Genomic DNA, 57,543 nt, shown 5'->3' with positions numbered 1-57,543 from the left:
CGCCATTTTTGCATACCCCACGCGAAAATGCATTCCAATACTGTATATTCAAACAGGTTAAATTGTGTCATAATTAGCCGTTTCTGCCGTTTGTCCTTCTAACAAACCAGGCAATCCGCGTATCTACCGGGAAAGGTGAATGGATAAGATCGAAGTTCGGGGCGCCCGCACCCATAATCTCAAAAACATCAACCTCGTCATCCCACGCGACAAACTGATTGTCGTCACCGGGCTGTCAGGGTCAGGCAAATCCTCATTGGCTTTCGACACACTGTATGCCGAAGGGCAACGTCGCTACGTTGAATCACTCTCTGCCTATGCGCGCCAGTTCCTGTCGCTAATGGAGAAGCCGGACGTCGATCATATCGAAGGACTGTCGCCGGCGATTTCCATTGAACAGAAATCAACGTCCCATAACCCTCGCTCTACGGTTGGGACCATTACCGAAATTCACGACTATCTGCGCCTGCTGTACGCGCGCGTCGGCGAGCCGCGCTGCCCGGACCATGATGTTCCTCTGGCCGCACAGACCGTCAGCCAGATGGTCGACAACGTGCTCTCACAACCGGAAGGTCAGCGCCTGATGCTGCTGGCGCCGATCATTAAAGAACGTAAAGGCGAGCACACCAAAACGCTGGAGAACCTGGCCAGCCAGGGCTATATCCGCGCGAGGATCGACGGCGAGGTCTGCGATCTTTCCGATCCGCCGAAGCTGGAACTGCAAAAGAAACACACCATTGAGGTGGTGATCGATCGCTTCAAGGTGCGTGACGATCTGTCCCAGCGTCTGGCCGAATCCTTTGAAACCGCTCTGGATCTTTCCGGCGGTACCGCCGTTGTCGCCAATATGGACGATGAAAAAGCGGAAGAGCTGCTGTTCTCCGCCAATTTCGCCTGTCCGATTTGCGGCTACAGCATGCGTGAGCTGGAGCCTCGCCTGTTTTCGTTCAACAACCCGGCAGGCGCCTGCCCGACCTGTGACGGTCTGGGCGTTCAGCAGTACTTCGATCCCGACAGGGTCATCCAGAATACGGAGCTGTCGCTGGCGGGCGGCGCCATTCGCGGCTGGGATCGCCGCAACTTCTACTACTTCCAGATGCTGAAGTCGCTGGCGGAGCATTATCAGTTCGATATCGAGGCGCCGTGGGGCACCCTGAACGCCGACGTGCAGAAGGTCATTTTGTACGGCTCAGGCAAAGAGAATATTGAATTCAAATACATGAACGACCGTGGCGATACTTCAGTGCGCCGTCACCCGTTCGAAGGCGTGCTGCACAATATGGAACGCCGCTACAAAGAGACGGAATCCAGCGCGGTGCGCGAAGAGCTGGCGAAGTTTATCAGCAATCGTCCGTGCGCCAGCTGTGACGGTACCCGTCTGCGCCGCGAAGCCCGCCACGTATTTGTCGAAAATACGCCGCTGCCAACCATCTCTGACATGAGCATTGGCCACGCGATGGATTTCTTCACCAATCTGAAGCTGTCCGGCCAGCGGGCGCAAATTGCGGAAAAAGTGCTGAAAGAGATTGGCGATCGCCTGAAATTCCTCGTCAACGTCGGCCTGAACTACCTGACGCTCTCCCGTTCGGCAGAAACCCTCTCCGGCGGTGAAGCCCAGCGTATTCGTCTGGCAAGCCAGATTGGTGCCGGACTGGTCGGCGTGATGTACGTGCTGGATGAGCCGTCCATCGGCCTGCATCAGCGCGATAACGAACGTCTGCTCGGCACGCTGGTTCATCTGCGCAATCTGGGCAATACGGTGATTGTCGTCGAGCATGATGAAGACGCCATCCGCGCCGCCGACCACGTGATCGACATCGGTCCTGGCGCCGGGGTACACGGCGGCCAGGTGGTGGCTGAAGGGACGCTGGAGGCGATCATGGCGGTGCCTGAATCCCTGACCGGGCAGTACATGAGCGGCAAACGCAAGATTGAAGTACCGAAGCAGCGCGTGCCCGCCGACGCGGAAAAAGTGCTCAGGCTCACCGGTGCGCGCGGCAACAACCTGAAGGATGTGACGCTGACGCTGCCGGTCGGCCTGTTTACCTGTATCACCGGGGTCTCCGGTTCAGGTAAATCCACGCTGATTAACGATACGCTGTTCCCGATTGCCCAGCGTCAGCTCAACGGCGCCACCATCGCCGAACCTGCGCCATATCGCGATGTGCAGGGGCTGGAACACTTCGATAAGGTCATCGATATCGACCAGAGCCCGATTGGCCGTACGCCGCGCTCAAACCCGGCAACCTATACCGGCGTTTTCACACCGGTACGTGAACTGTTTGCCGGCGTGCCGGAATCGCGCTCACGTGGCTATACGCCAGGGCGCTTCAGCTTTAACGTCCGCGGCGGCCGCTGCGAAGCCTGTCAGGGTGATGGCGTGATTAAAGTCGAAATGCACTTCTTGCCGGATATTTATGTGCCGTGCGACCAGTGCAAAGGCAAGCGCTATAACCGCGAAACGCTGGAGATTAAGTACAAAGGCAAGACCATTCATGAAGTGCTGGATATGACCATTGAAGAAGCGCGTGAGTTCTTTGATGCCGTGCCGGCGCTGGCGCGTAAGCTACAAACGCTGATGGACGTCGGCCTGACCTATATTCGTCTCGGCCAGTCCGCTACGACGCTGTCCGGCGGTGAGGCCCAGCGCGTGAAGCTGGCGCGCGAGCTGTCAAAACGCGGTACCGGCCAGACGCTCTATATTCTCGATGAGCCGACGACGGGGCTGCACTTCGCCGATATCCAGCAGCTGCTGGACGTTCTGCATCAGCTGCGCGATCAGGGCAACACCATCGTGGTCATTGAGCACAACCTGGATGTCATCAAAACTGCGGACTGGATCGTTGACCTTGGGCCGGAAGGCGGCAGCGGCGGCGGTGAAATCCTCGTCTCCGGTACGCCAGAGACCGTTGCAGAGTGCGAAGCCTCGCACACCGCACGCTTCCTCAAACCCTTGCTGAGCTAATCACCGGGAAAGCTGCTGTCGGGTTGGTTCCGACAGCAGCCGCACCGCCTGCTGGTAGGAAGCATCCACCAGGTAGTAAATCTGCGAATCCGGCAAGGATCCATCAAGAAAGACCGTACTCCAGTGGGCTTTATTCAGATGTCTGCTGGGGCGGATATCCACATGCTGTTCCCGCAGCAGTTCGGCAAGCTCCGGACTGGCTTTCAGCGACACGGCTGGCCGCTTATCTTCCACTTCTTTCACCAATGCAAAGAGCACGTCCGCCACTTTAATCTGCGTGGCCTTCCAGTCGCTGTGCACGCTTTGCTCTGCGCCCGGTTTTGCCATGCAGTACAGCAATAACTCCGAAATTGTCATCTGTTATTCCCCCGTGAGCGTCGCAACGATATGCCGCGAACCGCCGTGAATACGATGTTCCCCTAACCAGATTCCTTGCCAGGTCCCCAGCCTGACGCGCCCGTCCTTCACCGGCAGCAGCAGGGAGACGCCAAGCATCGACGACTTGATATGCGACGGCATATCATCTGGACCTTCATAATCATGTTCATACGGCGCATTATCCGGCACCGCGTTGAGAAAATACTGCTCCATATCGTAACGGACGGTTGGATCGCAGTTTTCGTTAAGCGTCAGGGAAGCGGAAGTGTGCTGGAGCAGCAGATGCAACATCCCGACTTTGACGCGCGACAGCGCGTGGAGCTGTCCCAGGATCTCGTCGGTGACCAGATGAAAACCGCGAGATTTTGCGCCTAACGTCAGCGTTTGTTGATGCCACATAAACGACCCCTGTTGCGAATGAATCTTTCTAAGTGTGCAGCAATAAGCGAAAAGGTAAAACCTCCCCACACGCTTTTTCGTACAAAAAAGCGGCAGCCCGGAGGCTGCCGCTTTCGCTTCTGACTCATTTCCACAGAAGATGAAATTAGTATTCGGAATTCACGATCACTTCTTCACCCAGCGCTCCGGCCATCGGCAGAGGTTTATATGACGAGTTTGACGCGCGCAGTACGCGAATGCCGCGAGCCCCGGCATCATGCGCGGCAGAGATGTCGTTATCGGAATCACCGTAGAAGACCTTAATATTCTTCTCTTTCAGCCACTGGACTTTCGTATTCTGCCCCGGCTTGTCACCGGCAAAAATGACCGGATTCATGTTTGCCGCCGGGATCAGGAAATCATCCTGCAGCGTTTTCGAGACCGTTTCCGTTTTGGTCTGGCTGCGTCCGGTGACGAAATAAATGCTATCGCCGCGCTTCACATGCATTGCAATCAGCTGACGCGCCACCTCTTTAGGCATGCTGAATTCGTCCCAGCCGTTATTCATTTTTTCCCAGAATTCCGGGTTTTTCAGGTAAGCATCGCTGCCGGGAGAGAAGGTCTTTTGGCCGCGCCAGAAGCCCGGGCTGGAAAATAGCACGGTGTCATCGATATCAAAACCTACGGCAAACGGCTGACGACCCAACAGGCTGTTTTCAATCTGTGCGACGGAAACCCAGTGAACAGGCGCCTGCTCAGCCAGTCTGGCGACGTTGGTACCCGGATTTAGTGACGGAGAAGACTCCAGGGCGATTGCTGAGTGATTTAACGTGAAAAGTAAACAGAAGGCGCTAAAGGCCAAAGTTATCTTGCGCATAGTTATCCCTTTTAAGCGTCATCCTGCCAACTGCCGCTTTGCTGGCCGCAAGGCGCCTGGGGCAACCGCCGCGATACGGCGCGGATGACGGTGCGTATAAGTCGTCGAATCGTTATAATTTTCAATAATGTGGCTGCTTATTACTGGACCATGACCTTAACTCCGGCCCTCGCCGATGAAAAGAATTTTCTGCTCAGATGTCATAGAAAAAGAGAATGATCACACTTCGGAAGGGAATAGTCCTTTCCCGCAAACGGGAAAGGACATGATATTCGCAGGGAATTAGATAACGGCAGAAAACGCCTGCGCGACGCGCTGGACGTTGCGTGAATTGAGACCCGCCACGCACATCCGGCCGCTGGAAATCAGATACACGCCAAACTCTTCACGCAGACGATCAACCTGCGCCGCACTCAGGCCGGTGTAGCTGAACATCCCACGCTGTTTGAGCAGGTAGTCAAAATTGACGCCCGGTACCGCGTCTTTCAGAACGTTCACCAGCTCCTGACGCATCGCCAGAATACGCGTACGCATCTCTTCCACTTCCGCCAGCCAGCTGGCTTTCAGCTCCGCATCATTCAATACGGTCGCGACAACCTGAGCGCCAAAGTTCGGCGGGCTGGAGTAATTGCGACGGACGGTCGCCTTCAGTTGCCCCAGCACACGGTTTGCGGTTTCGGTGTCTTCGCAAACGATCGACAGGCCGCCCACGCGCTCACCGTACAGTGAGAAAATTTTCGAGAAGGAGTTGCTGACCAGCATCGGTATGCCGGCGCGGGCGATCGCGCGAATCGCGTAAGCATCATCATCCATTCCCGCCCCAAAGCCCTGATAGGCGATATCAAGGAACGGAATCAGGTTGCGCGCTTTCAGTACCTCGGTGATTTGATCCCACTGGGCAGGATTCAGATCGGCGCCCGTCGGGTTATGGCAGCACGGATGCAGCAGCACAATGTCGCGTTCAGGCAGCGTCTGCAGTTTCGCCAGCAGCGCATCAAAACGCACGCCGTTGGTCTCGTTATCAAACCAAGGGTAAGTACTTACTTCGAAGCCAGCCCCTTCAAATATGGCGATGTGGTTCTCCCAGGTCGGGTCACTGACCCAAACGCGAGAACCCGGGAAGTAGCGTTTCAGAAAATCGGCGCCCACTTTCAATGCGCCGGAACCGCCCAGCGTCTGAATAGAGGCGACGCGCTTTTGCACCAGCACCGGGTGTTCTGCACCGAACAACAGCGGGGCAATCGCGTTGCGATAAGCATTCAGCCCTTCCATCGGGAGATACAACGAGGCGCCGTGCGGCTGAGCGTTAAGACGCGCTTCCGCTTCAGCAACCGCCTGTAGCTGCGGGATAATCCCGTCTTCGTTGTAATAGAGGCCGATGCTAAGGTTTACTTTGTCACTACGCGGATCTTCTTTGAAACGCTCCATCAAGGAGAGAATAGGATCGCCAGCGTAGGCGTCAACTTTTTGAAACACGTGATGTTTCTCCGGGTTTACGAGAGGCAGGTCGTAACACAATAAACCGGAAGCAGGAGAAGATCGAGAGGATGTTGGCGGATAGTTGGCGGAAAGTCGGCGAAGATCGCACCTGTCCCGCTTGCCCTCAGGGAATATCCCGGCTCGCGGCGTAAACGCCTTCGCCGGGCCTGGCAGTGTAACCATAGCCCCGGCAAGCATCGCGCCACCGGGGTTGTCTTGTCGCACAGCAACGGAAAAACCGCGCTTAATCCACGTACTGCATGGCGACCCGCGACGTCAGCCGCGTAATAAGTTCGTAAGCACTCACATTCGTCAGTGCGGCAATACGCTCGACGGGCAGGTCTTCCCCCCAGAGCACCACCGGGTCGCCGGATTTATCCTGCGCCTCAGGCCCAAGATCGACGCAAATCATATCCATCGCGACACGACCAACAATCGGCACTTCCCGGCCGTTAACCAGCACCGGCGTACCGCTGGGCGCCGCGCGCGGATAGCCGTCGCCGTAGCCCATCGCCACCACGCCTAGCCGGGTGTCTCGCTCGCTGACCCAGGTACCGCCATAGCCTACCGGCTCGCCCGCTTTATGTTCGCGTACGGCAATCAGGCTCGACGTCAGCGACATCACCGGCTGACAACCGAAATCTGCGCCGGTGGAGGGGTAATCCAGCGGAGATACGCCGTACAGGATGATGCCCGGGCGAACCCAGTCAAAATGCGACTGCGGCCACAGCAAAATTCCGCCCGATGCCGCGATGGAACGCAGGCCAGGCTTGCCTTCACTGAAGGTGGTAAAAATATCCAGCTGGCGTTCGGTGGCGCCGCATTCAGGCTCATCCGCCCGCGCGAAGTGGCTGACGATATTGACCGGCTGGCGCACGTTTTTACACTGGCTCAGGCGCTGCCAGAAGGCGTCCGCCTGTTCCGGCAGCACGCCCAGGCGATGCATTCCGGTGTCCAGTTTCATCCAGACGGTGACAGGCTCAGGCAGCTCAGCCTGCTCCAGCGCTTCCAGCTGCTCCGGGCTGTGTACCGCCGTATGCAGTTGCTGCGCGGAAATAACCGGCAGATCGGCCGCATCAAAGAAACCCTCCAGCAGCAGGATCGGTTTCGTGATACCGCCAGCGCGCAGGCGCAGGGCTTCTTCGAGACGGGCGACGCCAAAGGCATCGGCATCAGGGAGCGTTCGCGCGGTCTCGAGAAGACCGTGTCCGTAAGCGTTCGCTTTCACCACTGCAACCAGTTTACTGGCAGGCGCCAGTTCACGCAGACGTTGCAGGTTGTGTCGCAGAGCGCGGCGGTTAATCACAACAGTTGCCGCTTGCATTTACATTCCTTGCCTTAAATAAAATAAGCCGAATCCACTCAATCATTTGAGTCACCGCAAGGCGCTAAGCCAGGGAATCACCGGGAGCTGAATACACTAAGTGACCGCGAGCAACCAACGCAGCGGTGAATCAAAGGATGATGAGGATTTATTCGTCGTCGTACTGCGGCCCCGCATAATTATCAAAGCGCGACCACTGCCCGTTAAAGGTCAGACGTACCGTTCCGATGGGTCCGTTACGCTGTTTACCAATAATAATTTCCGCGATGCCTTTTAAATCACTGTTCTCGTGATAGACCTCGTCACGATAGATAAACATGATCAAGTCGGCGTCCTGCTCAATGGAGCCAGATTCACGCAGGTCGGAGTTGACCGGGCGCTTATCGGCACGTTGTTCCAGCGAGCGGTTAAGCTGCGACAGCGCCACCACCGGTACCTGAAGCTCTTTCGCCAGCGCTTTTAACGAACGGGAAATTTCCGCAATTTCCAACGTACGATTATCGGAAAGCGACGGTACGCGCATCAGCTGCAGGTAGTCGATCATGATAAGACCGATACCGCCGTGCTCGCGGGCGATACGCCGCGCGCGGGAGCGCACTTCCGTCGGCGTCAGGCCGGAGGAGTCATCGATATAGATATTGCGTTTTTCCAGCAGGATACCCATGGTGCCGGAAATGCGCGCCCAGTCTTCATCGTCCAGCTGGCCGGTACGGATACGGGTTTGGTCGACGCGCGACAGCGAGGCCAGGGAACGCATCATAATCTGTTCTGATGGCATCTCAAGGCTGAAGATAAGCACCGGCTTATCCTGCAACATCGCCGCATTTTCGACGAGGTTCATCGCAAATGTGGTCTTACCCATCGATGGACGCGCGGCGACAATAATCAGATCCGACGGCTGCAGGCCGGCGGTCTTTTTGTTCAGATCGTCATAGCCGGTATTGACCCCGGTGACGCCGTCATGCGGCTGCTGGAACAGCTGCTCGATACGCGCAACGGTCGCATCGAGGACGTCGGCGATATTTTTCGGGCCTTCATCTTTATTAGCACGGCTTTCCGCAATCTTGAATACCCGGGATTCGGCCAGGTCGAGCAGATCTTCGCTGGTACGCCCCTGCGGGTCGAAACCCGCCTCGGCGATTTCATTCGCCACCGAGATCATCTCACGGACAACGGCGCGTTCACGTACGATATCCGCATAGGCGCTGATGTTCGCCGCACTTGGCGTATTTTTTGAGAGTTCCGCCAGATACGCGAATCCGCCAACGCTGTCCAGCTGCCCCTGACGCTCCAGCGATTCCGCCAGCGTGATCAGGTCGATCGGGCTACCCGTCTCCTGCAGACGGGCCATTTCCACAAAGATATGGCGGTGCGGACGCGTATAAAAATCTTCCGCCACAACGCGCTCGGCGACGTCGTCCCAGCGTTCGTTGTCCAGCATTAAACCGCCCAACACCGACTGTTCCGCTTCAATCGAGTGCGGCGGGACTTTTAACCCGGCGACCTGCGGATCGCGCTCACGGGGTTCAGTCTGCGGTTTGTTGAAGGGTTTATTTCCTGCCATATTGAATACAGATACCGGGATAGAGATGGGGTCGAAATATTAGCACAGGTCTCTGTTTTGACCCACCCAAATGAAACTGGAGATAATCATGGCAACACGAATAGAATTTCATCAACACGGTGGGCCGGATGTACTCAAGGCCGTAGAATTTACCCCTGCGGATCCGCTAGAAAACGAGATCCAGGTAGAGAATAAGGCCATCGGCATTAACTATATCGACACCTATATTCGCAGCGGCCTCTACCCGCCGCCGTCTCTGCCAAGCGGCCTGGGGACCGAAGCCGCGGGCGTGGTGACGAAAGTCGGGCGCAGCGTGCAGCACATTAAAGCTGGCGACCGCGTCGTCTACGCTCAGTCAGCGCTGGGCGCCTACAGTTCAGTCCATAACGTGGTTGCCGATAAGGCCGCTCTTTTGCCGGACGCTATCTCCTTTGAACAGGCTGCCGCATCGTTCCTGAAAGGGCTGACGGTCTATTACCTGCTGCGAAAAACTTACCAAATCAAGCCCGGTGAACCGTTCCTGTTTCATGCGGCGGCCGGTGGCGTCGGGCTGATTGCCTGCCAGTGGGCGAAGGCGCTGGGCGCTAAGTTGATCGGTACCGTCGGCAGCGCGCAAAAAGCGCAGCGGGCAAAGCAGGCCGGCGCCTGGCAGGTCATCAACTATCGCGAAGAGAATATCGTTGAACGCTTGAAAGAGATAACCGAAGGGAAAAAAGTCCACGTGGTCTATGATTCCGTGGGCAAAGATACCTGGGAAGCGTCGCTTGATTGCCTGCAGCGCCGGGGGCTGATGGTCAGCTTCGGTAACTCTTCCGGCCCGGTCACCGGCGTCAACCTGGGGATCCTCAACCAGAAAGGGTCGCTGTACGTCACCCGCCCTTCACTGCAAGGCTATATCACCAACCGTCAGGAGCTGGCGGAAGCCAGCGGCGAGCTGTTTTCGTTGATTGCCAGCGGCGCGATTAACGTTGACGTGGCGGAGAGCCAGAAATATGCCCTGACCGATGCCCGACGCGCGCATGAAGTGCTGGAGAGCCGTGCCACTGAAGGCTCAAGCCTGCTGCTGCCGTAACGGGTGCCCAGGCAAGATTAACGCTGCCAACGCTTCTGTAGCCTGAAGTATGACGGGAGAGCAGAAAAGTTTAGGGCTTCCACCTGGGAAGCCCTTACTTTTTTTAGTTCGGCTGTATGTAGGGTACAGCGCGATGAATTCGTTAACGCGCTAATAGTGACAGATTTAATAAGCAAAACCTACGCTGTTCTATGCAAAATTCTTCAGGTTGTGACCGACCGCTCACTCCCTTAATAACGCCAGCGGTTGTTACTGCGGTAGTCTGTCGTTTTTGGCGTATTTATCGACCGAATCACCCACACGACCGCAATGGCTAACAGCAGCCACGGCAGCAGCTTAATCATCATTGCAAACAGCCCGCCGACGAACATCAGCACCGTCGCAACGACAATCGCGGCAAGAATCCCCAGAATCGACACGCCGGTGACCAGCAACATGACAAAAAATCCAATGACAAATAAGAGTTCCAGCATCGTCTTCTCCCCAAAGAAATAATCGAATGACTCTCCGGGTATTACAAGAAACGTGCCAAACTTAATACATTGAATTTAAAGAAAAACGCTCTGACGATTAAATCAGAGCGTGGCGTATTTGACTAAATTTTAGCGCAACATTAACGCTTATCGGCAACCAGCTTCAGCGCATGTTCCAGCACGTTAATATCCGCCCCCGCCTTGTGCGCATTTTCACTCAGGTAGCGACGCCACTGCCGCGCGCCAGGGATACCCTGAAACAGGCCCAGCATATGGCGCGTGATATGGCCCAGATAGGTGCCGTTGGACAGCTCACGCTCGATATACGGGTACATCGCGCGCACCACGGCGACCGGGTCGCTATCGGCCCCTTCCACCGCAAAGATCTCCCTGTCGACCGAGGTCAGGATCCCCGGATTCTGATAGGCCTCACGCCCCACCATCACGCCGTCCATATGCTGCAGATGCAATTTCGCCTCTTCCAGCGACTTAATTCCGCCGTTGATCGCCATCGTCAGGTGTGGGAAGTCGCGTTTCAGCTGATAAACGCGCGGATAATCCAGCGGTGGAATTTCACGATTTTCTTTTGGGCTCAGGCCGGAGAGCCAGGCTTTGCGAGCGTGGATGATAAACATCTCGCACTCACCGTTTCCGGAGACGGTATTGATGAAATCACACAGAAATTCATAGCTATCCTGGTCATCGATGCCGATACGGGTTTTTACCGTTACCGGGATGGACACCACGTCGCGCATCGCTTTGATACAGTCAGCTACCAGCTGCGCATTGCCCATCAGGCAGGCGCCGAACATCCCGTTTTGCACGCGGTCGGACGGACAGCCGACGTTGAGGTTGATCTCATCGTAACCGCGCGCCTCCGCCAGTTTCGCACACTGGGCGAGCGCAGCAGGATCGCTGCCGCCCAGCTGCAGAGCCAGCGGATGCTCTTCTTCGCTATAGGCCAGATAGTCGCCTTTGCCATGAATAATCGCTCCGGTCGTCACCATTTCGGTATACAGCAGCGTATGGCGCGACAGCAGGCGCAGGAAATAGCGACAGTGCCGGTCTGTCCAGTCGAGCATCGGCGCGATGGAAAAACGATGGGCGGCAAAAGCGTGAGATGTTGATTCTGGCATCATGGCGATAAACAGGCATCCGGGTAAAAAGGGGCGCTACTATAGCACAAAGATAAATCACAGAGGCATAGCAGCGCGACGGGTGCTGTGCCTCTGCCGGACAGACTAGCGCCTGCGCGGTTTACCATCGTGCGGGCCGAAAAATTGCGGCGGATGATCGACCCAGCGATCCTGACGCGTGGCAGCATATTCCGGGTTCAGCGGATAGTAGATGCGGTTAAATTTCTTGTTCGACTCCCCCACCACTAATAAGCGAACTTCCTGGTCGGTATTATTCAAAAAAGTGTGACACACTCCGGTTCCGGCCGGAAAACCGACGCTGTCGCCCGGCTCAAGCTTCCACAGATAGCCGTTAATCCAGACTTCAGGGTAGCCATCCAGCACATAGATAAACTCCTCCTCATCACTTTCAGCGTGGGGATAAGAGGTTCGACGGCCCGGGGGCAAACGTTCATGATGAATACCCAGCCGGTTGAGTCTTAACCCCCGTGCCAGCGGCGCGCCGATGGAAAAACGCTCCGGGTTATTGGGATAAGTGGCATCATCTGGACCTTCCAGTTCGCGCCAATGTCGAATGCAATCAGGTCTTTTCATCGTTTTCTCCCGAAAATGAGATGCATCAGGTATAGCACAAGCCGCCGGTTCTCGGCGTTTTGCCTGGATCGTGATAAAGTAACAACTTCAGACTCACGCAACCAGAGGATGCTCATGAATAAGACCACTTCGCAAGAAATGTTAGCGCACGCTGAAAAGCTCTGCGCACAGCGCGGCGTGCGCCTGACTCCGCAGCGCCTGGAAGTGTTGCGTTTGATGAGCCTCCAGCAAGGGGCGATTAGCGCGTATGATCTGCTCGACCTGCTGCGCGAGAAAGAGCCGCAGGCGAAACCGCCGACGGTCTACCGGGCGCTGGAGTTTCTGCTGGAACAGGGGTTCGTGCACAAGGTGGAATCGACCAACAGCTACGTACTGTGCCATCTTTTCGATCAGCCGACCCATAGCTCAGCCATGTTTATCTGCGACCGCTGCGGCGTGGTCACGGAAGAGTGTGCCGAAGGCGTTGAAGACATTATGCATACGCTGGCGGCGAGAATGGGTTTTGCGCTACGCCACAATGTGATTGAGGCGCACGGCCTGTGCGCAGGTTGTGTCGAGGTCGAAGCCTGTAGCACCCCGGGACACTGCCATCACGACCATACCATTCAGATTAAAAAGAAAGCCCGCTGAGGCTAGCGCCGCAGCGGGAATCGAGGTTGCCGGTACCTCCGTGTACCATCAGGCAGGCAATAACAAAGGGTTAATTCGTTAACACTCACCGCTACCAGCGGTGATCGTTTTTTCGTTCCCAGTCAGACACTTCTTTCTCCGCCTGATCTTTGGCGTATCCATAACGCTCCTGGATTTTACCGACCAGCTGGTCACGCTTACCCTCAATGACGGTCATATCGTCATCGGTCAGCTTGCCCCATTTCTCTTTCGCTTTACCTTTCAACTGTTTCCAGTTACCGCCGATTTCGTCTTTGTTCATAATTCAATCCTCATCGTTCGGTGAGTTAACAGCCCGCTGTGTGCCGGACATAGTATTAACTATAGATAAGAATTCTGAGTTGAATTTATTATTCGGAATCTTTAACCAATTACATATCAAAAATCACTACGAAAACCAGGTTCCACGCCGCCAGTGTCGCCGCCAGATGACCGCCAGCGACAGACCGCGCAGCGCGAGGAAAACCGCCAGCGCCAGCCATAGCGCGTGGTTGCCGAGGACCGGTAGCGTCAGCAGCGTCAGGGCAAACCCCGCCGCCGCCACCGCCATGCTGTTGCGCATCTCAGCCCCGCGCGTCGCGCCGATGAACATGCCATCCAGCAAATAACACCACACGCCAATCACCGGCAGCACGATCTGCCAGATCAGGTAGCGATCGGCAAGCAGCTGAAGCGAGGGCAGCGAGGTCAACAGGGCGACAATCTGCTGTCCCGCCACGGCATAGGTCGCCGCAAAGGCCAGCGCCACCATTCCCGACTGACGGCAGGCCGCTCGCCAGACCTCAAGCAGCTGGCTACCGTCACGCGCGCCGTAAGCCTGCCCGGAGTGCGCTTCCACGGCATAAGCAAAACCATCCAGGGCATAGGCGGTAAAGGTCAACATGGTCATCAGGAGCGCGTTGACGGCAACGATCTCGCCGCCAAGACGAGCGCCGAAAACGGTCACCGCACCAAAGCAGAGCTGAAGCAGCAGAGAGCGCAGCATGATATCGCGATTGAGCGCCAGCAAGCGGCGCATATCTCCGCGCCACGCGCGCTTGAGCAGGGCAAATGACACACCGCGTAGCGCCAGCACGCGTCTTGCCATCAGCAGCCCGATGATAAAGGTGACATATTCGGCGGTGACCGTCGCCAGCGCGGCACCCTGCACGTTCAGATGCAGGCCCATCACCAGCCACAGATCGAGCACGATATTCAGCAGGTTGCCGACAATCAGCAAAATCACCGGCGCCCGGGCATACTGTACGCCCAACAGCCAACCGAGCAGCACCAGGTTTGCCAGCGATGCCGGCGCGCTCAGCCAGCGGATGTCGAGAAAGCGCCGCGCCTGCTCCAGCACCGCTTCATTGCCGCCAACAATATGCAACGCCAGATCGATAAGCGGGGTTCGGAAAAGCACAATCAGCAGGCCGGCACCTGTTGCCAGCCCCAGCGGCTGCACCAGCGCCCGCGCCAGGCGGAGAGGATCTTTTGCGCCAAAGGCCTGTGCGGTCAGTCCGGTGGTACTCATCCGCAGGAAAAGCAGCAGCATAAAGAGAAAACTGGTGGCCGTCGCGCCGACCGCGACACCGCCGAGGTAAACCGGGCTGTCGAGATGACCAATCACGGCGGTATCCACCAGTCCCAGCAGCGGAACGGTGATGTTGGAGAAAATCATGGGTAGCGCCAGGCGCCACAGGGCCTTATCAGCGGCGTTAAAGAACATGAGAAAGAGCCTGACCGGGAGGAGACAGCGCAGCATCATGCATCAGACGATGCTGCGTGGGGAAGGTGTTACAGCCACTCACCGTTGCGAATCACGCCAACGGCCAGCCCTTCAATAGTGAAATTTTGCTCGCGTAGATTCACCACGATAGGGGAAAATTCGCTGTTTTCTGGCAGGAGTTCGACGATGTTGCCCTGCTTTTTAAGACGCTTAACGGTGACCTCTTCGTCAATACGCGCCACGACAACCTGGCCGTTGCGTACATCCTGAGTTTTATGGACCGCCAGCAGATCGCCATCGAGAATACCGATATCTTTCATTGACATACCGCTAACCCGCAGCAAAAAGTCGGCATTCGGCTTGAACATCGCCGGATCGACCTGGAAGTGGCCTTCGATATGCTGCTGAGCCAGCAGCGGCTCACCGGCCGCCACGCGGCCAATCAACGGTAGACCTGGTTCTTCTTCCGTCAGCAGGCGAATCCCCCGGGAGGCGCCGGAGATAATCTCGATCGCGCCCTTACGCGCCAGCGCTTTCAGGTGTTCTTCCGCCGCGTTTGGGGAACGGAACCCCAAGCGCTGAGCAATTTCCGCACGCGTCGGCGGCATGCCCGTCTGGCTGATGTGATCCCGAATGAGATCAAACACCTCTTGCTGCCTGGTCGTTAACGCTTTCATCCCGCCCCCTGGGTGTATATACAGTCATGCTGTGAGTATATACAGCTAACGGTGATTTTGGAATCAAATTTCACACAAAAATCAGGAGATTCTTTCCATTTTGCGTCCCCGATAGCCCATGGCGCCAGGGGTGATTGTCGCCGGCCGGGCAAAAGCTCATCGGGTTCGCCCGATCGCCGGGAAGACATCGCAAAGCGGAATATCTCACCACGTGGCCGCTCAGTGATAGCGAGCCCACAGTAAGAGCGCCCAGGTGATCAGCGCGATCGCAATGGCCAGCAGCACCGCCGCAGACCCCATATCTTTCGCCCGACCGGACAGCTCATGATGTTCCGGGCCAATACGGTCCACCACCGCCTCAATCGCGCTATTAAGAATTTCGACTATCATCACTATCAGGACCGAGCCTATCAGCAGCACACGCGTGATGGCGTCGACGTCCAGCCAGCAGGCGATCGCTACAGCAACAATGGCGGCGATGCCTTCTTGACGAAATGCGGCCTCATTTATCCATGCCGCACGGAACCCTTTCCAGGAATAACCTGCCGCTTTAATGATTCGGGTTAACCCAGTGGTATTATTGGCCATCAAAAGAACCTTTTTATGTAAATGACGTCAATGAGTGTACGCGTTTGCCGCGTGGCAACGGAAATTTTGCGCGCTTTCTGTTATTCTTGCCGCGCATTTGCATGATTAACCAGAGGCTTCACATCGTTTATGTCCGGCTGGCAACGAATTTACTATAAATTACTGAATTTACCATTACGGGTGCTGGTAAAAAGCAAGTCTATTCCCGCAGAACCTGCTCAGGAATTAGGGCTGGATACCTCGCGTCCTATCATGTACGTCCTGCCTTATAATTCAAAGGCGGACCTGCTGACCCTGCGCGCTCAGTGCCTGGAGCACGATTTACCCGATCCGCTTGAACCGCTGGAAATCGACGGCGCGCTGCTGCCGCGCTACGTATTTATCCACGGCGGCCCGCGCGTCTTTACCTACTACGCGCCGAAAGAAGAGTCGATTAAGCTGTTCCACGACTACCTGGATCTGCACCGCAACCATCCTGACCTGGACGTGCAAATGGTGCCGGTGTCGGTGATGTTTGGGCGTGCGCCTGGGCGCGAAAAAGGCGAAGTTAACCCGCCGCTGCGCATGCTGAATGGCATTCAGAAGTTCTTCGCCGTTCTGTGGCTGGGACGCGACAGCTTTGTCCGTTTCTCGCCGCCGGTTTCTCTGCGCAGAATGGCCACCGAACACGGCACCGATAAAATTATCGCCCAGAAGCTGGCCCGCGTCGCGCGTATGCACTTCGCCCGCCAGCGTCTGGCAGCCGTCGGCCCACGTCTGCCGGCGCGTCAGGACCTGTTCAATAAGCTGCTGGCATCCAAAGCCATCGCCCGCGCGGTAGAAGATGAAGCGCGCAGCAAGAAAATCTCCCATGAGAAGGCGCAGCAAAACGCCATCGCGCTGATGGAAGAGATCGCCGCGAACTTCTCTTATGAGATGATTCGCCTGACCGACCGCGTTCTCGGTTTTACCTGGAACCGTCTCTATCAGGGGATCAACGTCCACAACGCCGAGCGCGTACGTCAGCTGGCCCATGAAGGGCACGAGATTGTCTACGTACCGTGCCATCGTAGCCATATGGACTACCTGCTGCTCTCCTACGTGCTGTATCACCAGGGGCTGGTGCCGCCGCATATTGCCGCCGGTATCAACCTGAACTTCTGGCCAGCAGGCCCCATTTTCCGCCGCGGTGGCGCATTCTTTATTCGTCGTACCTTTAAGGGCAATAAGCTCTATTCAACGGTGTTCCGCGAATATCTCGGCGAGTTGTTCAGCCGGGGTTACTCCGTGGAGTACTTCGTTGAAGGGGGCCGCTCGCGTACCGGCCGTCTGCTGGATCCGAAAACCGGTACCCTGTCGATGACCATCCAGGCCATGCTGCGCGGCGGGACCCGACCGATCACGCTGGTGCCTATCTACATCGGTTACGAGCACGTGATGGAAGTGGGCACCTACGCCAAAGAGCTGCGCGGTGCGACGAAAGAAAAAGAGAGTCTGCCGCAGATGCTGCGCGGCCTGAGCAAGCTGCGTAACCTCGGTCAGGGCTATGTTAACTTTGGCGAACCTCTGCCGCTGATGACTTACCTGAACCAGCATGTTCCGGAATGGCGTGAGTCTATCGATCCGATCGAAGCGGTTCGCCCATCGTGGCTGACGCCGACGGTCAACAATATTGCTTCCGACCTGATGGTGCGCATCAACAACGCCGGCGCGGCCAACGCCATGAACCTGTGCTGCACCGCGCTGCTGGCCTCTCGTCAGCGCTCGTTGACCCGCGAACAGCTGACGCAACAGCTGGAGTGCTACCTCGATCTGCTGCGCAACGTACCGTACTCCCCGGATGCGACCACGCCGACGGCCTCCGCCAGCGAGCTGATTGACCACGCGCTGAAGATGAATAAGTTCGAGGTCGAGAAAGATACCATCGGCGATATCATCATTCTGCCGCGCGAGCAGGCGGTGCTGATGACCTACTACCGCAACAACATCGCCCATATGCTGATGCTGCCGTCGCTGCTGGCGGCGATCATTACCCAGCATCGTCGTATCACCCGCGCGGAAGTGCTGCGTCACGTTGAGATGTTCTATCCGCTGCTGAAGGCCGAGCTATTCCTGCGCTGGGAAAAAGCAGAGCTGGCTGGCGTCATCGATGCCCTGGCGGCGGAAATGCAGCGTCAGGGGCTGATTGTCCTGAGCGATGAGGCAATCAGCATCAATCCGTCCCACTCCCGTTCCTTGCAGCTGCTGGCCGCAGGCGCGCGTGAGACGCTCCAGCGCTACGCCATTACCTTCTGGCTGCTGAGCGCGAACCCGTCCATCAACCGCAGTTCTCTGGAGAAAGAGAGCCGCACGGTGGCGCAGCGTCTGTCGGTGCTGCACGGTATCAACGCGCCGGAGTTCTTCGATAAAGCGGTATTCAGTACGTTAGTGCTGACGCTGCGCGATGAGGGCTATATCAGCGACACCGGCGATGCTGAGCCGGCAGAGACGCTGAAGGTCTACCAGATGCTGGCCGATCTGATTACGTCGGATGTGCGCTTGACGATTGAAAGCGTCACGCAGGATGAAGCGTAACGACTGAGACAGGCTTTCCTCTCCCCCGGCTATGGCGTTTACGCCGCACGCCGGGGGAAAGGAAGAGACTACTGCAGATAGCTCATCGCCAGACCGAGAAACACCACCAGTCCGACGTAGTTATTATTTAAAAACGCTTTAAAGCAGTCGTCCCGTTCGCGACGGAAAATCAGCTTCTGCTGCCAGAAAAACAGCCCTGCGGCGATAAACAGCGACCAGTAATATTCCCAGTGCAGCCCGTTCAGCCAGCCGATGGCGGCCAGCAGTACCAGCACCCCAATCTGCAATATCCCGATAATGGTACGGTCATGTTCGCCGAACAAGATCGCCGTTGATTTAATCCCGATTTTGACGTCATCGTCCCTGTCGACCATCGCGTACTGGGTATCGTAAGCCACCGCCCACAAAATATTGGCGAGGAACATCAGCCAGCAGCTTAACGGCAACGCTTCGCTCACCGCCGAGAAGGCCATCGGAATCGACCAGCCGAACGCCGCGCCCAGCACCACCTGCGGCAAGTGGGTATAGCGTTTCATAAACGGATACACCCACGCCAGCGCCAGCGCCGCCACCGACAGCAGGATGGTCATGGTGTTTAAGGTCAGCACCAGCAGGAACGAAAGCACAACCAGCACGGCAAACAGAATCCGGGCCTCTTTCTCCGAGACATCGCCGCTGGGCAGCGGACGGCGGGCGGTGCGTTTAACATGGCCGTCAAACTTTCGGTCGGCGTAATCATTCACCACGCAACCGGCGGCGCGCATCAGCCAGACGCCGGCGACAAAAACGGCCAGAATCCACAGCGGCGGAATCCCCGGCGTCGCCACCCACAGTGCCCACAGCGTCGGCCACAGCAACAGCAGCGCGCCAATGGGTTTGTCAGTACGCATCAGGCGATGAAACGCCAACAGCTTATTCTGCGCCAGACTCCTCTCCATTTTCTTTTCCTCTTAATACAGCGGCGACGCAGGCAGAAAAAGTTCTGTCAGCAGCAGCGGTTTACCGCTCAGCCGCAGGCGAGAACGACGCCCCCACAGCTCTGCTGTGCGCCCAATTTCAATAAAATCGCGGGTTAATGTCGATGACGTGAACAAATAACGCCCCAGCGGCGTCTGCCCCAACTGCTGCAGGGCCAGTTCCGGGCCGCACAGCGTCGACTCAGGCACGACCGTTCGGCCAGCGAGCCAGGGTTCACCATTGGCGCAAAGTATGATTTCCCGCAGCCAGTAACGCGCTTCATCCGGCAGCAACACCTCTTCACCCACCAGCGCTTCCCGGCCGACGAAACCCTCGTTGACTCGATTAACACTGACCTTTTTCCCTTGTTGCTCAAAGCGTTGAGTCATTGAGTCTTCCAGCAACAGCCAGTCGCGCAGGTGCGGTTCCAGCGGGGGTATCGCGGCAAAATAGCGCAGCGCACGCAGTTGCGTAAGCGCAGGATGTGACATGCCTGATTCTCCGTTACATAACGTAGCAGCATTGTATCGCAGAATAAGCCAGTCAGGGCGGGCAAAGCGTCAAGATACGATCATCGGCGTAACAGCCATGCAACAGCAGCCGCCACGCGATAAAAAAAGGTGCGTCCAGGCGGACGCACCTAAAGGCTGTGCCTAAACATCAGCATTGTGGGGAGACGATCACCCCTTGCCTTTTACACTGCTGATAAAGGTGGAACGAGCAGATTTCGAGCCGAGGCGCTCAGCTTCGTTCATCAGTTTAAGGGCTTTATCGATATCACCTTTCGCAACCGCCTGCTTGATGCCGTTGTTAAAGTAAGTTTCCGTATCGTCAAGCATCGGTTCGCTCTTCGCAGCCGGCGCTGGCGCCGCAACTGGAGCAACGGCCGGCGCCGCGGCTGGCGCGTTGTAGACCGGCGCCGCGGTATTACCGACGGTCACTGGGCCCGGGCCGGAGGAGCCAAACAGCGGCCCAACCAGCACGCTGGAGCCGGAAGAAGTTTTCACCTTCAGACCCAGGGTACCTTCGGTGGTATGTTTGGCAATCGGGTCCGGAATATCCGGCACCGCATTACCTGTGCCTTTGGCGTAGGCCTTCGCCGGATCGATTAATTTGGTGGTCTGCTGCAAATCCTGCGGGGTAGTAAAGACCAGCACATAGATTTTTTGCTGACCTAAAGCCGGAGTCAGGCGCATCACCCCTTCCAGGCGATCCGAGCTCATCACGCCCGGCTCCAGATAGGTGAAGTAGCTGCTTGGGAAAAACGCCGATGGCGTCATATTCTGGTCAAGAATCAGCACATTTGGCGCATAAACGCTGGTTTGCTTATTCACTTCACTGGTCAGGGTCAGGGTCAGCTCACCGATATTTGCCGGGACGCTGTAGGCCGCCACGGGGCCGACGATGCCGGGGATATTCAGCGACTGGCCAGCCGTCGCTAACTTTGTGGTTTGCGTTTTCGATTGGTCGACCGGCGTCCAGGTTAGCTGTTGTAACGCGGAAGCAGGAATGGTCGGTGCGGCAGAAGTATTCTGCGGCACGAAATTCACATCAGCAAAACTGACTGCGGGTACGCTGGCCAGCAGGCCGGCGGACAGGCAGAGGGCAACGAGACTTTTCTTCATTTTCATTGTTATCACCTCAATTCCGATGGCCAAGCGGTAGCCAGGCAATAGCCCGCTGAGCCGAAGATAGAGGGGCTTACGCCCCTCTTTTTTGGTCATCACACGTCAGGTTGGATTACCACCAGATTTCCATCTGGGCACCGAAGGTCCACTCGTCGCTATCGCCACGGCTGAAGGTCTTCGCAGAAGTGTCGTTGTACGCAACGCCGGAGGTGTAGCCCGCACCGGAATCACCGTTCGCGTAGCCCCATTTCTCATCCCACTTGGCGTAGGTTGCGAACAGACGAATTGCCGGACGGGACCAGATGCTGTCGCCCGCCTGCCACTGTTGCGCCAGGGTAATTTTGTACTGGTTGTTGCTGTCGCCAGTTTTCTGCGACTTCACGTTGTCGTAGCCGACTTCCAGCAGGGTGCTCATGATCGGCGTCCATTTGTACATAGGACGTACGCCGACGGTCCACCATTTGGTGCCGTTGTTGTTGTCCAGGTTGATATCCTGGTACATCGCCACGTACATCATGTCCCAATCGTCAGCCAGAGAGACTGCACCGTGGTCAAGCACGCGCCACATGGAACCGTCGTTGTTGATGCTGCCGCCCTGCGGAACGCCTTTACCGTTAGAGGTCATCGCGTCGGTGGCGTACTGCAGAACAAACTTGTTGTAGCCTTTCAGGATGCTCTGGGTGTGTTCAGCGGTGAACATCCAGCCATCTTTAGACGCGTCTGGCTGCAGGTAGTAATTATCCGGAACGTTGGTATGACCGTAGTCAACACCCAGTTCCAGAGTACCGCCCGGGTTGATTTCCATCTGTGCTAAACGCACGTCGAAGACGTCGTTCGGAACGATGTTGTCATATACGCGGTTACCCAGCGCATCACGATCGGCGAAGGTCGCAGAGCCGCCAGATTCAGAAGAACGGGTCGCAGCCAGAGAGAGTTTACCGAAGCCAACATCGATGTTTTCAAGACCCGCACCAGGACCGGAGATATCCCAGTAGTAGAAGTCGATCATGTGGACGTCATGACGCTGGTAGAAGCGCTTACCGGCCCAGATGGTGGATCCTGGCAGCCAGTCGATCAGGTTTTTACCCTGCACGTTGGCTTCACGGAATGCCGGGCTGGTGGATTCCCAGTCATTTTGCTGCGATACGGAGTAGGCAACGTTAGTATCGAAGTAGAAGCTCTTATCACCTTCTTTCCATACTTCCTGACCCAGTTTTAATTCCGCATAGGTTTCACATTCGTTACCAAGACGGTATTTACTTTGAGCACCGGTTGCCTGGAAGCACTGTTGTTCACCGCCGCTACCGGTCCAGCCGATACCGGAACGAGCATAACCGTGGAAATCAACGGCCAGCGCCTGAGCAGACATAACGCCTGCCGCGACGGCGACCGCCAGTGGAAGTTTGCGCAGAGTAATCATCATTCTATCTCCTGAGATCATTGCTTTTCTTTGAACACTTCGCCCGTCGTTATGCCTGGTTGCAGCGCACTATGGGGTTCGTGTTTTTTTTTAATGGGAAGCCTTACACGCCCGGCTCTTTATGCAACCGACGACACGCCGTACCATCCTCACGGAATAAATGGCAGCGCTCTGGTGGCAAACCGATAGCGAATGTGGCTCCCTCTTCTACCAACACCACGTCGTTCTGGCGGTAAACCAGGTTTTGACGGATGGCGGGGATCTGGATATGAATTTGTGTTTCGTGACCAAGCTGCTCAACCACCTGAACGACCCCTTCCAGAGTGACGTCGGCGATATCGCTGGGCAGCAGATGTTCCGGGCGGATGCCTAAGGACATATTGGCGCCAACCTGAACGCGGGCGCTGTCCACCGGCAGCCAGACGTGCTGGCGGTTCGGCAGTTCTACCTGAACCTGCTCAATGGCGGTTGCAGTCACTTTTACCGGCAGGAAGTTCATCTTTGGCGAACCAATAAAGCCCGCAACAAAGCGATCGGCCGGGTAGTGATACAGTTCCAGCGGTTTCCCGACCTGCGCAACGCGGCCGGCGTCCAGCACCACAATTTTGTCGGCCAGCGTCATCGCTTCGACCTGATCGTGGGTAACGTAGATCATCGTGCGCCCAAGGCGCTTATGCAGACGGGAGATTTCGATACGCATCTGCACGCGCAGCGCGGCATCGAGGTTAGAAAGTGGTTCGTCGAGCAGGAATACGCGGGGTTCAGCAACCAGGGTACGGCCAATCGCCACACGCTGACGCTGTCCACCGGATAATGCCTTCGGCTTACGCTCCAGCAGATGCGCCAGCTGCAGAACTTCCGCAACCTGAGTGACGCGCTGGTTAATTAAATCTTTTTTAGCACCGGCCAGCTTGAGGCCGAAAGACATGTTTTCCGCAACGGACAGATGAGGGTAAAGCGCATAAGACTGGAACACCATCCCGATACCGCGTTCGGCCGGAGGGATATCGTTCATTCGCGCGTCACCAATAAATAAATCACCGCTGGTTATGGTTTCCAGCCCGGCAATCATACGCAGCAGGGTTGATTTGCCGCAGCCCGATGGCCCGACAAACACCACGAACTCCCCTTCCTGGATGTCGAGATTGATATCTTTCGACACCACCACGTCACCCCAGGCTTTCGTTATATTTCGCAGCTGTACGCTCGCCATCCCCATCTCCCTTCGTTACAACCTGTCACTAAAAGACACATTCAAGATGGGCTGACTATGCGGCATTCATTAACCTGGTGAATCCTCCACCCCCGCCTTTTTTATGGGGGAGGAGACGGGAGGATGAGAGATTGCCCCTCGCTGCGGGGGATGGCGTGGCAAAGCCATTTTCGTGATGCAGGTAGCAAAAATGGCCCCGTTTTTATGTGCTCCAGACCCCAATACGGGCATTTCTGCAATGCAGATCACACAAACCACGGGTGGGGCGTAGACATAGGGAGGATGGAAAGGGGTTGTTAAAAAAGGAAACTCATCACCGTTAAGCCACCTAAGTGTATCCACGAGCACATCACCAAAAAGGACTGGTATATGAAAATCAAAACCGGCGCTCGCATCCTCGCGTTGTCTGCATTGACTACGATGATGTTTTCCGCCTCTGCCCTCGCCAAAATTGAAGAAGGTAAGCTGGTCATCTGGATTAACGGCGACAAAGGCTATAACGGTCTCGCCGAAGTGGGTAAGAAGTTTGAAAAAGATACCGGCATTAAAGTTTCCATCGAACACCCGGATAAGCTGGAAGAGAAATTCCCGCAGGTCGCGGCGACTGGCGACGGCCCGGACATCATCTTCTGGGCTCATGACCGTTTCGGTGGCTATGCGCAATCTGGCCTGCTGGCTGAAATCTCCCCGGACAAAGCTTTCCAGGACAAACTCTATCCGTTTACCTGGGACGCCGTACGCTATAACGGCAAACTGATCGCCTACCCTATCGCGGTTGAAGCGCTGTCGCTGATTTACAACAAAGACCTGGTACCGAATCCGCCGAAAACCTGGGAAGAGATCCCGGCGCTGGATAAAGAACTGAAAGCGAAAGGTAAGAGTGCGCTGATGTTCAACCTGCAAGAACCGTACTTCACCTGGCCGCTGATTGCCGCTGACGGCGGATATGCGTTCAAATTTGAAAACGGCAAGTATGACGTCAAAAACGTGGGCGTGGACAGCGCTGGCGCAAAAGCCGGTCTGACCTTCCTGGTTGACCTCATCAAGAATAAACACATGAATGCCGATACCGATTACTCCATCGCTGAAGCCGCATTCAACAAAGGCGAAACCGCGATGACCATCAACGGTCCGTGGGCATGGTCGAATATCGATAAGAGCAAGGTCAACTATGGCGTCACGCTGCTGCCAACCTTCAAAGGCAAAGCGTCTAAACCGTTTGTCGGCGTCCTGAGCGCCGGTATCAACGCCGCCAGCCCGAACAAAGAACTGGCGAAAGAGTTCCTCGAAAACTACCTGCTGACCGACCAGGGTCTGGACGAAGTGAACAAGGACAAACCGCTGGGCGCCGTTGCTCTGAAATCCTTCCAGGAAAAACTGGAGAAAGATCCGCGTATCGCTGCAACCATGGCGAACGCCCAGAAAGGCGAAATTATGCCGAACATCCCGCAGATGTCCGCCTTCTGGTATGCCGTACGTACCGCGGTTATCAACGCAGCTAGCGGTCGTCAGACCGTCGATGCCGCGCTGAAAGACGCACAGTCTCGTATCACTAAATAAGAAAATGGCGGGTGGCGCTTAGCTACCCGCCCTACCACTACGGCCTGGGCCGTAGGTCAGGCGAGCGTAAGCGCGGCCTGACAAATAAGTTTTCACCGCTGTAGAGGATGATCCCCATGGATGTCGTTAAAAAGAAACACTGGTGGCAAAGCCCGCAGCTGACATGGTCTGTGATTGGCTTGCTGTGCCTGCTGGTGGGTTACCTTGTCGTTTTGATGTACGCCCAGGGGGAGTACCTGTTTGCCATCCTGACGCTGATTTTAAGCTCAGCTGGCCTGTATATCTTTACCAACCGCAAGGCTTATGCCTGGCGCTATGTCTACCCGGGTCTCGCCGGGATGGGGCTGTTCGTCCTGTTCCCGCTGGTCTGCACCATCGCCATCGCCTTCACCAACTACAGCAGCACCAACCAGCTGACCTTTGAGCGCGCTCAGGAAGTGCTGATGGATCGCTCCTTCCAGGCCGGTAAATCCTACAACTTCTCGCTGTTCCCGGCGGGAGATGAGTGGAAACTGGCGCTGACCGATGGCGACAGCGGCAAAAATTACGTCTCCGATGCCTTTAAACTCGGCGGCGAGCAGAAACTGGCCTTAAAAGAAGGTGAAGCGCTGCCGGAAGGCGAACGCGCGAACCTGCGTATCATCACCCAAAACCGCACCGCGCTGAACCAATTGACCGCCATCCTGCCTGACGACAGCAAAGTGATCATGAGCTCGCTGCGCCAGTTCTCCGGTACCCAGCCGCTGTACACGCTGGCGAATGATGGCACGCTGGCCAACAATCAGAGCGGCGTAAAATATCGTCCGAACAATGACGTCGGTTTCTACCAGTCCATCAACGCTGACGGTAGCTGGGGCGCTGAGAAGCTGAGCCCGGGTTACACCGTCGGGATCGGCTGGGATAACTTCACCCGCGTCTTTACCGACGAAGGAATTCAGAAACCGTTCTTCGCTATCTTCGTCTGGACGGTGGTCTTCTCAGTCCTGACGGTGATTCTGACCGTGGCCGTAGGCATGATCCTCGCCTGCCTCGTACAGTGGGAGTCTTTGAAAGGAAAAGCGATTTACCGTGTTCTGCTGATTCTGCCTTACGCCGTACCGTCGTTTATCTCGATTCTGATTTTCAAAGGGCTGTTCAACCAGAGCTTTGGTGAAATCAACATGATGCTCAGCGCGCTGTTCGGCATCAAACCGGCCTGGTTCAGCGACCCGACCACCGCGCGTTCGATGATCGTTATCGTCAACACCTGGCTGGGCTACCCGTACATGATGATTCTGTGCATGGGCCTGCTGAAAGCTATCCCTGACGACCTGTACGAAGCATCGGCAATGGACGGCGCCGGTCCGTTCCAGAACTTCTTTAAGATTACGCTGCCGCTGCTGATTAAGCCGCTGACGCCGCTGATGATCGCCAGCTTCGCCTTCAACTTTAACAACTTCGTGTTGATTCAGCTGTTAACCAACGGCGGTCCGGACCGTCTCGGCACCACCACGCCGGCCGGCTATACCGACCTGCTGGTCAGCTACACCTACCGTATCGCCTTCGAAGGCGGCGGCGGTCAGGACTTCGGTCTGGCGGCAGCTATCGCCACCCTGATCTTCCTGCTGGTGGGCGTACTGGCGATTGTTAACCTGAAAGCCACACGAATGAAATTCGACTAAGGAGGGCTCTGAACATGGCTATGGTACAACCCAAATCTCAGAAGCTGCGTTTACTCACCACGCACCTCCTGCTGCTGGTTTTCATCGCGGCGATTATGTTCCCGCTGCTGATGGTTATTGCTATCTCTCTGCGCGAGGGTAACTTCGCCACCGGTAGCCTGATCCCGGACCAAATCTCCTGGGAGCACTGGCGGCTGGCGCTGGGCTTCAGCGTTGAACACGCTGACGGCCGCGTCACCCCGCCACCTTTCCCGGTTCTGCTGTGGTTGTGGAACTCGGTGAAAGTGGCCGGGATCACCGCCATCGGTATCGTGGCGCTGTCCACGACCTGCGCCTATGCCTTCGCCCGTATGCGCTTCCCGGGCAAAGCGACCCTGCTGAAAGGGATGTTGATTTTCCAGATGTTCCCGGCGGTGCTGTCGCTGGTGGCGTTATACGCCTTGTTTGACCGCCTCGGCCAGTATTTACCGTTCGTCGGCCTGAACACCCACGGCGGCGTCATCTTCGCCTATATGGGCGGAATTGCGCTGCACGTCTGGACGATTAAGGGCTACTTCGAAACTATCGATGGCTCGCTGGAAGAAGCGGCGGCGCTGGATGGCGCAACGCCGTGGCAGGCCTTCCGTCTGGTCCTGCTGCCGCTGTCGGTACCGATTCTGGCCGTCGTATTTATTCTGTCGTTCATTGCCGCGATTACCGAAGTACCGGTGGCCTCGCTGCTGCTGCGCGATGTGAACAGCTATACCCTGGCCGTCGGTATGCAACAGTATCTCAACCCGCAGAACTATCTGTGGGGCGACTTTGCCGCCGCGGCGGTGCTCTCCGCCATTCCGATTACGGTTGTATTCCTGCTGGCCCAGCGCTGGCTTGTTAACGGCCTGACGGCAGGCGGGGTGAAAGGTTAAGTTTCATCGTTATACCCGCCCCAAATTTCAGCGGAGGGATGGTGCTTTAGTTGCTGTACACGAACCCCAACCGGGTACGGCAACTACCGCCCTCAGCTGAAAAAGTAAGGCAAATGCCACTGCTATCCTCAACTGGACCCTACATAAATTAAGTTTTGTGACTGTTGGTCAGCGGCCTCTGAAGGCCGCTTTTTTTTATTCGCGTTTCAGGCGGTTGGAGTTACACAGCCACAGCGTAATCACCAGAATCAGGATCGCTGCCGAATAGATAAGCACCGCCATGGGCGATTCGTGATCGACAATAATCAGACGCACAATCGCCGTAATACCGATATAGACAAAATAGCGTAGCGGAAAGTGAAAGCCCGACTCAAAGTACTTCACAATCAGCGCGATAAATTCGAAATAGAGAAAATAGACCACCAGCCCTTCGACCAGCTTGTACTTACTGACCGGTTCCGGAGTAAACAGGACATGCGCCAGATGGAACGTCTCTTTCCCGAGGAAAACCACCAGGATGACCCCCAGGCACAGCAGCGCCAGATTCAAAACCGCCTGCATGGCGGTCGCCACAAAATTGACCAACGGACGATAGACCGACGGCATAGGCACACCTCTTATATTCGTTATTCCTGCCGATCTGTATAACGCAAAAACGTGATCCAGATCGATATTATTCGTTAACTTTTTGCGTCTGTTGCGTCAAATGTAACAATCACTTGCCAGACTGGCGGGTTAAAAAGGATACAGCAATGCTGACAATACGTACGGCGCAACGGGAAGACGCTCCCCTGCTGAGTGAAATGGGGAACGCCAGCTATCGCCACCACTTCGCCCACCTCTGGCACAGCGCCAGCGAGCTGGCGCACTTCCTCCAGCAGGAGTACTCCCTGCCCGCCCTTCACCACAGCCTCAGCGATGAGCGCAGCTGCTGGCTGATTGCCGAAGCCCGGCATCCTGTCGGCTTCGCAAAATACAGCTGCCATCAGCCGATGGCGCCCGATGGTCCGCGCGGCACGTTGCTGCATAAGCTCTATTTACTGCCAACTGAAACAGGACATGGCTACGGTGAGCAGATTTTTAGCGCCGTTGAAGCGCGGGCAAAGGCGGCGGGCGATGACTGGCTGTGGTTAGAAGTCCTCGCCAGCAATCCCGGCGCCAGGCGTTTTTATGAGCGCTCAGGTATGCAATATGTGAAAGACAGCGTATTCCGCTCCGCTACCCAGATGAGCACGCTGCATATTCTGGCCAAACCTATCTGAGAGGCGCTATGCACACTCTTCGTGAAACCGGCATCCGCAACGTCACCAGCGGTGAGAACGTGGTGATTTATCAACCTGCCAACCTCTATGACTGCACGCTTGGCGATAACGTCTTCGTCGGGCCATTCGTCGAAATTCAGGGCAATACGCGCATCGGCGCCGACAGTAAAATCCAGTCCCATACCTTTATTTGCGAGTATGTCACGATCGGCGAGCGTTGCTTTATCGGCCACGGCGTGATGTTTGCCAACGATATGTTTCGCGAGGGGCGTCCCGATGCCAACCGGGAAAACTGGGGGCGAATTACGATTGGGAACGATGTTTCTATCGGCAGCGGCGCGGCCATTCTGGCGGTCAGCATCTGCGATGGTGCGGTGATTGGCGCGGGCAGCGTGGTCACGAAATCGATAACAGAAAAAGGCGTCTGGGCGGGTAATCCGGCGAAATTGTTGCGCCGTCTGCCATAAAAAATGCCGACCCTGGGGTCGGCATTATTGCGGCGGATTAACGCTCCGTGACCGGGGGCGTGATTATGCGCGCCAGGCTTTGTAACGGTTAATCAGGCCGTTCGTCGAGCTGTCGTGGCTGCTGATTTCTTCGCCATCTTTCAGCTCTGGCAGAATGCGGTTTGCCAGCTGTTTACCTAACTCAACGCCCCACTGGTCGAAGGTGAAGATGTTGAGGATCGCGCCCTGGGTGAAGATCTTATGTTCATACAGGGCAATCAGCGCGCCCAGGCTGAACGGGGTGATTTCACGCAGCAGGATGGAGTTGGTCGGGCGGTTGCCTTCGAACACTTTGAACGGCACCACGTGATCCAGGGTTGCCGGATCTTTACCCTGATCACGATATTCCTGCTCAACCGCTTCACGGGATTTACCGAACGCCAGCGCTTCGGTCTGTGCAAAGAAGTTAGACAGCAGCTTCGGATGGTGATCGGAGAGCGGGTTATGGGTAATGGCCGGGGCGATAAAATCGCACGGTACCATTTTGGTGCCCTGGTGGATCAGCTGATAGAACGCGTGCTGGCCGTTGGTACCCGGCTCACCCCAGATGATAGGGCCGGTCTGGTAATCTACGGCGTTGCCGTTACGGTCAACGTATTTGCCGTTAGACTCCATGTTGCCCTGCTGGAAGTAGGCCGCAAAGCGGTGCATGTACTGGTCGTACGGCAGAATGGCTTCGGTTTCAGCGCCGAAGAAGTTGTTGTACCAGATACCGATCAGCGCCAGCAGCACCGGCAGGTTTTTCTCTGGCGCGGTGGTGGAGAAGTGTTTATCCATCGCATGCGCGCCGGAGAGCAGCTCAACAAAGTTGTCGAAGCCCACGGACAGGATAATGGACAGGCCGATGGCTGACCACAGGGAGTAACGGCCGCCAACCCAGTCCCAGAACTCAAACATATTGGCAGTATCAATACCGAACTCGCCCACCGCTTTGCCATTGGTGGAGAGTGCGGCGAAGTGTTTCGCCACGTGCTTCTCATCGCCCGCGGTCGCCAGGAACCAGTCGCGCGCGCTGTGGGCGTTGGTCATGGTTTCCTGGGTGGTGAAGGTTTTCGACGCGACCAGGAACAGGGTGGTTTCCGGGTTCACCGTTTTCAGCACTTCGGCGATATGGGTGCCATCGACGTTAGATACAAAGTGCATATTGAGGTGGTTTTTATACGGACGCAGCGCCTCGGTCACCATGAACGGGCCGAGGTCAGAACCGCCGATACCGATATTCACTACGTCAGTAATCGCTTTACCGGTATAGCCTTTCCAGCTACCGGAGATGATCGCTTCAGAGAAATGCTTCATCTTTTCGAGAACAGCATTAACTTCCGGCATCACATCTTTGCCATCAACAATAATCGGAGTATTGCTACGGTTGCGCAGAGCAACGTGCAGAACAGCGCGATCTTCAGTGCGGTTGATCTTTTCACCGGAGAACATGGACTTGATCGCCCCTGCCAGATCGGTCTCTTTCGCCAGATCCTGCAGTTTGCTCAGCGTCTCTTCGGTGATGCGGTTTTTGGAAAAATCCACCAGCATCAGATCGTCGAACGTTGCGGAAAACTTAGAAAAACGGTCGCTGTCTTGCGCGAAAAGCTCGCTGATAGTGACGTCTTTCATTTCATCAAAGTGTTTCTGTAATGCCTGCCAGGCAGAGGTCTGCGTTGGGTTGATGTTTTTCATTAGCAATACTCTTCTGATTTGAGAATTGTGACTGCGGTCGATTGTAGCGCCGGCGGCAAAAAATTGTGATGATTTTTATGTTATGCCTATGACACGCGTCAGGAACAGGGTCAGTTCGGGGCAAAAAGCCTCTACTAGTATAGCCATCATAAGGCTTTTTTCTGTTAATCATCCCCGCATGAAAAATCCGCATAACCGCAACGTTGACATACCTACTCCGAAGCCTTTATATAACTGCACTGCCTGCATTTACGCAGGTTTGTATTGCTCGCGCATTTCACGCTACAGCGAAAGGGTATTGCAGGGGGATTATCACCAGCGCCCCCAGGCAAAGTGAAAGACGTCGGTAATTGCCAGAAGAGGTGCGTTGCCCAGGTAACCGTATTGGAGGAACCAGTCCGGCGAAAATACGTGAGGGGGAGCAACGCCGAGGTGATAGAGCGTCTGGTACGCACATCACCGGCCACAGGGGCTGAATCCCCTGGGTTGTCACCAGAAACGTTCGCAGTCGGGCGTTTCATACCCAGGAACTGACGCAAGACGTTGGGGAGCGGGTCTACAAGGTGGAGCACTTCTGGGTGACATCGTAGCTGTTTATTGCTCTGCGCCCACCCTGTTTTTCGCTCTTCCCTTGTGCCATGGCTGAATAATTTGGCCTGGCTTATTAAGACATTTTATTACTGTAAGTTGGTGTCCAGCCCAGCCCCACTCAGGAATCGTTTTAATAAGTCAGGCCCCCCCTGACACGAGGTTGTTATGACAGATTTAGTTGTAGCCAAATTCGGCGGCACCAGCGTTGCCGATTTCGATGCCATGAATCGCAGCGTTGATGTTGCGCGACTTGATGAGAACACGCGCGTCGTGGTGTTATCGGCCTCTGCGGGTGTGACCAATCTTTTGGTTGCTTTGGCTGAAGGGCTGGAACCCGCTGAGCGTTTTGAAAAGCTCGAGTCACTGCGCCAGATTCAATTCAATATCCTGGAGCGTCTGCGCTATCCCAACGTGATTCGCGAAGAGATCGAGCGTCTGCTGGAAAATATCACCACCCTGGCAGAAGCCGCTGCGCTGGCAAGTTCCGCTGCGCTGACCGACGAGCTGGTCAGCCATGGTGAACTGATGTCCACCCTGCTGTTTGTCGAAATTCTCCGCGAGCGCGGTATCGCGTCACAGTGGTTCGATGTGCGTAAAATTATGCGCACCAACGATCGCTTCGGCCGCGCCGAGCCAGACATTGCCGCACTGGCCGAGCTGACGCAGCTGCAGCTGACTCCGCGCCTGGCTGAAGGTCTGGTGGTCACTCAGGGCTTTATCGGCAGCGAAGCGAAAGGGCGTACGACAACCCTGGGTCGCGGCGGCAGCGACTATACCGCGGCTCTGCTGGGCGAAGCGCTGAACGCCAGCCGTGTCGATATCTGGACCGATGTCCCGGGTATCTACACCACCGACCCGCGCGTCGCGCCGGCGGCAAAACGCATTGATGTCATCGCCTTTGCCGAAGCGGCAGAAATGGCCACCTTTGGGGCCAAAGTGCTTCATCCGGCCACCCTGTTGCCCGCCGTGCGTAGCGATATTCCGGTCTTCGTGGGCTCCAGCAAAGAACCCACTGCCGGCGGAACGCTGGTGTGCAATAAAACCGAAAATCCGCCGCTGTTCCGGGCGCTGGCCCTGCGCCGTCGTCAGACGCTGCTGACGCTGCATAGCCTGAATATGCTGCACTCTCGCGGCTTCCTGGCGGAAGTGTTCGGGATCCTCGCGCGCCACAATATTTCCGTGGATCTGATCACCACGTCCGAAGTCAGCATTGCGTTGACCATGGATACCACCGGTTCGACCTCCGCCACCGATACTCTGCTGACGCAGGCGCTGCTGACCGAGCTCTCCTCCCTGTGCCGCGTAGAAGTGGAGCAGGATCTGGCGCTGGTGGCGTTAATCGGTAACGAGTTGTCGCGCGCCTGTGGCGTGGGCAAAGAAGTTTTCGGCGTCCTTGAGCCGTTCAATATTCGTATGATTTGCTACGGCGCATCCAGCCATAACCTCTGCTTCCTGGTGCCTGGCGCAGATGCCGAGAAAGTCGTGCAGAAATTACATCATAATTTGTTTGAATAATATTTCTTCACGCGATAAATATTACCTATAGCCGGGCTCGAACCCGGCTTTTTTATAACTATACCAACACAACACCCCCTCAATCGTTCAGGCGACTGGACGGTGCGACGATCCCTGATGCACAGCAGACAACGTGCCCGGGGAAACAGACACCGCCTGCGCACGCGTTGCCCGAAGAATGAGGCGTTAATCGCAAGGAAAACAACATGCTCGCTACTCTGACGAGGCTGTTCCCGTTATGGGCGCTGCTGCTCTCTGTTCTGGCTTATTACACTCCGTCGACCTTTACCCCCGTCGGGCCATGGGTCACCACGCTGCTGATGCTAATCATGTTCGGAATGGGAGTACATCTGAAACTAGATGACTTTAAGCGCGTGCTGTCGCGCCCGGCGCCGGTGGCTGCAGGTATTTTTCTTCACTATCTGGTGATGCCTCTCGCCGCCTGGGCGCTGGCGCTGCTGTTCCATATGCCGCCCGAGCTTTCAGCCGGCATGGTACTGGTCGGGAGCGTCGCCAGTGGGACCGCATCGAACGTGATGATCTATCTCGCGAAAGGCGATGTGGCGCTGTCTGTCACCATCTCATCGGTTTCTACGCTGGTCGGCGTGGTTGCCACGCCGCTGCTGACGCGGCTGTATGTGGATGCGCACATTCAGGTCGACGTCATGGGGATGCTGCTCAGCATCCTGCAGATCGTGGTGATCCCGATTGCGCTGGGGCTGGTGATTCACCATACGCTGCCCAAAGTGGTGAAAGCGGTTGAGCCTTTTCTGCCCGCCTTCTCAATGATCTGCATCCTGGCGATCATCAGCGCCGTCGTCGCCGGTTCCGCCTCGCATATCGCCTCGGTGGGCCTGGTGGTGATTGTCGCGGTGATCCTGCATAACGCCATTGGCCTGCTCGGTGGCTACTGGGGCGGGCGGCTGTTTGGCTTTGACGAGTCAACCTGTCGGACGCTGGCGATTGAAGTGGGGATGCAAAACTCTGGTCTGGCTGCCGCGCTGGGGAAAATCTACTTCGGCCCGCTCGCCGCGCTGCCCGGTGCGCTGTTTTCAGTCTGGCACAACCTGTCCGGCTCGCTGCTGGCGGGTTACTGGTCCGGGAAACCGACCGCCAAAAACGTGAACAAACGCTAATATTCCCTCACCCGGGCCAACGGCCCGGGTATTTTCCCCGTTTGTGCCCTCCTCAACGAGACTAACCCGCTGTCCGTCGGCCCGCGATTACCGTACACTGGGTTATCCGGCAGACTGAGGGCACCACGATGGCACTTCCCCGCATTACGCAAAAAGAGATGACAGAGCGCGAGCAACGCGAACTCAAAACGCTGCTTGACCGGGCCCGAATAGCGCACGGCCGTCCGCTGACCAACGCCGAGACCAACGCCGTCAAGAAAGAGTACATCGACAAGCTGATGGTGCTGCGAGAAGCCGAAGCGAAAAAGGCCCGCCAGCTAAAGAAAAAGCAGGCCTACAAACCCGATAGCGAAGCTTCATTTTCATGGTCGGCGAGCACGCCGACGCGCGGCAGGCGTTAACGCCCTTTCTTTTTCCGTCCCGGCTGAGTAAAACGTTTTCCGTTAGACGCCGGGCGCCCTTTCTCGTTTTTCTCATTGCTCTTTTCAACCTTCACTACCGGACGTTTGATCCCGGCGGTTTTCGGTTTGGCTTTCGCCTTCGGTTTGGCCTCAGAGGACGAATTCTCAATCAGCTTAAACAGCGCCACCAGCTCATCATCCGTCAGGTCGCGCCACTCGCCCAGCGGCAGTCCCGACAGCCCGACGTTCATAATTCGCGTTCGTTCAAGCTTCATGACCTCATAGCCAAAGTGCTCACACATCCGGCGAATCTGCCGGTTCAGGCCCTGAACCAGGGTTATGCGGAACACGAACGGCGCTTCCTTCCTGACTTTGCACTTCTTCGTCACCGTGCCAAGAATCGGTACGCCGGCTCCCATACCGCGGATAAACTCGTCGGTCACCGGCTTGTCCACCGTCACCAGATACTCTTTTTCGTGATCGTTGCCGGCACGCAGGATCTTATTCACCAGATCGCCGTGGTTGGTCAGAAAGATCAGCCCCTGAGAGTCTTTGTCCAGTCGACCAATCGGGAAGACGCGCTTGCTGTGGTTAACAAAGTCCACAATGTTATCGCGCTCGCTGTCTTCCGTTGTGCTGACAATACCGACCGGTTTATTCAGGGCGATGAAAACCAGATCTTCGGCCTCGCGCGGCTCGATCAATTGACCGTTGACCTTCACGACATCGCCAGGGTTGACCTGATCGCCAATGGTCGCACGCTTGCCATTGATAAAAACATTGCCTTGTTCAATGTAGCGATCGGCTTCGCGACGCGAGCAAATTCCGCTTTCACTGATGTATTTATTGAGTCGGGTTGATGAGTCTGGCAGCATAAATTCTCCTGTAAAAGCGAAATATACCTCAGGCCGCGGACAATCAAAAATAATCGCGTCTCCACGGCTCGCCGCTAAATGTGATCCGTCACACCTTTCGACACAAAAGTGTTCCACCCCGTGCCGTGCAATTCTGCCCGGCGAAAATAAGCAGAATCAAACCATTAGCTCACCATGCACAAAAGTGCCATCTCCAGGCAGGTCAGTAATCAAATGTGCAAAACAAACCGCCACCTTATGGTGATGATATAGCGGAAAATTGCTTTGTCGCCGGCGATAGTTGGGGTTATATCAGATCAAGAGAGCAAGAGTGTCGTTTGCACAAATGTGCAGGAGCCCAAAGATGGCGATCGAAAATAGCGATGATATCCGCTTAATAGTTAAAGTTGCCCAGCTCTATTATGAGCAGGACCTGACCCAGGCGCAGATTGCCCGTGAGCTGGGTATTTACCGCACCACGATCAGCCGCCTGCTAAAACGCGGTCGTGAGCAGGGTATTGTCACCATCGCCATCAACTACGACTACAACGAAAATCTGTGGCTGGAACAGCAGCTGAAGCAAAAGTTCGCTCTCAAAGAGGCGGTGGTCGCTTCCTGCGAGTCATCACAGGAAGAGGACCAGCTGAGCACCATCGGGCAGCATGGCGCTCAGCTGGTCGATCGCCTGCTTGAGCCTGGCGATATTATCGGCTTTTCCTGGGGGCGTGCGGTCCGTGCGCTGGTCGAAACCCTTCCGCAGGCAAGTCAGTCGCGGCAGGTGATTTGCGTGCCGATTATCGGCGGTCCCTCGGGCAAGCTGGAGAGCCGGTATCATGTGAACACGCTGACCTACGGCGCCGCCGCCAGGCTGAAAGCCGAATCGCATCTTGCTGACTTCCCGGCGCTGCTGGAAAACACATTGATTCGCAACGGTATTATGCAGTCCCAGCATTTTAAAACGATTTCATCCTACTGGGAGAATCTCGATGTGGCGCTGGTGGGTATCGGTTCCCCGGCGATTCGCGATGGCGCCAACTGGCATGCGTTTTATGGTAGTGAAGAGAGCGATGATCTCAACGCGCGACACGTCGCCGGCGATATTTGTTCACGCTTTTATGATATCAACGGTATCGCCGTTGAAACCAATATGAATGAAAAAACGCTCTCCATCGATATTGCCAGATTAAAACAGGTGCGTTATTCCGTGGGTATCGCCATCGGCGAAGAAAAATATACCGGAATCATTGGCGCATTACGCGGGGGTTATATTAACTGCCTGGTGACGAATAGAGAAACCGCAGAACTGTTACTGAAATAAAAGACGTTTTCTTTTGCCGCAGCTCGCGCTGCGTGGGATCCCTTTACCTGAAAATGAGATGACGATTATGCAAACATGGCTAAATCTGCAAGATAAAATCATTATTGTTACCGGCGGCGCTTCGGGAATTGGTCTGGCAATTGTTGATGAGTTATTAAATCTCGGCGCAAATGTCCAGATGAGCGATATTCACGGCGGTGACAAGCATCACCACAATGACCGTTACAGGTTCTGGCCCACGGATATTTCCAGCGCCAGCGAGGTGAATCACACCGTCGAGCAGATTATTCAACAATACGGCCGTATCGATGGCCTGGTGAATAATGCCGGGGTGAATTTTCCGCGTCTCCTCGTCGATGAGAAATCCCCGGCAGGACGCTACGAACTCAATGAGGCCGCCTTTGAAAAGATGGTGAACATCAACCAAAAAGGGGTCTTTCTGATGTCGCAGGCGGTGGCCCGGCAGATGGTGAAACAGCGCGCAGGCGTCATTGTTAACGTCTCGTCGGAAAGCGGGCTGGAAGGCTCTGAAGGTCAGAGCTGCTATGCCGCAACCAAGGCTGCGCTGAATAGCTTCACGCGTTCATGGTCCAAAGAGCTGGGGAAACACGGTATTCGCGTCGTGGGCGTTGCGCCAGGCATCCTCGAAAAAACCGGGCTGCGCACGCCGGAATACGAAGAAGCGCTGGCCTGGACGCGCAATATCAGCGTCGAGCAGCTGCGCGCGGGCTATAGCAAAAACGCGATTCCGCTTGGTCGCTCCGGTCGTCTTAGCGAAGTGGCCGACTATGTCTGCTACCTGCTGTCAGAGCGGGCAAGCTATATAACCGGAGTAACCACTAACATCGCCGGCGGAAAAACCCGCGGATAAGGAGTCGATATGGTGAATGTTATTTTCTGCGCCCACGGTCAGCTGGCCTGCGCCATGCTGGATTCGGTGCGCATGGTCTATGGTGACGTGAAGGCCAGCGCGGTGGCATTTATGCCCGGCGAAAACGCCAGCGACATCGCCACCCGGCTCGATGAGTTAGTAAGTGCTCACAATGATAGTGAGTGGCTGATCGCCGTCGATTTACAGTGCGGCAGCCCATGGAATGCCGCCGCCGGGCTGGCGATGAAAAACCCGCGACTGCGGGTCATCAGCGGTCTCTCTTTACCGCTGGCGCTGGAACTGGTGGATAACCAGCAGACCCTGACCGCAGACGCCCTGTGCGCACACCTGACCGCCATCGCCAGCCAGTGCTGCGTGGTGTGGCGACAGCCGGAAACCATTGAGGAGGATTTCTGATGAACATTACGCTTGCTCGCATTGATGACCGCCTGATCCATGGCCAGGTGACCACCGTGTGGTCAAAAGTGGCCAACGCCGGGCGCATTATTATCTGCAACGACGAGGTCTATAACGATGAGGTACGTCGGACCTTACTCCGCCAGGCCGCGCCTCCGGGCATGAAGGTCAATGTCGTTAACCTCGAAAAGGCGGTCGCCGTTTATCACAACCCGCAATATCAACACGAGACCGTTTTTTATTTATTCACCAACCCTCAGGATGTTTTAACGATGGTCAGACAGGGGGTCAATATTGCCACCTTAAATATCGGCGGCATGGCCTGGCGACCGGGTAAAAAACAATTAACCAAGGCGGTATCTTTAGACGACCAGGATATTCATGCGTTTCATGAACTGGATAAACTGGGCGTAAAACTGGACTTACGTGTGGTGGCATCAGATCCGTCCGTCAATATCCTCGACAAAATAGCCGAGCACTCTGTTACAGAATAAAACAGCGCCTGTATTTTGCACATCGTTATTCTGAATGGCACACCCTGGAAATAGACTTAGCACAATTTTTAGTGACAGGTTTAAAAATATAAAACCCATACCGTGACCGTCAGCGTAATACCGTGTTAATGCCGTAACAGGCAGGGATTTGCATACCCTCAAGGTGACATATTATGGAAATCAGTACCCTACAAATAATCGCCATATTTATTTTTTCTTGTATTGCCGGAATGGGCAGCGTGCTGGATGAATTTCAGACGCACCGCCCGTTAATTGCCTGCACGGTCATCGGCTTAATTCTCGGTGATTTAAAAACCGGGATTATGCTCGGCGGTACATTGGAACTGATCGCACTCGGCTGGATGAACGTCGGCGCCGCGCAATCGCCGGATTCGGCGCTGGCCAGCATTATCTCCGCGATTCTGGTTATCGTCGGCCATCAAAGTATCGCCACAGGGATCGCCATCGCGCTGCCGGTGGCCGCAGCCGGGCAGGTGCTCACCGTTTTCGCCCGCACCATTACGGTGGCCTTTCAACACGCAGCGGACAAAGCGGCGGAGGACGCGCGTTTTCGCACTATCGACATGCTGCATATCTCGGCGCTGGGCGTACAGGCGCTCCGCGTCGCAATTCCGGCACTGGTCATCTCGCTGTTTGTCAGCGCCGACATGATCAGCAACATGCTGAACGCCATCCCGGAATTTGTCACCCGCGGCCTGCAAATCGCCGGTGGTTTTATTGTGGTGGTGGGCTACGCCATGGTGCTGCGCATGATGGGCGTCAAATACCTGATGCCATTCTTTTTCCTCGGTTTTCTGGCGGGAGGCTATCTCGATTTCAGCCTGCTGGCCTTCGGCGGCGTGGGCGTCATTATCGCGCTGATTTATATCCAGCTGAACCCGCAATGGCGCAAGGCCGAGCCCCAGCAGGCCGCCGCCTCTTCCACCGCCCTTGACCAACTTGACGACTGATGGAGCCCGTTATGGAACCGAAAAAACTCACCCAAGGCGACCTGGTTAACATCTTTCTGCGCTCCAACCTGCAGCAGGCCTCCTTCAACTTTGAACGTATTCATGGTCTCGGCTTTTGCTACGACATGATCCCGGCGATCAAGCGTCTCTATCCGCTAAAAGAGGATCAGGTGGCGGCGCTAAAACGCCATCTGGTGTTCTTCAATACCACCCCCGCCGTCTGCGGCCCGGTGCTGGGCGTAACGGCGGCGATGGAGGAAGCGCGAGCCAACGGCGCGGCTATCGACGATGGGGCGATTAACGGCATCAAAGTTGGCCTGATGGGGCCGCTGGCCGGGGTCGGCGATCCGCTGGTCTGGGGCACGTTACGCCCGATTACCGCGGCGCTCGGCGCGTCGCTCGCGCTCTCCGGGAATCTTCTTGGGCCACTTCTCTTTTTCTTTATTTTCAATGCAGTCCGCCTGGCAATGAAATGGTACGGCCTGCAGCTCGGTTTCCGTAAGGGGGTCAATATCGTCAGCGATATGGGCGGTAACCTGCTGCAAAAACTGACCGAAGGGGCCTCTATTTTGGGTCTCTTCGTGATGGGCGTGCTGGTCACCAGGTGGACCTCCATCCACGTGCCGTTGGTGGTGTCGCAAACGCCAGGCGCCGACGGCACCACCGTCACCATGACCGTACAAAACATCCTCGACCAGCTTTGTCCCGGCCTGCTGGCGCTGGGCCTGACGCTGCTGATGGTGCGTCTGCTCAATAAAAAAGTTAACCCGGTATGGCTGATCTTTGCCCTGTTTGGTCTGGGGATTATCGGTAACGCGCTGGGCTTCTTGTCCTGATTATTCGGCCCCGGTCGCACCGGGGCCACTTCAATAAGCTAACCCCGTAGTAAAAGGGGATGAGGTGGTAAACATGAAAACGACAGCTCTACGCCTTTACGGTAAACGCGACCTGCGTCTGGAAACCTTTGCACTCCCGGAAATGCAGGATGACGAGATCCTGGCCCGCGTGGTCACCGATAGCCTGTGCCTCTCTTCCTGGAAAGAGGCCAACCAGGGGGAAAACCATAAAAAGGTGCCGGACGACGTGGCGGTGAACCCGATCATTATCGGCCATGAATTCTGCGGTGAAATCCTCGCGGTCGGGAAAAAGTGGCAGCATAAATTCCAGGCCGGTCAGCGCTATGTGATTCAGGCCAACCTGCAGCTGCCGGATCGCCCCGATTGCCCCGGCTACTCCTTCCCGTGGATCGGTGGCGAAGCGACTCACGTGGTGATCCCGGATGAGGTCATGACGCAAGATTGTCTGCTCACCTGGGAAGGCGATACCTGGTTTGAAGGCTCGCTGGTCGAACCGCTCTCCTGCGTGATCGGTGCATTCAACGCCAACTATCATCTGCAGGAAGGGAGCTATAACCATGTGATGGGGATCCGACCTCAGGGCCGCACGCTGATCCTCGGCGGTACCGGCCCCATGGGGCTGCTGGCGATCGACTACGCCCTGCATGGGCCGGTCAACCCTTCCCTGTTGGTGGTGACCGATACCAACAAACCGAAGCTGAGCTATGCCCGCCAGCATTATCCGTCAGAACCGCAAACGCTGATCCATTACCTCGACGGGCACGATGCCGGACGCGAGACGCTGATGGCGCTGAGCGGCGGCCACGGCTTTGACGATATTTTCGTCTTCGTGCCGAAAGAGGAGCTGATTACCATGGCCTCTTCGCTGCTGGCCCCCGACGGCTGTCTGAACTTCTTTGCCGGCCCGCAGGATAAGCAGTTCAGCGCTCCGATAAACTTTTACGACGTGCATTATGCCTTTACGCATTACGTCGGTACTTCCGGCGGCAATACTGACGATATGCGGGCCGCCGTGGCGCTGATGCAGGCGAAAAAAGTCCAGGCGGCGAAAGTGGTGACCCATATTCTCGGACTCAATGCGGCGGGTGAAACTACCCTCGATTTACCGGCCGTCGGCGGCGGTAAAAAGCTGGTGTATACCGAAAAATCACTTCCCCTGACCCCTCTTGGCGCCATTGCTGACCCTGAACTGGCGGCCATTATGGCGCGTCATCACGGGATCTGGTCCGCCGAAGCGGAACGGTACCTGCTGGCCCACGCACCGGACATTGCTCATGATTAATCGCGAAACTCAGCTCTGCATGTCGCTGGCCGGCCGGCCAGGCAACTTCGGTACCCGTTTTCACAACTATCTGTATGAGAAGCTGGGGCTGAATTTTATCTATAAAGCCTTTACCACGCAGGATATCGCCGCCGCAGTGGGAGGGGTACGGGCGCTGGGGATTCGCGGTTGCGCGGTCTCGATGCCGTTTAAAGAGAGCTGCATGCCCTTCCTTGACGCCATCGATCCTTCGGCCAGGGTAATTGATTCCGTCAATACCATCGTTAACGACAACGGCAGATTGACCGGACTCAACACCGACTATATCGCGGTGAAGAGCCTGATCGACAGCCACCAGCTGGATACCCATGCCAGCGTGATGATTCAGGGTAGCGGCGGCATGGGGAAAGCGGTTATCGCCGCCTTTCGCGACGCCGGTTTTCGCGATGTGGTTATCGCCGCCCGCAATCGCGACAGCGGCCTGGCGCTGGCGAAACAGTACGGTTTTCAGTGGCAGCCGCAGCCTGAAGGGAGCAGGGCCGATATTCTGGTCAACGTCACACCGCTCGGCATGGCCGGCGGTACGCAAAGCGACACCCTGGCATTCAGCCAGTCGATGGTTGGGCAGGCTCAGGTCGTGTTCGACGTGGTGGCCCTGCCGTCGCAAACACCGCTGATTCGTCTGGCGCAGAGGCTGGATAAGCAGATTATCAGCGGCGCGGAGGTGATTGCGCTGCAGGCGGTGGAACAATTCGCGCTTTATACCGGCGTACGTCCGGATGCCGATCTCGTCAACGAGGCTGCGGCATTTGCGCGCGCGGGGTAAGCCTGAGCGCCAGGGAGGGCGCTCTTACCCGGTGTCCTGGTTTCATACTCTTTGCCTCCCCTTCACCGTTCCCCTCTTCTCACTCGTCACAACAGCAAGAGACCCGGTGTCGCGCCGCCACCTTGCAACATCGTGAGCCATATCAGTGAGCCTGCGGGCAACCGGTGGTAGGATCGCCTGCGACTCTGTAACCTGGCTAAATGGAGAAAAGATGGAACTGCTGTTATTGAGTAACTCGTCGCTACCCGGCAAAGCATGGCTGGAACATGCGCTGCCGCTGATTGCCGGACAGCTAAATGGACGCCGTTCCGCGGTGTTTATCCCCTTTGCCGGGGTGACGCAAACCTGGGATGACTACACGGCCAAAGCCGCCGGGGTGCTCGCCCCGCTTGGCGTTTCCGTCACCGGTATTCACCGCGTCGCCGACCCGGTGGCGGCGATTGCCGCCGCTGAAGTGGTGATTGTCGGCGGCGGCAATACTTTTCAGCTGCTGAAAGAGTGCCGTGGACGCGGGCTTTTGGCGCCAGTTGTGGACGTTGTGAAGCGTGGCGCGCTGTACATCGGCTGGAGCGCGGGCGCAAATCTCGCCTGCCCGACCATCCGCACCACCAACGATATGCCGATTGTCGATCCGCAGGGTTTTGACGCGCTGGGGCTGTTCCCGCTGCAGATTAACCCGCACTTTACCAACGCGCTGCCGGAAGGACATCAGGGCGAAACCCGTGAGCAGCGTATTCGCGAACTGCTGGTCGTGGCCCCGGAGCTGACGATCGTCGGCCTACCGGAAGGCAACTGGATTCAGGTGACACAGGGGCAGGCCACCCTCGGCGGCCCGAACCCGACGCTGCTGTTTAAAGCCGGTGAGGAAGCGGTGCCTCTGCAGGCCGGTCACCGCTTTTAAGATGACGGTTCCCGGCTTGCGGCGTCAGCGTCGTCGCCGGGATATCGCCCCCGTGACCGGTTAATCCGCCGACGGCAGGAAAACGACTTAGTATTCATCCCGATCGTCATCTTCATCCGGCTGCTCCATCACGCTATAAGCCACCGAGCAGAACAACGAGTTCAGGCGTTTCATATCCCCCAGTAACCCCAGATGCAGCGAGCTGGTCTCGATACTCTGCACGTTTTGCTGGTGCAGACGGTCGACGTGCGCGTGCGAGTAGCGGCGGTTCAGGATGCGGAAACGATGCTTGTTGCGGCGCAGGCGTCGGGCGCTCGGGACATCGCTGGAGAAAAAGACCGACATCGCCAGTTGTAGGTTGCTGAGCAGCTGCTCGTACAGCCCGTCCAGCTCCTTCAGCCCTTCCACCGAAAAGGCGCGGCGCGCCGCCAGCGATTTATCGGCGATTTCGCTGCCCATTCTCTCGACGATATCGGAAGCCTGCTCCAGATTGAGCGCCATTTCGATGATCTCCGCCCAGCGGCGGGACTCTTCTTCGGCCAGCTCATCTTTCGGCATGCGGGCCAGATAGAGCTTGATCGCGGTGTAGAGCACGTTGATATCGTCCGCCAGCCTGCGCAACTCTTTCTCCTCCCGCGGCTCGCCGTGCATCACCTTGTGCAGCCCCTCGAGCATCTGCTCCATCGCGTCGCCAATGCGCAACGTTTCGCGTGCGGCATTCGCCAACGCCAGCGCCGGCGTATCCAGCGCCGTGGTATCCAGATGTTTTGGTTTGAGGTGGAGGTCCTGCTCGGGATCCTCACGAATCATCCGTTTGCAGAGTCTGGCCATGGGCTCGGCAAAGGGCACCATCGCCACGCAGCGAATCAGGTTGTAGAAGACGTGGAAGTAGATAACCAGTTCCGATTCCGGCAGCGGCATACGGTGCATCGCATTGGCCAGCACATGCACAAACGGCAGAATAATCAGACTCCCCACCAGCTTGAACAACAGACTGCCGAGCGCCACGCGGCGCGCAGAAGCGTTGGCGGCGCTGTTGTTGATCATCGCCAGAATCCCCGAACCGAGGTTGGCGCCAATCACCAGGCACAGCGCCACCGGAAACGAAATCACCCCGGTGGAAGTCAGGGTTGCCGTTAACAGCACGGCCGCCAGGCTGGAGTAGCTGATGATGGCAAACATGGCGCCAATCAGCGCGTCGAGCATAATGTCGCCGGTCAGCGAGGCGAAAATCACCTGCACGCCATTTGCCTGGGTGATGGGATGAACCGCCTGCACAATCAGTTCCAGCGCTAGCAGAATCAGCCCCAGGCCGATCCCCACCCGTCCGAGCTGGCCGGCACGCGTTTGTTTGCGTCCGAGGAAAAAAATCACGCCGATAAAAATCAGCAGCGGCGACAGCCACGACAGATCGAAGGTCAGCACCCTCGCCATCAATGCGGTCCCCACATCGGCCCCCAGCACAATCACCAGCGCAGGCGTCAGCGCGACCAGATCCTGAGCGACAAATGAGGTCACCAGCATGGTGGTGGCATTACTGCTCTGGACCAGAGCCGTGACGCCAATCCCCGCGCAGAAGGCGAGCGGTTTTTTCTCAACGCTACTACTGAGGACGGAACGCAGGCGCGCGCCAAATACGCGCATCACGCCGGTACGAACGATGTGGGTGCCCCAGACCAGCAGGGCAACAGCAGACAGCAGATGCAGCAGAGTTAACACGGATTCTTATTCTCCTTATTACCCGACGGATATATACCGATAACCCGTCCTGAACGCGCCGGGCTTATCCGGGCGATATCGTCCGGAGCGATATCAGGCGATGCCGGCCGTTGTGGATCAATACTCCAGTATAAGGGTTTAACCACAATAAAGAGACAGGGCGCCCTGATGGCGCCCTGTAAGTTGTAAGCTAAGATGACGGATTTGTGACCGGTCGCGTTCTAGTCCGCGTCATATCCCAGGTTTGGCGCCAGCCAGCGTTCAACTTCCGCAGGCGTCATCCCTTTCCGCTGGGCATAATCTTCCACCTGATCGCGCTGAATTTGCGCCACCGCGTAATACTTGCTGTCCGGATGGCTGAAGTACCAGCCGGAAACCGATGCGCCCGGCCACATGGCGAACGACTCGGTCAGCTTCATACCGGTATGCGCCTCGACATCCAGCAGTTCCCAGATCACCGCTTTTTCCGTGTGCTCCGGACAGGCCGGGTAGCCCGGCGCGGGACGAATCCCCTGGTAGTTTTCGCGGATCAGCTCCTCGTTACTGAGGTTCTCATTCGCCGCATAGCCCCAGTAGACCTTACGCACGCGTTCATGCAGGTATTCGGCAAACGCTTCCGCCAGACGGTCGGCGATGGCTTTGACCATAATCTTGTTGTAATCATCGTGCTGCGCATCAAACGCTTCCGCCAGCGCGTCCTCTTCCAGCCCGCCGGTCACCGCAAATGCGCCGAGGTAGTCAGCTTTGCCGCTGAGCTTCGGCGCCACAAAATCGGCAAGGCAGTAGTTGGCAAAGCCGACTTTCTCCGTCTGCTGACGCAGATGGTGGCTGACCGTCAGCACATGGGTACGGGTTTCATCGCGGTAGATTTCAATGTCATCCCCCACCCGGTTGGCCGGGAATAACCCCACCACGCCGCGCGGATTCAGCGTCTTCTCTGCGCTCAGTTTATCCAGCATCTCGTTAGCATCGTGGAACAACCGCTTCGCCTCTTCGCCGACTACCTCGTCTTCCAGAATGCGTGGATACTTCCCGGCCAGCGACCAGGTCATAAAGAATGGCGTCCAGTCGATGTAGTTGCGCAGGGTTTCGATGCTGGCTTCCACGCTCTGCACGCCCAGACGATGGGCAACCGGTGGCGTGTAGCTGGCCCAGTCAAAGGCCAGATCGTTCTCACGAGCGGCAGCCAGGGTCACCGGCGGCGTGCGTGGTTTCTTGCGAGCGTGCTGGATACGCACGGTTTCATACTCGCGACGCGTGCGCGCAACAAAATCATCGTGCTGTGTGTCGGAGAGCAGAGCCGAGACCACGCCCACGGTGCGCGAGGCGTTCTGAACATAGACCGTCGGGCCGCTGTAGTTCTGCTCGATTTTGACCGCCGTATGGGCCTTCGACGTCGTGGCCCCGCCAATCAGCAGCGGAATGGTAAAGCCCTGGCGTTCCATCTCTTTCGCCACGTTAACCATCTCGTCCAGCGACGGGGTAATCAGCCCGGAGAGGCCAATCAGGTCGGCATTCACTTCGCGGGCGGTTTTGAGGATTTTATCCGCCGGCACCATCACGCCAAGATCGATAATTTCGTAGTTATTGCACTGCAGCACCACGCCAACGATATTTTTACCGATGTCGTGGACGTCGCCTTTCACGGTCGCAATAACCATCTTGCCGTTGCTGGAGCCCTTTTCCTTGCTGGCTTCAATATACGGCTCCAGATAGGCGACCGCCTGTTTCATCACCCGGGCCGACTTCACCACCTGCGGCAGGAACATTTTACCTTCGCCGAACAGGTCGCCGACCACGTTCATCCCGTCCATCAGCGGGCCTTCGATCACTTCTATCGGCCGAGCGGCCTGCTGGCGCGCCTCTTCGGTATCCAGCTCGATAAACTCGGTAATGCCTTTTACCAGCGAGTATTCAAGCCGTTTTTTCACGTCCCAGCTGCGCCATTCCGCCTGCTGGGCGTTGGCGGAGTCGTCCGTTTTGCTGCCGCGGTATTTTTCCGCCAGCTCCAGCAGACGCTCGGTGCCGTCAGCATGACGGTTAAGGATCACGTCTTCGACGGCATCGCGCAGCTCAGCCGGCAGATCGTCATAAATCGCCAGCTGACCGGCGTTAACGATCCCCATATCCATGCCGTTACGGATGGCGTAGTAGAGGAAGACGGCGTGAATCGCTTCGCGAACCGGATCGTTGCCGCGGAACGAGAAGGAGACGTTTGAGACGCCGCCGGAAATCAGCGCGTGGGGCAGTTCGCGTTTAATGTCTTCACAGGCGCCGATAAAGTCCTGCGCATAGTTGTTGTGTTCTTCAATACCGGTGGCGACAGCGAAGATATTGGGGTCAAAAATAATATCTTCCGGCGGGAATCCCACCTCTTCGGTCAGAATCTTGTATGCCCGGCGGCAAATTTCAATTTTCCGCGCCCGGGTATCGGCCTGGCCCATTTCATCAAAGGCCATCACCACCACGGCAGCACCGTAGCGACGCACCTTCTTCGCATGCTCAACGAAGGCCTCTACGCCCTCTTTCATTGAGATGGAGTTGACGATACCTTTGCCCTGAATACATTTCAGACCCTTTTCGATGACATCCCATTTCGAGGAGTCGATCATAATCGGCACCCGGGCAATGTCGGGCTCGCCGGCGATCAGATTAAGGAAACGCACCATCGCCGCTTCCGCGTCGAGCATCCCCTCATCCATGTTGATATCGATAATCTGCGCGCCGCTTTCCACCTGCTGGCGGGCAACGTCCAGCGCTTCGTTATATTTTTCTTCTTTAATCAGGCGCTTGAATTTGGCTGAGCCGGTCACGTTGGTCCGCTCACCGACGTTAACAAACAGGCTGTCGTCGCCGATATTCAGCGGTTCCAGGCCGGCCAGACGGCAGGCGACCGGGATCTCCGGCAGCGCGCGCGGCGCGAGGCCCGTAACGGCGCGCGTCATGGCGGCGATATGTTCCGGCGTAGTGCCGCAGCAGCCGCCGACGATGTTCAGGAAACCCGATTCCGCCCATTCGCGAATCTGCGCCGCCATGGTGTCAGCGTCCAAATCGTATTCACCAAAGGCGTTCGGCAGCCCGGCATTGGGGTGCGCAGTGACATAGCATTCGGCAATGCGCGACAGCTCCTGCACGTACTGGCGCAGCTCATCTGGCCCCAGCGCGCAGTTCAGGCCGAAGGTGAGCGCATCGGCATGACGCAGGGAGTTATAAAAGGCTTCGGTGGTTTGCCCGGAGAGCGTACGCCCGGAGGCGTCGGTGATGGTACCGGAGATCATGATCGGCAGTTCAACGCCCAGCGCCTCAAACTCCTCTTTCACGGCGAAGATCGCCGCTTTGGCATTCAGGGTATCGAACACGGTCTCGATCAGAATCAGGTCAACGCCCCCTTCCACCAGCGCTTTGGTGGACTCGCGGTAAGCCTCCACCAGCCCATCAAAGGTAATATTGCGGTAGGCTGGATCGTTAACATCAGGGGAAATAGAGGCGGTGCGGTTGGTCGGGCCGAGCACGCCCGCGACGTAGCGCGGTTTTTCCGGCGTGCGGGAAGTCCACTCATCGGCGCAGGCGCGCGCCAGCTTTGCCGCGACAAAGTTGATTTCCGCCGACAGGGATTCCATCTGGTAATCCGCCATCGCGATAGTGGTCGAGTTAAAGGTGTTGGTTTCAATGATATCCGCCCCCGCCTCAAAGTAGGCGTCATGGATAGCGGTTATCACATCCGGCTTACTGAGCACCAGCAGATCGTTATTGCCTTTCAGATCGCATGGCCAGTCGGCAAAGCGTTCGCCGCGGAAGTCCTCTTCACTCAGACGATAGCCCTGGATCATGGTGCCCATGCCCCCATCCAGAACCAAAATACGTTTTTTTAACTGCTGATGCAGTTGTTCAACTTTGCTGCTCACACTCGCTCCCGACAACGCTCAACCAGACCGAAAAAACTCAACGGACCATACTGGCATAAAGCACCAGAGCGGAAAAGAGAACGACGGGCAATATGAGACATGTTCAGCTTCACTCCTCCGATCAGTCCGGTTGTGATTGCAAATCCGAAAAATAAAATGAAAACTATTTCCACGATACAGAAAAAAGGAATCTGCGATGGCCACTCCCGTTCCCGCTAAGCGCGGCAGAAAACCCGCGACGCCCGCCGCCCCCCAGGCTGGCGGCCAGGTTCAGTCGCTCACCCGTGGATTAAAATTGCTTGAATGGATTGCTGAGTCTCACAGCAGCGTGGCGCTGACTGAACTGGCCCAGCAGGCCGGGCTGCCCAACTCCACCACCCATCGTCTGCTGACGACCATGCAGCAGCTGGGCTTTGTCCGCCAGGTGGGTGAGCTGGGCCACTGGTCCGTGGGCGCACACGCCTTTGTAGTCGGCAGCAGCTTCCTGCAAAGCCGCAACCTGCTGGCAATCGTCCACCCGATCCTGCGCCAGCTGATGGAAGACTCCGGTGAAACCGTCAATCTGGCGGTGCTGGATCAAAGCGATCACCAGGCGATTATTATTGATCAGGTGCAGTGTACGCAGCTGATGCGCATGTCGGCGCCGATTGGCGGCAAGCTCCCGATGCACGCCTCCGGCGCGGGTAAAGCATTCCTGTCACAGCTCAGCGAAGAGCAGGTCACCGGTCTGCTGCATCGCAAAGGGCTGCATGCTTATACTCACGCCACGCTGGTCTCCCCGGTCCATCTGAAAGAGGATTTAGCCCAGACGCGCAAGCGCGGCTACTCATTTGATGATGAAGAACATGCCCTCGGTTTACGCTGCGTCGCCTCCTGTATTTATGACGAACACCGCGAACCGTTTGCCGCTATCTCTATTTCCGGGCCGATTTCCCGGATGACCGACGATCGCGTCACCGAACTGGGGGCGCTGGTGATTAAAGCGGCGAAAGAAGTGACGCTGGCCTACGGCGGCATGCGATAAATGAGCGATCTGAAGTCATACTGGCAGGATAAATACCCTTCTGCTTTCTGCTGGTCTTTCGGCGATTCACCTGAGCTGGCCGACGAACTGGCGGCCCTGGTCGTCGCGGGGAAAAAGCGAGGCACCTGCGGCTCGCTTGTCAGCTATCAGCAAGAGCAGCCGCCCGTGACGCCAGGGGCATACCACATTGTGCTGGACGGCAAAGGAAAAGCGGTATGTGTGATACGTACCCTGGCGCTCAGGCTCATCCGTTTTAACGAAATGAGCCCGGAGCTCGCCGCGCTGGAAGGCGAAGGCGATTTGAGCCTGGGTTACTGGCAATCGGCACATCGGGCCTTCTTTGAACGAGAGGGCAGCTGGGCGCCGGATATGGAGCTGGTGTACGAAGAGTTTGCCGTGATCGAGGCGGCCTGAACAGCACGCCTACCCCGCCTGCTGCAACGCGCCGTAGCGCACGCAAAAACGCTGACGGCGCCGATAGGCATAGACATCCTCTACATGGCCGTGACGAATGCGCGTCTGCAGCTCTCGCCAGTAGTCTGCCCGCAGCAGATCGGCGTGCATCTCTTCAAGCAGCGGCCCGATACGCGGATCAGCGCACAGCCAGTGGCGAAACTCTTCCGGGAAGACATCTCCCGGCGACACGCTGTACCACGGTTCGCTCGCCAGCTCATCTTCCGGATAGCGCGGCGGCGGAATGTCGCGGAAATTCACTTCGGTCATGTAGCAAATTTCATCGTAATCATAGAACACCACCCGGCCATGGCGGGTCACGCCGAAATTTTTAAACAGCATATCGCCGGGGAAAATATTGGCGGCGGCAAGCTGGCGAATCGCGTTGCCATACTCCTCCACCGCATCGCGCAGCGCCTGGCCACTCACCTGCTCCAGCCAGATATTCAGCGGGACCATCCGGCGTTCGATATAGAGATGGCTGATGACAATGCGATCGCCTAGATCGGTGATTTTTGCGCCGGCTTCCGTCTGCAGTAATGCCATCAGCGCCGGGGCAATCTGCCGTTTTTCCAGCACGAAGTTTTCAAACTCCTGGGTATCGGCCATTCTCCCGACGCGGTCATGTTCTTTTACCAGCTGATAGCAGGCGCGGACGTGGGCCGCGGTCATCTCCTTTTGCGGCGCAAAGCGGTCTTTGATCACCTTAAATACCCGGTCAAATCCCGGCAGAGTAAAGACCAGCATCACCATGCCGCGGATGCCCGGCGCCTCAATAAACTGCTCATCGCTGCGGGCAATATAGTGCAGGTATTCGCGATAGCTTTCCGTCTTCGCATGCTTCTGACAGCCAATCGCCATATACAGTTCGGCGGTAGTTTTACCCGGCAGAATGTCGCGCAGCCATTCCACCAGCGCACCGGGCAGCGGCGCGTAGACCATAAAATAAGAACGGGCGAAGCCAAACACGATGCTGGCTTCGGCGTGAGTCGTCAGACAGGTATCAATAAACAGTTCGCCCTCCTCGCTGCGATGGACTGGCAGCAAAAACGGCAGGGTTGCCACCGGCGTAACCAGCTTACCCACCAGCCAGGCGGCTTTATTGCGGTAAAAGAGTTCGTTCGCGATCTGCAAGTGGGAGCGGGATAACATCTCGCTTCCCAGCGCCTCCTGCAGGCTGGCGCTAATGTAGCCGATGTCGCGCGCCTTGTTTTGCCACGGCAGACGCAGGGGTAAGTCGGTGAGAACCTTGCTTAACAGCGTCTCCCAGCCGCGATCGGGAAAGAAGTTTTTCGCCAGCGGTCGTGGCAGGGAACGAAAGCTGCGCTCCGGCTGAGAACTGAAAATAAAAAGCCGCTCGGGTGTCAGCGAGCGGTGGTCAAACAACCGGCAATAGACAGAATTAAAAAAGCTCTCCGCAATCTCAAAGCGAGGGTAATCCGGCAGCAGGTGCGTGTACTGCTCTTTCACCCGCAGTAAAAAATCCACGTCGGTGCTTTTACCTTCGGTAATACAGCGCAGCTGTTCCACCACCAGCCCGACGTGATGATCATAAAGGTGAATTCGCTGCTTCATGGCCTGCTGAACCGCATGCCAGTCGGCATGTTCAAACCGCTGCTGCGCGCCTGAAGTCACTTCCAGAAAACGCCCGTACTGCGCGTCGAAGCCCTGTAAAATCGTTTGTGCAATCAATAATTCCAGGCCACGCGTCATCGCTTTTCCCCATCCGGCATCCGCTCATGCCGGATGGCGCGTTCGCTTATCCGGCCTACCGCTTTCGTAGGCCCGGTAAGCGCAGCGCCACCGGGCAGCAATCAGAACTGCTCTTCTTCCGTTGAACCGGTCAACGCCGTTACCGAGGAAGCCCCGCCCTGGATAATAGTGGTCACTTTATCAAAGTAGCCGGTGCCCACTTCCTGCTGATGAGAGACAAAGGTGTAGCCATCTTTAGCCGCGGCAAACTCTGGCTGCTGCACTTTCTCAACGTAGTGCTTCATGCCTTCGCCCTGCGCATAGGCATGGGCCAGGTCGAACATGTTGAACCACATGCTGTGGATCCCCGCCAGCGTGATGAACTGGTATTTGTAACCCATATCAGACAGCGACTGCTGGAAGTGAGCGATGGTGTTGTCATCAAGATTTTTCTTCCAGTTGAACGACGGCGAACAGTTGTAGGCCAGCAGTTTGCCCGGGAAACGCGCGTGAATCGCCTCGGCAAAGCGGCGCGCCTGCTCCAGATCGGGTTTCGAAGTTTCACACCACACCAGGTCCGCGTACGGCGCATAGGCCAGACCGCGACTGATTGCTTGTTCGATACCGGCATGAGTACGGAAAAATCCTTCGCTGGTGCGTTCGCCGGTGACAAACTCGCGATCGTACGGATCGCAATCAGACGTAATCAGATCGGCAGCATCGGCATCCGTTCGCGCAATCACCAGCGTCGGTACGCCCGTCACGTCCGCGGCCAAGCGCGCCGCGACCAGTTTCTGAATGGCTTCCTGCGTCGGCACCAGCACTTTGCCGCCCATATGGCCGCACTTCTTCACCGAAGCCAGCTGATCTTCAAAATGAACGGCCGCTGCACCGGCCTCAATCATCGATTTCATCAGCTCGAACGCGTTAAGCACACCGCCAAAACCCGCTTCGGCATCCGCCACGATCGGCAGAAAATAGTCGGTATAGCGCGGATCGCCCGGTTCAATCCCCGCCGACCACTGGATCTGATCCGCGCGACGGAAGGTGTTGTTGATCCGATCGACCACCGCAGGTACCGAGTTTGCAGGATACAGCGATTGATCCGGGTACATGCTGGAGGCGAGGTTGGCGTCCGCCGCCACCTGCCAGCCGGAGAGATAAATCGCCTCAATCCCGGCTTTCGCCTGCTGCAATGCCTGCCCGCCGGTCAGCGCGCCGAGGCTGTTGATGTAGCCTTTTTTCGCTTCGCCATGCAGCAGCCGCCACATTTTGGCCGCGCCAAGCTGCGCCAGCGTGCATTCCGGATTGACTGAGCCACGCAATTTCACCACGTCCTCAGCGCTATAGGGGCGGGTAATGCCTTCCCAACGCGGTTGTGTCCACTCTTTGTTTAATTCTTCGATTTGTTGGGTACGGGTTTTCATGTGCAGATGCTCCATTTATTTTCTCCTGGCTTCCCAGGTGTTATCGGTGAAAGCAGTTTGGCCGCGGCCAAAAAGACAAACCAAGTTGCCCGCTGGTTACGCCAGCAGGCGGTAGCCCGGCAGCGTCAGGAAGTCGATTAACTCCTCTGAGGTGGTGATCTGTTCCATCAGGCGTGCGGCATCGTCAAAACGTCCGCTGCTGTAGCGGTGTTCGCCGAGCTCGTCCTGAATGACCATCAGCTCTTCCGCTAACCACTGACGAAACAGCGTCTTGGTGACCGGCGTGCCGTCACTGAGGGTTTTCTGATGGTGAATCCATTGCCAGATGGAGGTCCGCGAAATTTCGGCGGTCGCCGCATCTTCCATCAGACCGTAAATCGGGACGCAGCCATTACCGGAGATCCAGGCTTCGATATACTGCACCGCAACACGAATATTGGCGCGCATCCCCGCCTCCGTACGTTCGCCCTCACAGGGCGCCAGCAGCTGGTCGGCGGTTATCGGCGCATCGTCTTCCCGGCTGACGAACAGCTGGTTAGGGCGTTCGCCCAGGACCTGGTTGAAGACGGCCATGGCGGTATCCGCCAGCCCCGGATGCGCGATCCAGGTGCCGTCGTGGCCATTTTTCGCTTCCAGCTCTTTATCTGCGGTAACTTTGGCGAGGACCTGGCGGTTACGGTCGGCATCTTTGCTGGGGATAAACGCCGCCATTCCCCCCATCGCGAACGCGCCGCGTTTATGGCAGGTCTTAATCAACAGACGCGAATAGGCGCTGAGGAACGGCTTATCCATCGTGACAACCTGACGGTCGGGTAAGACGCGGTCGCCATGATTTTTTAATGTTTTGATATAGCTGAAAATGTAATCCCAGCGTCCGCAGTTCAGACCGACAATATGGTCCCGCAGCGCATGCAGAATCTCATCCATCTGGAACACCGCTGGCAGGGTTTCAATTAACAGCGTGGCCTTAATCGTGCCGCGCGGCAGTCCAAACCGGTCTTCGGTATAGCTAAAGACATCGCCCCACCATGCCGCTTCCTGCCAGGCCTGGGTTTTCGGCAGGTAGAAGTAAGGACCGCTGCCTTTTGCCAGCAGGTTTTTGTAGTTGTGAAAAAAATAGAGCGCGAAATCAAACAGGCTGCCGGGAATCGACTCGCCGCGCCACGTCACATGCTTTTCCGGCAGATGCAGGCCGCGCACGCGGCATACCAGTACCGCGGGATTGGGCTTCAGCTGGTAAATCTTGCCGGATTCATTGGTGTAGCTGATGGTGCCATTCACCGCATCGCGCAGATTAATCTGGCCATCAATGACTTTGTTCCAGTCCGGGGCCAGCGAGTCCTCAAAATCTGCCATAAAGACTTTCACATTGGCGTTGAGGGCGTTAATCACCATTTTGCGCTCTACCGGTCCGGTGATTTCCACCCGACGATCCTGTAAATCGGCGGGAATACCGCGAATCGTCCAGTCACCATTTCTAATGGAATCCGTTTCCGAAATAAAATCAGGCAGTCTTCCTGCGTCAATCGCCTGCTGTTGCTGAATACGTGCCGCCAGTAGTTTATTGCGCTCAGGCGTAAAGCGGCTCACCAGTTCCGTCAGAAACTCTACCGCCTCAGGCGTTAAAATCTGCTTTTCCTGCTCGCCATAAGGCCGGCTGAAGGCCAGTTCGTCAGTTATTGTCGCCTGTTGCGTCATTTTGTAGCTCCTATTGGTTGATCCAGTTGGCGCGAGTGAACGATCGTTGTCTGGTTTTCGCTCAACACAATTAAGACTACTCAATAAAATTACAAAATCAAAAACAATTTCCATTTTTAATTTAATATACAATCAACATATTGATAACATTGAAGTTAAAGTTATTCTTTATCGTGAGTTGAATTTCGGAAACAAAAAAGGCACCCGAAGGTGCCAGAGGCAAAATGCTGAAACGCTTTAGGATCGCGTTATCTGGAGGATTAATCCAAAGTCGGATTCATATTCCGCAGATCGTATGGAGTGATCTGGTAGACGTAATAGTTAAGCCAGTTTGCAAACAGCAGATTTCCATGGCTGCGCCAGGTGGCCCGCGGTTTGTTTTGCGGATCGTTTTGCGGAAAATAATTATACGGAATGTCCGGACTCAGGCCGGCTTCCACATCGCGGAAAAATTCGCTGGCCAGGGTGTGGGCGTCGTATTCCGGGTGGCCGGTCACAAAGGCGATTCGCTTATCTTTGCTGGCAAACAGGTAGGCATCACCCTCTTCCGTTTCTGCCAGGATCTCTAAATCGGTATAGTCGCGAATCAGCGCCGCCGGGAAATCCGCATAGCGAGAGTGCGGGGCGAGGAAAGAGTCATCAAAACCGCGGGTCAGCAGCGCGTGAGGATGCAGAATATGATGCTCATAGACGCCGGAAATTTTTTCTGCGCGGGTCTGCTTAGGAATGCCGTACAGAATATTGAGTGCGGCCTGTACCGCCCAACAGACAAAAAGCGTAGAGGTGACGTGATCTTTCGCCCACTCCAGCACCTGCTTGATCTGCGGCCAGTAGGCAACATCGTTAAATTCAACCAGCCCCAGCGGGGCGCCGGTGACGATCAGGCCGTCAAAGTTCTGGTCGCAAATATCGTCGAAGTTACAGTAGAAGTTATTCAGGTGTTCACTTGGCGTATTGCGGGATTCACGCGCATCGATACGTAGAAGCTGGATATCAAGCTGCAGCGGAGAGTTCGAAAGCAGGCGCAGGAACTGATTCTCCGTCTCGATTTTTTTCGGCATCAGGTTAAGGATAAGTACCTTCAGCGGACGAATTTCCTGAGTTGTTGCACGCGTAGTGGTCATCACAAAGACGTTCTCACTACGCAAGAAATTGACGGCTGGTAGCTCGTCCTGCACCCGAATCGGCATAACTTGATTACCTCATAGCATACGTATAAACGTTTAGACATCCAGACAGCTAACAATAACCAGGAATAATGAAAATGTCGAGTCTGCAAGCAGAAGGTGAGAAAGTTTCAACCATCTCCAGGATAGAATACAGCGGTTAATCGCAAGGAAATATCATGAATATAGTGATTCGACGTTCGCGCAGTGATGAGAGCGAACAACTGATTGAAATCTGGCGTCGTTCCGTCGATGCAACGCATCATTTTCTTTCAGCGCAGGACCGAAGGGAAATTGAGCGGCAGGTGTGCGCATTTTTTCCTCAGGCGCCGCTATGGGTTGCGGTCACGAATGAGGACAAGCCCTGCGCATTGATGCTGCTGTCTGAACGGCATCTGGAAGCCCTTTTTGTTGATCCTGACTTTCGCGGTATGGGCGTGGGTCGCCAGTTAGTCATGTATGCTCTGGAATTGATCCCCCGACTCACAACCGATGTGAATGAGCAGAACGCGCAGGCGGTAGGGTTTTACGCGAATATGGGGTTTGTGGTTAGCGGGCGATCCGCTCATGATGACCATGGCCGCCCCTACCCGCTGCTGCATTTGCGTTATGACGCGCGTTGAAACGCAAAAAGCCCGTCGGTGAGGACGGGCTTCTTACTGAACTGATGGCTGGCCGCGGTGCATGCGTCGTCGTATCACTGATGCTCACCCCTCCGGGACCGGCCTCCGGCGGTTCAACAGCGTTGCCGGCGATGTTGTCCTGCTCCCGGTGAGCGTTTCCCGACAAACAACAGATAAAACAAAAGGCCCAGTCTTTCGACTGAGC

51 protein-coding genes and 1 riboswitch are annotated in these 57,543 nt (G+C 56.4%); of the genes, 24 read left to right on the top strand and 27 right to left on the bottom strand.

Annotated features, from left to right (window positions below; all coding sequences use genetic code 11):
- Positions 1-139 precede the first annotated feature (139 nt).
- A complete protein-coding gene (gene uvrA, locus BV390_RS23835; RefSeq protein WP_032689935.1) occupies positions 140-2,965 on the top strand; it encodes an excinuclease ABC subunit UvrA in 2,826 nt (941 codons plus the stop codon).
- On the opposite strand, the gene BV390_RS23830 is transcribed toward uvrA, so the two are convergent.
- The 6 genes from BV390_RS23830 to dnaB all read right to left on the bottom strand — a co-directional run bounded on the left by BV390_RS23830 (position 2,966) and on the right by dnaB (position 8,965).
- Positions 2,966-3,322, bottom strand: a complete 357-nt coding sequence (locus BV390_RS23830; protein WP_032689936.1) for an MmcQ/YjbR family DNA-binding protein — start codon at positions 3,320-3,322, stop codon at positions 2,966-2,968.
- Positions 3,323-3,325: 3 nt separating this feature from the next.
- Positions 3,326-3,742: a secondary thiamine-phosphate synthase enzyme YjbQ gene (locus tag BV390_RS23825; RefSeq protein WP_032698382.1), complete on the bottom strand. Its 417-nt coding sequence runs from the start codon at positions 3,740-3,742 to the stop codon at positions 3,326-3,328.
- A gap of 145 nt (positions 3,743-3,887) precedes the next feature.
- The gene (aphA, locus tag BV390_RS23820) at positions 3,888-4,598 is read right to left on the bottom strand and encodes an acid phosphatase AphA (protein WP_032689939.1); all 711 of its coding nucleotides are present in this window, start codon (positions 4,596-4,598) and stop codon (positions 3,888-3,890) included.
- 282 nt (positions 4,599-4,880) lie between these two features.
- Positions 4,881-6,074, bottom strand: a complete 1,194-nt coding sequence (tyrB, locus tag BV390_RS23815; RefSeq protein WP_032689940.1) for an aromatic amino acid transaminase — start codon at positions 6,072-6,074, stop codon at positions 4,881-4,883.
- A gap of 247 nt (positions 6,075-6,321) precedes the next feature.
- A complete protein-coding gene (gene alr, locus BV390_RS23810) occupies positions 6,322-7,401 on the bottom strand; it encodes an alanine racemase (protein WP_032689941.1) in 1,080 nt (359 codons plus the stop codon).
- Between the two features lie 148 nt (positions 7,402-7,549).
- Entirely contained in the window at positions 7,550-8,965 is a 1,416-nt protein-coding gene (dnaB, locus tag BV390_RS23805; protein ID WP_004856470.1) for a replicative DNA helicase, read from the bottom strand.
- 88 nt (positions 8,966-9,053) lie between these two features.
- Here dnaB and BV390_RS23800 point away from each other — a divergent pair, with 88 nt between their 5' ends.
- Positions 9,054-10,037, top strand: coding sequence for a quinone oxidoreductase (locus BV390_RS23800; protein ID WP_032689943.1), 984 nt, complete (start codon positions 9,054-9,056; stop codon positions 10,035-10,037).
- 230 nt (positions 10,038-10,267) lie between these two features.
- Here the strand turns inward: BV390_RS23800 and pspG are convergent, their stop codons facing one another.
- The 3 genes from pspG to BV390_RS23785 form a co-directional block, all read right to left on the bottom strand.
- Positions 10,268-10,510 carry an envelope stress response protein PspG gene (gene pspG / locus BV390_RS23795; protein WP_032689944.1) on the bottom strand — a complete coding sequence of 81 codons (243 nt, stop codon included), beginning with the start codon at positions 10,508-10,510 and terminating at the stop codon, positions 10,268-10,270.
- Between the two features lie 140 nt (positions 10,511-10,650).
- Positions 10,651-11,649: a tRNA dihydrouridine(20/20a) synthase DusA gene (gene dusA, locus BV390_RS23790; protein ID WP_032697092.1), complete on the bottom strand. Its 999-nt coding sequence runs from the start codon at positions 11,647-11,649 to the stop codon at positions 10,651-10,653.
- A gap of 102 nt (positions 11,650-11,751) precedes the next feature.
- Positions 11,752-12,240: a cupin domain-containing protein gene (locus BV390_RS23785; RefSeq protein ID WP_004856461.1), complete on the bottom strand. Its 489-nt coding sequence runs from the start codon at positions 12,238-12,240 to the stop codon at positions 11,752-11,754.
- A gap of 114 nt (positions 12,241-12,354) precedes the next feature.
- Here BV390_RS23785 and zur point away from each other — a divergent pair, with 114 nt between their 5' ends.
- Complete coding sequence (gene zur / locus BV390_RS23780) at positions 12,355-12,870, top strand: zinc uptake transcriptional repressor Zur (protein ID WP_032689946.1); 516 nt, start codon at positions 12,355-12,357, stop codon at positions 12,868-12,870.
- A gap of 91 nt (positions 12,871-12,961) precedes the next feature.
- Here the strand turns inward: zur and BV390_RS23775 are convergent, their stop codons facing one another.
- The 4 genes from BV390_RS23775 to BV390_RS23760 form a co-directional block, all read right to left on the bottom strand.
- Positions 12,962-13,171 carry a CsbD family protein gene (locus BV390_RS23775; RefSeq protein ID WP_004856456.1) on the bottom strand — a complete coding sequence of 70 codons (210 nt, stop codon included), beginning with the start codon at positions 13,169-13,171 and terminating at the stop codon, positions 12,962-12,964.
- A 126-nt stretch (positions 13,172-13,297) separates the two neighbouring features.
- Entirely contained in the window at positions 13,298-14,614 is a 1,317-nt protein-coding gene (dinF, locus tag BV390_RS23770; RefSeq protein ID WP_032697091.1) for an MATE family efflux transporter DinF, read from the bottom strand.
- Positions 14,615-14,682: 68 nt separating this feature from the next.
- Positions 14,683-15,291 carry a transcriptional repressor LexA gene (gene lexA / locus BV390_RS23765; protein WP_004856448.1) on the bottom strand — a complete coding sequence of 203 codons (609 nt, stop codon included), beginning with the start codon at positions 15,289-15,291 and terminating at the stop codon, positions 14,683-14,685.
- Between the two features lie 219 nt (positions 15,292-15,510).
- Positions 15,511-15,879, bottom strand: coding sequence for a diacylglycerol kinase (locus tag BV390_RS23760; RefSeq protein ID WP_032689948.1), 369 nt, complete (start codon positions 15,877-15,879; stop codon positions 15,511-15,513).
- Between the two features lie 129 nt (positions 15,880-16,008).
- Between BV390_RS23760 and plsB the strand changes: the two genes are divergently transcribed.
- Positions 16,009-18,432, top strand: coding sequence for a glycerol-3-phosphate 1-O-acyltransferase PlsB (plsB, locus tag BV390_RS23755; protein WP_032689949.1), 2,424 nt, complete (start codon positions 16,009-16,011; stop codon positions 18,430-18,432).
- A 68-nt stretch (positions 18,433-18,500) separates the two neighbouring features.
- Here the strand turns inward: plsB and ubiA are convergent, their stop codons facing one another.
- From ubiA to malK, 5 genes are all read right to left on the bottom strand, one after another.
- Positions 18,501-19,370: a 4-hydroxybenzoate octaprenyltransferase gene (gene ubiA / locus BV390_RS23750; protein ID WP_032689950.1), complete on the bottom strand. Its 870-nt coding sequence runs from the start codon at positions 19,368-19,370 to the stop codon at positions 18,501-18,503.
- 12 nt (positions 19,371-19,382) lie between these two features.
- On the bottom strand, positions 19,383-19,880 hold the full coding sequence (gene ubiC, locus BV390_RS23745) for a chorismate lyase (protein ID WP_085397422.1): 498 nt from the start codon (positions 19,878-19,880) through the stop codon (positions 19,383-19,385).
- 189 nt (positions 19,881-20,069) lie between these two features.
- Positions 20,070-21,020: a maltose operon protein MalM gene (gene malM, locus BV390_RS23740; RefSeq protein ID WP_032689951.1), complete on the bottom strand. Its 951-nt coding sequence runs from the start codon at positions 21,018-21,020 to the stop codon at positions 20,070-20,072.
- A gap of 109 nt (positions 21,021-21,129) precedes the next feature.
- The gene (locus BV390_RS23735; protein ID WP_004856433.1) at positions 21,130-22,440 is read right to left on the bottom strand and encodes a maltoporin; all 1,311 of its coding nucleotides are present in this window, start codon (positions 22,438-22,440) and stop codon (positions 21,130-21,132) included.
- Between the two features lie 100 nt (positions 22,441-22,540).
- Positions 22,541-23,650, bottom strand: coding sequence for a maltose/maltodextrin ABC transporter ATP-binding protein MalK (gene malK / locus BV390_RS23730; RefSeq protein ID WP_032689952.1), 1,110 nt, complete (start codon positions 23,648-23,650; stop codon positions 22,541-22,543).
- A gap of 369 nt (positions 23,651-24,019) precedes the next feature.
- Between malK and malE the strand changes: the two genes are divergently transcribed.
- From malE to malG, 3 genes are all read left to right on the top strand, one after another.
- Positions 24,020-25,210, top strand: a complete 1,191-nt coding sequence (gene malE, locus BV390_RS23720; protein ID WP_032689953.1) for a maltose/maltodextrin ABC transporter substrate-binding protein MalE — start codon at positions 24,020-24,022, stop codon at positions 25,208-25,210.
- A gap of 116 nt (positions 25,211-25,326) precedes the next feature.
- The gene (malF, locus tag BV390_RS23715) at positions 25,327-26,871 is read left to right on the top strand and encodes a maltose ABC transporter permease MalF (RefSeq protein ID WP_032689954.1); all 1,545 of its coding nucleotides are present in this window, start codon (positions 25,327-25,329) and stop codon (positions 26,869-26,871) included.
- 14 nt (positions 26,872-26,885) lie between these two features.
- Positions 26,886-27,776, top strand: coding sequence for a maltose ABC transporter permease MalG (malG, locus tag BV390_RS23710; RefSeq protein WP_015585370.1), 891 nt, complete (start codon positions 26,886-26,888; stop codon positions 27,774-27,776).
- Between the two features lie 195 nt (positions 27,777-27,971).
- On the opposite strand, the gene psiE is transcribed toward malG, so the two are convergent.
- Positions 27,972-28,382, bottom strand: coding sequence for a phosphate-starvation-inducible protein PsiE (psiE, locus tag BV390_RS23705; RefSeq protein ID WP_004856423.1), 411 nt, complete (start codon positions 28,380-28,382; stop codon positions 27,972-27,974).
- A gap of 146 nt (positions 28,383-28,528) precedes the next feature.
- Here psiE and BV390_RS23700 point away from each other — a divergent pair, with 146 nt between their 5' ends.
- Both BV390_RS23700 and BV390_RS23695 read left to right on the top strand, forming a co-directional pair.
- Positions 28,529-29,038: a GNAT family N-acetyltransferase gene (locus BV390_RS23700; protein ID WP_032698391.1), complete on the top strand. Its 510-nt coding sequence runs from the start codon at positions 28,529-28,531 to the stop codon at positions 29,036-29,038.
- A gap of 8 nt (positions 29,039-29,046) precedes the next feature.
- Positions 29,047-29,505 carry an acyltransferase gene (locus tag BV390_RS23695; protein ID WP_032689956.1) on the top strand — a complete coding sequence of 153 codons (459 nt, stop codon included), beginning with the start codon at positions 29,047-29,049 and terminating at the stop codon, positions 29,503-29,505.
- Positions 29,506-29,568: 63 nt separating this feature from the next.
- On the opposite strand, the gene pgi is transcribed toward BV390_RS23695, so the two are convergent.
- Positions 29,569-31,218 carry a glucose-6-phosphate isomerase gene (gene pgi / locus BV390_RS23690; protein ID WP_032689957.1) on the bottom strand — a complete coding sequence of 550 codons (1,650 nt, stop codon included), beginning with the start codon at positions 31,216-31,218 and terminating at the stop codon, positions 29,569-29,571.
- Positions 31,219-31,567: 349 nt separating this feature from the next.
- Positions 31,568-31,800: riboswitch (Lysine riboswitch) on the top strand.
- Between the two features lie 174 nt (positions 31,801-31,974).
- Between pgi and lysC the strand changes: the two genes are divergently transcribed.
- The 3 genes from lysC (at position 31,975) to BV390_RS23670 (ending at position 34,861) form a co-directional block, all read left to right on the top strand.
- Positions 31,975-33,324: a lysine-sensitive aspartokinase 3 gene (lysC, locus tag BV390_RS23680; RefSeq protein WP_004856417.1), complete on the top strand. Its 1,350-nt coding sequence runs from the start codon at positions 31,975-31,977 to the stop codon at positions 33,322-33,324.
- Positions 33,325-33,530: 206 nt separating this feature from the next.
- Positions 33,531-34,460: a ketopantoate/pantoate/pantothenate transporter PanS gene (gene panS / locus BV390_RS23675; RefSeq protein ID WP_004856416.1), complete on the top strand. Its 930-nt coding sequence runs from the start codon at positions 33,531-33,533 to the stop codon at positions 34,458-34,460.
- Between the two features lie 128 nt (positions 34,461-34,588).
- On the top strand, positions 34,589-34,861 hold the full coding sequence (locus tag BV390_RS23670) for a YjbD family protein (RefSeq protein WP_004856415.1): 273 nt from the start codon (positions 34,589-34,591) through the stop codon (positions 34,859-34,861).
- Here the strand turns inward: BV390_RS23670 and rluF are convergent.
- The gene (gene rluF / locus BV390_RS23665; RefSeq protein WP_032698392.1) at positions 34,858-35,736 is read right to left on the bottom strand and encodes a 23S rRNA pseudouridine(2604) synthase RluF; all 879 of its coding nucleotides are present in this window, start codon (positions 35,734-35,736) and stop codon (positions 34,858-34,860) included. The two genes, BV390_RS23670 and rluF, sit on opposite strands and share 4 nt — an antisense overlap.
- Before the next feature lie 343 nt (positions 35,737-36,079).
- On the opposite strand from rluF, the gene BV390_RS23660 reads away from it, so the two are divergent.
- The 9 genes from BV390_RS23660 to pepE all read left to right on the top strand — a co-directional run bounded on the left by BV390_RS23660 (position 36,080) and on the right by pepE (position 43,631).
- Positions 36,080-37,033 (top strand): sugar-binding transcriptional regulator, encoded by a 954-nt coding sequence (locus BV390_RS23660; RefSeq protein ID WP_032697088.1) that lies wholly within the window; start codon positions 36,080-36,082, stop codon positions 37,031-37,033.
- Between the two features lie 67 nt (positions 37,034-37,100).
- Positions 37,101-37,904, top strand: coding sequence for an SDR family oxidoreductase (locus BV390_RS23655; RefSeq protein WP_085397427.1), 804 nt, complete (start codon positions 37,101-37,103; stop codon positions 37,902-37,904).
- A gap of 9 nt (positions 37,905-37,913) precedes the next feature.
- Positions 37,914-38,321, top strand: coding sequence for a mannose/fructose/sorbose PTS transporter subunit IIA (locus BV390_RS23650; RefSeq protein ID WP_032698394.1), 408 nt, complete (start codon positions 37,914-37,916; stop codon positions 38,319-38,321).
- Positions 38,321-38,815 (top strand): mannose/fructose/sorbose PTS transporter subunit IIB, encoded by a 495-nt coding sequence (locus tag BV390_RS23645; protein ID WP_032689961.1) that lies wholly within the window; start codon positions 38,321-38,323, stop codon positions 38,813-38,815. The genes BV390_RS23650 and BV390_RS23645 overlap by 1 nt, the downstream gene beginning before the upstream one ends.
- 173 nt (positions 38,816-38,988) lie before the next feature.
- Positions 38,989-39,786 (top strand): PTS mannose/fructose/sorbose transporter subunit IIC, encoded by a 798-nt coding sequence (locus BV390_RS23640; protein ID WP_085397421.1) that lies wholly within the window; start codon positions 38,989-38,991, stop codon positions 39,784-39,786.
- An 11-nt stretch (positions 39,787-39,797) separates the two neighbouring features.
- Positions 39,798-40,622, top strand: a complete 825-nt coding sequence (locus tag BV390_RS23635) for a PTS system mannose/fructose/sorbose family transporter subunit IID (RefSeq protein ID WP_032698395.1) — start codon at positions 39,798-39,800, stop codon at positions 40,620-40,622.
- A gap of 73 nt (positions 40,623-40,695) precedes the next feature.
- Positions 40,696-41,925: an L-sorbose 1-phosphate reductase gene (sorE, locus tag BV390_RS23630; RefSeq protein ID WP_032689964.1), complete on the top strand. Its 1,230-nt coding sequence runs from the start codon at positions 40,696-40,698 to the stop codon at positions 41,923-41,925.
- Positions 41,918-42,730: a shikimate 5-dehydrogenase gene (locus BV390_RS23625; RefSeq protein ID WP_085397420.1), complete on the top strand. Its 813-nt coding sequence runs from the start codon at positions 41,918-41,920 to the stop codon at positions 42,728-42,730. The genes sorE and BV390_RS23625 overlap by 8 nt, the downstream gene beginning before the upstream one ends.
- A 211-nt stretch (positions 42,731-42,941) precedes the next feature.
- Entirely contained in the window at positions 42,942-43,631 is a 690-nt protein-coding gene (gene pepE, locus BV390_RS23620) for a dipeptidase PepE (protein ID WP_049268289.1), read from the top strand.
- A gap of 87 nt (positions 43,632-43,718) precedes the next feature.
- On the opposite strand, the gene BV390_RS23615 is transcribed toward pepE, so the two are convergent.
- Together BV390_RS23615 and metH are read right to left on the bottom strand one after the other, a co-directional pair.
- Complete coding sequence (locus BV390_RS23615) at positions 43,719-45,350, bottom strand: Na/Pi cotransporter family protein (RefSeq protein ID WP_032689968.1); 1,632 nt, start codon at positions 45,348-45,350, stop codon at positions 43,719-43,721.
- 221 nt (positions 45,351-45,571) lie between these two features.
- A complete protein-coding gene (gene metH, locus BV390_RS23610) occupies positions 45,572-49,255 on the bottom strand; it encodes a methionine synthase (protein WP_032698396.1) in 3,684 nt (1,227 codons plus the stop codon).
- A gap of 196 nt (positions 49,256-49,451) precedes the next feature.
- On the opposite strand from metH, the gene iclR reads away from it, so the two are divergent.
- Both iclR and BV390_RS23600 read left to right on the top strand, forming a co-directional pair.
- The gene (iclR, locus tag BV390_RS23605) at positions 49,452-50,279 is read left to right on the top strand and encodes a glyoxylate bypass operon transcriptional repressor IclR (RefSeq protein WP_032689970.1); all 828 of its coding nucleotides are present in this window, start codon (positions 49,452-49,454) and stop codon (positions 50,277-50,279) included.
- Positions 50,280-50,288: 9 nt separating this feature from the next.
- Positions 50,289-50,693, top strand: coding sequence for an ASCH domain-containing protein (locus BV390_RS23600; protein WP_139156012.1), 405 nt, complete (start codon positions 50,289-50,291; stop codon positions 50,691-50,693).
- 9 nt (positions 50,694-50,702) lie between these two features.
- Here the strand turns inward: BV390_RS23600 and aceK are convergent, their stop codons facing one another.
- The 4 genes from aceK to metA form a co-directional block, all read right to left on the bottom strand.
- The gene (aceK, locus tag BV390_RS23595; protein ID WP_046853257.1) at positions 50,703-52,445 is read right to left on the bottom strand and encodes a bifunctional isocitrate dehydrogenase kinase/phosphatase; all 1,743 of its coding nucleotides are present in this window, start codon (positions 52,443-52,445) and stop codon (positions 50,703-50,705) included.
- A gap of 101 nt (positions 52,446-52,546) precedes the next feature.
- Positions 52,547-53,851, bottom strand: coding sequence for an isocitrate lyase (gene aceA, locus BV390_RS23590; RefSeq protein WP_032689983.1), 1,305 nt, complete (start codon positions 53,849-53,851; stop codon positions 52,547-52,549).
- 96 nt (positions 53,852-53,947) lie between these two features.
- Positions 53,948-55,549 carry a malate synthase A gene (gene aceB / locus BV390_RS23585; RefSeq protein WP_032689973.1) on the bottom strand — a complete coding sequence of 534 codons (1,602 nt, stop codon included), beginning with the start codon at positions 55,547-55,549 and terminating at the stop codon, positions 53,948-53,950.
- 260 nt (positions 55,550-55,809) lie between these two features.
- The gene (gene metA / locus BV390_RS23580; protein WP_032689974.1) at positions 55,810-56,739 is read right to left on the bottom strand and encodes a homoserine O-acetyltransferase MetA; all 930 of its coding nucleotides are present in this window, start codon (positions 56,737-56,739) and stop codon (positions 55,810-55,812) included.
- Between the two features lie 155 nt (positions 56,740-56,894).
- Between metA and BV390_RS23575 the strand changes: the two genes are divergently transcribed.
- Entirely contained in the window at positions 56,895-57,338 is a 444-nt protein-coding gene (locus BV390_RS23575; RefSeq protein ID WP_032698403.1) for an acetyltransferase, read from the top strand.
- Positions 57,339-57,543: the final 205 nt, after the last annotated feature.

Source organism: Klebsiella sp. YJ (assembly GCF_002108615.1).
Lineage (GTDB): Bacteria > Pseudomonadota > Gammaproteobacteria > Enterobacterales > Enterobacteriaceae > Klebsiella > Klebsiella planticola.
This window is presented reverse-complemented; position numbering and strand designations above follow the sequence as displayed.

What these genes read in the sequence shown, in the direction of transcription:
- uvrA (WP_032689935.1), top strand. Translation starts at nt 140, where the DNA reads ATGGATAAGATCGAAGTTCGGGGCGCCCGCACCCATAATCTCAAAAAC.
- BV390_RS23830 (WP_032689936.1), bottom strand. Translation starts at nt 3,322, where the DNA reads ATGACAATTTCGGAGTTATTGCTGTACTGCATGGCAAAACCGGGCGCA.
- BV390_RS23825 (WP_032698382.1), bottom strand. Translation starts at nt 3,742, where the DNA reads ATGTGGCATCAACAAACGCTGACGTTAGGCGCAAAATCTCGCGGTTTT.
- aphA (WP_032689939.1), bottom strand. Translation starts at nt 4,598, where the DNA reads ATGCGCAAGATAACTTTGGCCTTTAGCGCCTTCTGTTTACTTTTCACG.
- alr (WP_032689941.1), bottom strand. Translation starts at nt 7,401, where the DNA reads ATGCAAGCGGCAACTGTTGTGATTAACCGCCGCGCTCTGCGACACAAC.
- dnaB (WP_004856470.1), bottom strand. Translation starts at nt 8,965, where the DNA reads ATGGCAGGAAATAAACCCTTCAACAAACCGCAGACTGAACCCCGTGAG.
- BV390_RS23800 (WP_032689943.1), top strand. Translation starts at nt 9,054, where the DNA reads ATGGCAACACGAATAGAATTTCATCAACACGGTGGGCCGGATGTACTC.
- pspG (WP_032689944.1), bottom strand. Translation starts at nt 10,510, where the DNA reads ATGCTGGAACTCTTATTTGTCATTGGATTTTTTGTCATGTTGCTGGTC.
- dusA (WP_032697092.1), bottom strand. Translation starts at nt 11,649, where the DNA reads ATGATGCCAGAATCAACATCTCACGCTTTTGCCGCCCATCGTTTTTCC.
- BV390_RS23785 (WP_004856461.1), bottom strand. Translation starts at nt 12,240, where the DNA reads ATGAAAAGACCTGATTGCATTCGACATTGGCGCGAACTGGAAGGTCCA.
- zur (WP_032689946.1), top strand. Translation starts at nt 12,355, where the DNA reads ATGAATAAGACCACTTCGCAAGAAATGTTAGCGCACGCTGAAAAGCTC.
- BV390_RS23775 (WP_004856456.1), bottom strand. Translation starts at nt 13,171, where the DNA reads ATGAACAAAGACGAAATCGGCGGTAACTGGAAACAGTTGAAAGGTAAA.
- dinF (WP_032697091.1), bottom strand. Translation starts at nt 14,614, where the DNA reads ATGTTCTTTAACGCCGCTGATAAGGCCCTGTGGCGCCTGGCGCTACCC.
- lexA (WP_004856448.1), bottom strand. Translation starts at nt 15,291, where the DNA reads ATGAAAGCGTTAACGACCAGGCAGCAAGAGGTGTTTGATCTCATTCGG.
- BV390_RS23760 (WP_032689948.1), bottom strand. Translation starts at nt 15,879, where the DNA reads ATGGCCAATAATACCACTGGGTTAACCCGAATCATTAAAGCGGCAGGT.
- plsB (WP_032689949.1), top strand. Translation starts at nt 16,009, where the DNA reads ATGTCCGGCTGGCAACGAATTTACTATAAATTACTGAATTTACCATTA.
- ubiA (WP_032689950.1), bottom strand. Translation starts at nt 19,370, where the DNA reads ATGGAGAGGAGTCTGGCGCAGAATAAGCTGTTGGCGTTTCATCGCCTG.
- ubiC (WP_085397422.1), bottom strand. Translation starts at nt 19,880, where the DNA reads ATGTCACATCCTGCGCTTACGCAACTGCGTGCGCTGCGCTATTTTGCC.
- malM (WP_032689951.1), bottom strand. Translation starts at nt 21,020, where the DNA reads ATGAAAATGAAGAAAAGTCTCGTTGCCCTCTGCCTGTCCGCCGGCCTG.
- BV390_RS23735 (WP_004856433.1), bottom strand. Translation starts at nt 22,440, where the DNA reads ATGATGATTACTCTGCGCAAACTTCCACTGGCGGTCGCCGTCGCGGCA.
- malK (WP_032689952.1), bottom strand. Translation starts at nt 23,650, where the DNA reads ATGGCGAGCGTACAGCTGCGAAATATAACGAAAGCCTGGGGTGACGTG.
- malE (WP_032689953.1), top strand. Translation starts at nt 24,020, where the DNA reads ATGAAAATCAAAACCGGCGCTCGCATCCTCGCGTTGTCTGCATTGACT.
- malF (WP_032689954.1), top strand. Translation starts at nt 25,327, where the DNA reads ATGGATGTCGTTAAAAAGAAACACTGGTGGCAAAGCCCGCAGCTGACA.
- malG (WP_015585370.1), top strand. Translation starts at nt 26,886, where the DNA reads ATGGCTATGGTACAACCCAAATCTCAGAAGCTGCGTTTACTCACCACG.
- psiE (WP_004856423.1), bottom strand. Translation starts at nt 28,382, where the DNA reads ATGCCGTCGGTCTATCGTCCGTTGGTCAATTTTGTGGCGACCGCCATG.
- BV390_RS23700 (WP_032698391.1), top strand. Translation starts at nt 28,529, where the DNA reads ATGCTGACAATACGTACGGCGCAACGGGAAGACGCTCCCCTGCTGAGT.
- BV390_RS23695 (WP_032689956.1), top strand. Translation starts at nt 29,047, where the DNA reads ATGCACACTCTTCGTGAAACCGGCATCCGCAACGTCACCAGCGGTGAG.
- pgi (WP_032689957.1), bottom strand. Translation starts at nt 31,218, where the DNA reads ATGAAAAACATCAACCCAACGCAGACCTCTGCCTGGCAGGCATTACAG.
- lysC (WP_004856417.1), top strand. Translation starts at nt 31,975, where the DNA reads ATGACAGATTTAGTTGTAGCCAAATTCGGCGGCACCAGCGTTGCCGAT.
- panS (WP_004856416.1), top strand. Translation starts at nt 33,531, where the DNA reads ATGCTCGCTACTCTGACGAGGCTGTTCCCGTTATGGGCGCTGCTGCTC.
- BV390_RS23670 (WP_004856415.1), top strand. Translation starts at nt 34,589, where the DNA reads ATGGCACTTCCCCGCATTACGCAAAAAGAGATGACAGAGCGCGAGCAA.
- rluF (WP_032698392.1), bottom strand. Translation starts at nt 35,736, where the DNA reads ATGCTGCCAGACTCATCAACCCGACTCAATAAATACATCAGTGAAAGC.
- BV390_RS23660 (WP_032697088.1), top strand. Translation starts at nt 36,080, where the DNA reads ATGGCGATCGAAAATAGCGATGATATCCGCTTAATAGTTAAAGTTGCC.
- BV390_RS23655 (WP_085397427.1), top strand. Translation starts at nt 37,101, where the DNA reads ATGCAAACATGGCTAAATCTGCAAGATAAAATCATTATTGTTACCGGC.
- BV390_RS23650 (WP_032698394.1), top strand. Translation starts at nt 37,914, where the DNA reads ATGGTGAATGTTATTTTCTGCGCCCACGGTCAGCTGGCCTGCGCCATG.
- BV390_RS23645 (WP_032689961.1), top strand. Translation starts at nt 38,321, where the DNA reads ATGAACATTACGCTTGCTCGCATTGATGACCGCCTGATCCATGGCCAG.
- BV390_RS23640 (WP_085397421.1), top strand. Translation starts at nt 38,989, where the DNA reads ATGGAAATCAGTACCCTACAAATAATCGCCATATTTATTTTTTCTTGT.
- BV390_RS23635 (WP_032698395.1), top strand. Translation starts at nt 39,798, where the DNA reads ATGGAACCGAAAAAACTCACCCAAGGCGACCTGGTTAACATCTTTCTG.
- sorE (WP_032689964.1), top strand. Translation starts at nt 40,696, where the DNA reads ATGAAAACGACAGCTCTACGCCTTTACGGTAAACGCGACCTGCGTCTG.
- BV390_RS23625 (WP_085397420.1), top strand. Translation starts at nt 41,918, where the DNA reads ATGATTAATCGCGAAACTCAGCTCTGCATGTCGCTGGCCGGCCGGCCA.
- pepE (WP_049268289.1), top strand. Translation starts at nt 42,942, where the DNA reads ATGGAACTGCTGTTATTGAGTAACTCGTCGCTACCCGGCAAAGCATGG.
- iclR (WP_032689970.1), top strand. Translation starts at nt 49,452, where the DNA reads ATGGCCACTCCCGTTCCCGCTAAGCGCGGCAGAAAACCCGCGACGCCC.
- aceK (WP_046853257.1), bottom strand. Translation starts at nt 52,445, where the DNA reads ATGACGCGTGGCCTGGAATTATTGATTGCACAAACGATTTTACAGGGC.
- aceA (WP_032689983.1), bottom strand. Translation starts at nt 53,851, where the DNA reads ATGAAAACCCGTACCCAACAAATCGAAGAATTAAACAAAGAGTGGACA.
- aceB (WP_032689973.1), bottom strand. Translation starts at nt 55,549, where the DNA reads ATGACGCAACAGGCGACAATAACTGACGAACTGGCCTTCAGCCGGCCT.
- metA (WP_032689974.1), bottom strand. Translation starts at nt 56,739, where the DNA reads ATGCCGATTCGGGTGCAGGACGAGCTACCAGCCGTCAATTTCTTGCGT.
- BV390_RS23575 (WP_032698403.1), top strand. Translation starts at nt 56,895, where the DNA reads ATGAATATAGTGATTCGACGTTCGCGCAGTGATGAGAGCGAACAACTG.